The organism is Dactylosporangium sp. McL0621 (assembly GCF_049995355.1).
In the GTDB taxonomy this organism is placed as follows: domain Bacteria; phylum Actinomycetota; class Actinomycetes; order Mycobacteriales; family Micromonosporaceae; genus Dactylosporangium.
The window spans coordinates 9,484,769-9,542,439 of record NZ_CP188259.1 but is presented as its reverse complement, the minus strand read 5'-3'; the positions used below and the strand labels follow the sequence as shown (position 1 = coordinate 9,542,439).

Annotated in this window: 44 protein-coding genes (2 of these 44 running past the window's edge); 21 read left to right on the top strand and 23 right to left on the bottom strand. The window is 74.3% G+C overall.

Translation table 11 applies throughout. The features are described from left to right. Positions 1-500 carry the 3' portion of a PIG-L deacetylase family protein gene (locus tag ACPPVO_RS45250; protein WP_360380728.1) on the top strand. Its footprint begins 346 nt before the window's first position, so only the last 500 of its 846 coding nucleotides appear in the window; the start codon falls outside the window, past its left edge; it ends in the stop codon at positions 498-500. Here the strand turns inward: ACPPVO_RS45250 and ACPPVO_RS45245 are convergent. After that, the gene (locus ACPPVO_RS45245) at positions 469-1,002 is read right to left on the bottom strand and encodes an AAA family ATPase (RefSeq protein WP_426504816.1); all 534 of its coding nucleotides are present in this window, start codon (positions 1,000-1,002) and stop codon (positions 469-471) included. The two genes, ACPPVO_RS45250 and ACPPVO_RS45245, sit on opposite strands and share 32 nt — an antisense overlap. A gap of 141 nt (positions 1,003-1,143) precedes the next feature. Here ACPPVO_RS45245 and ACPPVO_RS45240 point away from each other — a divergent pair, with 141 nt between their 5' ends. The 3 genes from ACPPVO_RS45240 (at position 1,144) to ACPPVO_RS45230 (ending at position 8,127) form a co-directional block, all read left to right on the top strand. After that, positions 1,144-1,803, top strand: coding sequence for a hypothetical protein (locus ACPPVO_RS45240; RefSeq protein WP_426504814.1), 660 nt, complete (start codon positions 1,144-1,146; stop codon positions 1,801-1,803). Next, positions 1,800-6,557: a carbohydrate-binding protein gene (locus ACPPVO_RS45235; RefSeq protein ID WP_426504813.1), complete on the top strand. Its 4,758-nt coding sequence runs from the start codon at positions 1,800-1,802 to the stop codon at positions 6,555-6,557. The genes ACPPVO_RS45240 and ACPPVO_RS45235 overlap by 4 nt, the downstream gene beginning before the upstream one ends. A 223-nt stretch (positions 6,558-6,780) precedes the next feature. After that, positions 6,781-8,127: a DUF4407 domain-containing protein gene (locus tag ACPPVO_RS45230; protein WP_426504811.1), complete on the top strand. Its 1,347-nt coding sequence runs from the start codon at positions 6,781-6,783 to the stop codon at positions 8,125-8,127. A gap of 58 nt (positions 8,128-8,185) precedes the next feature. On the opposite strand, the gene ACPPVO_RS45225 is transcribed toward ACPPVO_RS45230, so the two are convergent. Genes ACPPVO_RS45225 through ACPPVO_RS45205 form a run of 5 tightly spaced genes read right to left on the bottom strand, consistent with a single transcriptional unit; the run spans position 8,186 to position 14,832 of the window. Beyond that, entirely contained in the window at positions 8,186-10,390 is a 2,205-nt protein-coding gene (locus ACPPVO_RS45225) for a hypothetical protein (RefSeq protein WP_426504809.1), read from the bottom strand. Further along, a complete protein-coding gene (locus ACPPVO_RS45220; RefSeq protein ID WP_426504808.1) occupies positions 10,387-12,246 on the bottom strand; it encodes a hypothetical protein in 1,860 nt (619 codons plus the stop codon). Before ACPPVO_RS45220 ends, ACPPVO_RS45225 begins: the two co-directional genes overlap by 4 nt. Further along, on the bottom strand, positions 12,243-12,542 hold the full coding sequence (locus ACPPVO_RS45215) for a hypothetical protein (protein ID WP_426504806.1): 300 nt from the start codon (positions 12,540-12,542) through the stop codon (positions 12,243-12,245). Before ACPPVO_RS45215 ends, ACPPVO_RS45220 begins: the two co-directional genes overlap by 4 nt. Next, entirely contained in the window at positions 12,542-13,921 is a 1,380-nt protein-coding gene (locus ACPPVO_RS45210; protein ID WP_426504805.1) for a hypothetical protein, read from the bottom strand. The genes ACPPVO_RS45215 and ACPPVO_RS45210 overlap by 1 nt, the downstream gene beginning before the upstream one ends. Then, entirely contained in the window at positions 13,918-14,832 is a 915-nt protein-coding gene (locus ACPPVO_RS45205; protein ID WP_426504803.1) for a hypothetical protein, read from the bottom strand. The genes ACPPVO_RS45210 and ACPPVO_RS45205 overlap by 4 nt, the downstream gene beginning before the upstream one ends. 304 nt (positions 14,833-15,136) lie before the next feature. On the opposite strand from ACPPVO_RS45205, the gene ACPPVO_RS45200 reads away from it, so the two are divergent. Continuing rightward, entirely contained in the window at positions 15,137-16,969 is a 1,833-nt protein-coding gene (locus ACPPVO_RS45200) for an Hsp70 family protein (RefSeq protein ID WP_426504801.1), read from the top strand. A gap of 14 nt (positions 16,970-16,983) precedes the next feature. Here ACPPVO_RS45200 and ACPPVO_RS45195 read toward each other — a convergent pair whose 3' ends face one another. After that, complete coding sequence (locus ACPPVO_RS45195; RefSeq protein ID WP_426504799.1) at positions 16,984-17,310, bottom strand: putative quinol monooxygenase; 327 nt, start codon at positions 17,308-17,310, stop codon at positions 16,984-16,986. Between the two features lie 99 nt (positions 17,311-17,409). Between ACPPVO_RS45195 and ACPPVO_RS45190 the strand changes: the two genes are divergently transcribed. Further along, the gene (locus tag ACPPVO_RS45190) at positions 17,410-18,087 is read left to right on the top strand and encodes a Crp/Fnr family transcriptional regulator (protein WP_426504798.1); all 678 of its coding nucleotides are present in this window, start codon (positions 17,410-17,412) and stop codon (positions 18,085-18,087) included. Positions 18,088-18,369: 282 nt separating this feature from the next. Here ACPPVO_RS45190 and ACPPVO_RS45185 read toward each other — a convergent pair whose 3' ends face one another. Further along, positions 18,370-19,074, bottom strand: coding sequence for a Crp/Fnr family transcriptional regulator (locus tag ACPPVO_RS45185; protein WP_426504796.1), 705 nt, complete (start codon positions 19,072-19,074; stop codon positions 18,370-18,372). A gap of 100 nt (positions 19,075-19,174) precedes the next feature. On the opposite strand from ACPPVO_RS45185, the gene ACPPVO_RS45180 reads away from it, so the two are divergent. From ACPPVO_RS45180 to ACPPVO_RS45170, 3 genes are read left to right on the top strand one after another with little or no spacing between them, the layout of a single operon-like run. After that, positions 19,175-19,828 (top strand): TetR/AcrR family transcriptional regulator, encoded by a 654-nt coding sequence (locus ACPPVO_RS45180; RefSeq protein WP_426504794.1) that lies wholly within the window; start codon positions 19,175-19,177, stop codon positions 19,826-19,828. Positions 19,829-19,881: 53 nt separating this feature from the next. Then, complete coding sequence (locus ACPPVO_RS45175) at positions 19,882-21,378, top strand: NCS1 family nucleobase:cation symporter-1 (RefSeq protein WP_360380764.1); 1,497 nt, start codon at positions 19,882-19,884, stop codon at positions 21,376-21,378. 1 nt (position 21,379) lies between these two features. Continuing rightward, positions 21,380-22,162, top strand: a complete 783-nt coding sequence (locus tag ACPPVO_RS45170) for an aspartate/glutamate racemase family protein (protein WP_426504792.1) — start codon at positions 21,380-21,382, stop codon at positions 22,160-22,162. Here the strand turns inward: ACPPVO_RS45170 and ACPPVO_RS45165 are convergent. Continuing rightward, positions 22,111-22,824 (bottom strand): GntR family transcriptional regulator, encoded by a 714-nt coding sequence (locus ACPPVO_RS45165; protein WP_426504791.1) that lies wholly within the window; start codon positions 22,822-22,824, stop codon positions 22,111-22,113. The two genes, ACPPVO_RS45170 and ACPPVO_RS45165, sit on opposite strands and share 52 nt — an antisense overlap. 121 nt (positions 22,825-22,945) lie before the next feature. Here ACPPVO_RS45165 and ACPPVO_RS45160 point away from each other — a divergent pair, with 121 nt between their 5' ends. Continuing rightward, positions 22,946-23,461 carry a TlpA family protein disulfide reductase gene (locus ACPPVO_RS45160; protein ID WP_426504789.1) on the top strand — a complete coding sequence of 172 codons (516 nt, stop codon included), beginning with the start codon at positions 22,946-22,948 and terminating at the stop codon, positions 23,459-23,461. A 69-nt stretch (positions 23,462-23,530) separates the two neighbouring features. Here ACPPVO_RS45160 and ACPPVO_RS45155 read toward each other — a convergent pair whose 3' ends face one another. Then, entirely contained in the window at positions 23,531-25,048 is a 1,518-nt protein-coding gene (locus tag ACPPVO_RS45155; RefSeq protein ID WP_426504788.1) for a family 43 glycosylhydrolase, read from the bottom strand. Positions 25,049-25,176: 128 nt separating this feature from the next. Beyond that, on the bottom strand, positions 25,177-26,616 hold the full coding sequence (locus tag ACPPVO_RS45150) for a cellulase family glycosylhydrolase (RefSeq protein WP_426504786.1): 1,440 nt from the start codon (positions 26,614-26,616) through the stop codon (positions 25,177-25,179). 120 nt (positions 26,617-26,736) lie between these two features. Here ACPPVO_RS45150 and ACPPVO_RS45145 point away from each other — a divergent pair, with 120 nt between their 5' ends. Then, positions 26,737-27,087, top strand: coding sequence for a hypothetical protein (locus ACPPVO_RS45145; RefSeq protein WP_426504784.1), 351 nt, complete (start codon positions 26,737-26,739; stop codon positions 27,085-27,087). Positions 27,088-27,205: 118 nt separating this feature from the next. On the opposite strand, the gene ACPPVO_RS45140 is transcribed toward ACPPVO_RS45145, so the two are convergent. Further along, positions 27,206-29,071 carry a BTAD domain-containing putative transcriptional regulator gene (locus ACPPVO_RS45140; RefSeq protein WP_426504783.1) on the bottom strand — a complete coding sequence of 622 codons (1,866 nt, stop codon included), beginning with the start codon at positions 29,069-29,071 and terminating at the stop codon, positions 27,206-27,208. 199 nt (positions 29,072-29,270) lie between these two features. Here ACPPVO_RS45140 and ACPPVO_RS45135 point away from each other — a divergent pair, with 199 nt between their 5' ends. Together ACPPVO_RS45135 and ACPPVO_RS45130 are read left to right on the top strand one after the other, a co-directional pair. Next, entirely contained in the window at positions 29,271-29,429 is a 159-nt protein-coding gene (locus ACPPVO_RS45135; protein ID WP_426504782.1) for a hypothetical protein, read from the top strand. Positions 29,430-29,432: 3 nt separating this feature from the next. After that, complete coding sequence (locus ACPPVO_RS45130) at positions 29,433-32,234, top strand: BTAD domain-containing putative transcriptional regulator (protein ID WP_426504781.1); 2,802 nt, start codon at positions 29,433-29,435, stop codon at positions 32,232-32,234. 22 nt (positions 32,235-32,256) lie between these two features. Here the strand turns inward: ACPPVO_RS45130 and ACPPVO_RS45125 are convergent, their stop codons facing one another. Continuing rightward, positions 32,257-34,539, bottom strand: coding sequence for a glycoside hydrolase family 3 C-terminal domain-containing protein (locus tag ACPPVO_RS45125; protein ID WP_426504780.1), 2,283 nt, complete (start codon positions 34,537-34,539; stop codon positions 32,257-32,259). A 255-nt stretch (positions 34,540-34,794) separates the two neighbouring features. Between ACPPVO_RS45125 and ACPPVO_RS45120 the strand changes: the two genes are divergently transcribed. Genes ACPPVO_RS45120 through ACPPVO_RS45100 form a run of 5 tightly spaced genes read left to right on the top strand, consistent with a single transcriptional unit; the run spans position 34,795 to position 42,610 of the window. Continuing rightward, positions 34,795-36,471 carry a hypothetical protein gene (locus ACPPVO_RS45120; RefSeq protein ID WP_426504779.1) on the top strand — a complete coding sequence of 559 codons (1,677 nt, stop codon included), beginning with the start codon at positions 34,795-34,797 and terminating at the stop codon, positions 36,469-36,471. 13 nt (positions 36,472-36,484) lie between these two features. Then, positions 36,485-37,471, top strand: a complete 987-nt coding sequence (locus ACPPVO_RS45115; RefSeq protein WP_426504778.1) for an ABC transporter permease — start codon at positions 36,485-36,487, stop codon at positions 37,469-37,471. Then, the gene (locus ACPPVO_RS45110) at positions 37,461-38,423 is read left to right on the top strand and encodes a carbohydrate ABC transporter permease (protein WP_360380802.1); all 963 of its coding nucleotides are present in this window, start codon (positions 37,461-37,463) and stop codon (positions 38,421-38,423) included. The genes ACPPVO_RS45115 and ACPPVO_RS45110 overlap by 11 nt, the downstream gene beginning before the upstream one ends. 3 nt (positions 38,424-38,426) lie before the next feature. Next, on the top strand, positions 38,427-40,298 hold the full coding sequence (locus ACPPVO_RS45105) for a beta-galactosidase (protein WP_426504776.1): 1,872 nt from the start codon (positions 38,427-38,429) through the stop codon (positions 40,296-40,298). Further along, complete coding sequence (locus ACPPVO_RS45100; protein WP_426504774.1) at positions 40,274-42,610, top strand: glycosyl hydrolase family 95 catalytic domain-containing protein; 2,337 nt, start codon at positions 40,274-40,276, stop codon at positions 42,608-42,610. Before ACPPVO_RS45105 ends, ACPPVO_RS45100 begins: the two co-directional genes overlap by 25 nt. 142 nt (positions 42,611-42,752) lie before the next feature. Here the strand turns inward: ACPPVO_RS45100 and ACPPVO_RS45095 are convergent, their stop codons facing one another. Continuing rightward, on the bottom strand, positions 42,753-43,910 hold the full coding sequence (locus ACPPVO_RS45095; RefSeq protein ID WP_426504772.1) for an endo-1,4-beta-xylanase: 1,158 nt from the start codon (positions 43,908-43,910) through the stop codon (positions 42,753-42,755). A gap of 32 nt (positions 43,911-43,942) precedes the next feature. Here ACPPVO_RS45095 and ACPPVO_RS45090 point away from each other — a divergent pair, with 32 nt between their 5' ends. After that, the gene (locus ACPPVO_RS45090) at positions 43,943-45,541 is read left to right on the top strand and encodes a mucoidy inhibitor MuiA family protein (RefSeq protein WP_426504770.1); all 1,599 of its coding nucleotides are present in this window, start codon (positions 43,943-43,945) and stop codon (positions 45,539-45,541) included. 25 nt (positions 45,542-45,566) lie between these two features. Here the strand turns inward: ACPPVO_RS45090 and ACPPVO_RS45085 are convergent, their stop codons facing one another. The 5 genes from ACPPVO_RS45085 to ACPPVO_RS45065 form a co-directional block, all read right to left on the bottom strand. Beyond that, positions 45,567-46,298 (bottom strand): methyltransferase domain-containing protein, encoded by a 732-nt coding sequence (locus ACPPVO_RS45085; RefSeq protein WP_426504769.1) that lies wholly within the window; start codon positions 46,296-46,298, stop codon positions 45,567-45,569. A gap of 64 nt (positions 46,299-46,362) precedes the next feature. Further along, positions 46,363-49,314: a hypothetical protein gene (locus ACPPVO_RS45080; protein ID WP_426504767.1), complete on the bottom strand. Its 2,952-nt coding sequence runs from the start codon at positions 49,312-49,314 to the stop codon at positions 46,363-46,365. Beyond that, complete coding sequence (locus ACPPVO_RS45075) at positions 49,311-51,941, bottom strand: FtsX-like permease family protein (protein ID WP_426504766.1); 2,631 nt, start codon at positions 51,939-51,941, stop codon at positions 49,311-49,313. The genes ACPPVO_RS45080 and ACPPVO_RS45075 overlap by 4 nt, the downstream gene beginning before the upstream one ends. Continuing rightward, positions 51,869-52,312, bottom strand: coding sequence for a hypothetical protein (locus tag ACPPVO_RS45070; RefSeq protein WP_426504764.1), 444 nt, complete (start codon positions 52,310-52,312; stop codon positions 51,869-51,871). The genes ACPPVO_RS45075 and ACPPVO_RS45070 overlap by 73 nt, the downstream gene beginning before the upstream one ends. A gap of 191 nt (positions 52,313-52,503) precedes the next feature. After that, positions 52,504-53,331: an alpha/beta fold hydrolase gene (locus ACPPVO_RS45065; RefSeq protein ID WP_426504762.1), complete on the bottom strand. Its 828-nt coding sequence runs from the start codon at positions 53,329-53,331 to the stop codon at positions 52,504-52,506. A 64-nt stretch (positions 53,332-53,395) separates the two neighbouring features. On the opposite strand from ACPPVO_RS45065, the gene ACPPVO_RS45060 reads away from it, so the two are divergent. After that, complete coding sequence (locus tag ACPPVO_RS45060; RefSeq protein ID WP_426504760.1) at positions 53,396-54,097, top strand: TioE family transcriptional regulator; 702 nt, start codon at positions 53,396-53,398, stop codon at positions 54,095-54,097. A gap of 148 nt (positions 54,098-54,245) precedes the next feature. On the opposite strand, the gene ACPPVO_RS45055 is transcribed toward ACPPVO_RS45060, so the two are convergent. Next, positions 54,246-54,503: an acyl-CoA-binding protein gene (locus ACPPVO_RS45055; RefSeq protein WP_360380829.1), complete on the bottom strand. Its 258-nt coding sequence runs from the start codon at positions 54,501-54,503 to the stop codon at positions 54,246-54,248. A 10-nt stretch (positions 54,504-54,513) separates the two neighbouring features. Continuing rightward, positions 54,514-55,263 (bottom strand): SDR family NAD(P)-dependent oxidoreductase, encoded by a 750-nt coding sequence (locus tag ACPPVO_RS45050; RefSeq protein WP_426504758.1) that lies wholly within the window; start codon positions 55,261-55,263, stop codon positions 54,514-54,516. Positions 55,264-55,339: 76 nt separating this feature from the next. Here ACPPVO_RS45050 and ACPPVO_RS45045 point away from each other — a divergent pair, with 76 nt between their 5' ends. Beyond that, positions 55,340-55,864 carry a GtrA family protein gene (locus ACPPVO_RS45045; RefSeq protein ID WP_426504756.1) on the top strand — a complete coding sequence of 175 codons (525 nt, stop codon included), beginning with the start codon at positions 55,340-55,342 and terminating at the stop codon, positions 55,862-55,864. Here the strand turns inward: ACPPVO_RS45045 and ACPPVO_RS45040 are convergent. Then, positions 55,818-56,267: a YdeI/OmpD-associated family protein gene (locus ACPPVO_RS45040; RefSeq protein ID WP_426504755.1), complete on the bottom strand. Its 450-nt coding sequence runs from the start codon at positions 56,265-56,267 to the stop codon at positions 55,818-55,820. The two genes, ACPPVO_RS45045 and ACPPVO_RS45040, sit on opposite strands and share 47 nt — an antisense overlap. Before the next feature lie 17 nt (positions 56,268-56,284). Then, a protein-coding gene (locus ACPPVO_RS45035; RefSeq protein ID WP_426504753.1) for a thiamine pyrophosphate-binding protein crosses the window boundary here: on the bottom strand, positions 56,285-57,671 show its 3' portion. It continues 212 nt past the right edge of the window; only the last 1,387 of its 1,599 coding nucleotides appear in the window; its start codon lies off the right edge, out of view; its stop codon occupies positions 56,285-56,287.

The following is a 57,671-nucleotide window of genomic DNA, read 5'->3' as shown; positions in this document are numbered from 1 at the left end:
GCCCCGACGTCATCATCTGCGACTACCCGCAGAACCCGGTCATGGCGGCCAACACGCACACCGTGGCCACCACGACGGTCCTGGCCGCGCTCGGGCGCGCCGGGGCCTACCTGCGCAACCTCGACGGCCGGCCCGAGTACCACGTGAAGCAGGTCTTCCTCACGTCGCTGCCGGTGTACCCGATCGACGGGCTGAGCCTGTTCGGGGTGCGCAACGACGTGTTCGTCGACATCACGCCCGTCGTCGGGCGCAAGGTCGCGGCCATGGACTGCTTCGACAGCCAGGGGTACTCGGGCCTGTTCGCCCGCAAGCTCATCGAGTCGGCCAACGGCGAGGCCGGCCGCGCCGCCGGCGTCAACTTCGCCGAGGGCTTCTACCGGCTCTACAACGAGACCCACGGCACGCTGCCGCTGACCGCCGCCGCGCAGGCCGCCGACCCGCTGGTGCGGCACGTGGAGTACAGCCGGATCAGCCTGCGTGAGGCGTACCCCCTGCCGTGACGGCCGGCTCCCGGACCGGCGCGACGTCGTCGACCTGCAGGGTGCGCAGGTCGTCGACGTCCGGCGCGGCGATCGTGCGCAGCCGCCCCGCCTGGCGCGTCACGGCCGCGTCGAACACCTGCCGCGCGTAGCGGGCGTTGCCGAACGCGGCGTCCCTCGGCACCGTCTCGAAGTGTTCGCGCAGCGCCCCCAGGGTCCCGCCCGGGCAGTCGTACCCGCTGGTGCGCGCGAACCCCTCGAAGATCGCGACGAGCTCGTCGGCGCTGTAGTCGGCGAAGTGGATGCGCCGGCTGAAGCGGGAGCCGAGCCCGGCGTTCGTGGCCAGGAACGCCTCCATCTCGCGCTCGTAGCCGGCCGCGATGACCACGACCTCGTCGCGGTGGTCCTCCATGAGCTTGACCAGCGTGTCCACCGCCTCGCGGCCGAAGTCCTGCTGGTTGCCGTTCCCGGTCAGGGTGTACGCCTCGTCGATGAACAGCACGCCGCGATCGGTTCGAAACACGACCGGCGGTATTCCTGATCATCGCTGTTCACGTCGCCGTCGCCTGCTGCTTCCACACGACCGCGAGACTCGGCGCAGCCTGCTGCCAGCCCAATCCCGGAGTCGAACCCGTTGGAGCCACTCGGACGCCGGCGGCGCCTCGTGGCGGCCGTCACTGCGGGCCTCGCCGCGGCCCTGCTCGCCGCCCCCGGCCCGGCCGCCGCGCACCCGTTCGGCGACCCCCAGACGGTCGCCATCGCCGTCGACGCGGCCCGGCCCGAGGTCGTGCACGTGCGCTGGAAGGTCGGCGGCCTCGACGACCTCGTGCTGCTCGGCGTCTCCCTCGGCCTGCTGCCCCGGGACCGGGTCATGCTCGACGGTGCCGTCTTCTACCGCGACAGCGACGCCGCCGCCATCGGCCCGTCCGACCGCTTCGCCGCGTACCTGCTCAAGCAGATCACCGTGGCCGGCGGCGGGAAGGCGTGCGCCGGCGCCGTCGAGCGCCCCGCCGACCTCGCGAAGAGCGGCGTGAGCATCGACTACACCTGCGCCGGGCCGGTCGGCACCGCCACCGTCGCGGTGCGCACGCTCACCGACCTCAACCCGGCCTACCAGACCCTGGCCACCGGCCCGCAGGGGGAGCGCACGGTGTACCGCCAGGGCGCCGACTCCCACGACTGGCCCCTCGGCCCCGGCCCGGCCGCAGCGCAGCACCGGGGCCGCAGCGCCGCGCTGCAGATCGGCCTCGTCGCCGGCGTGCTCCTGGCCGCCGCCGTCATCGCCGTCTTCATCACCCGGAGAATCCGCAAAGGAGCAGGATGAGGCACCACTTGCGGCGGCTGCTCGCCGTCGCGCTGGTCGGCGGGGCGATCGTCGCCGTCGAACCGGCCACGGCCCACGCCGAGCCGAGCCCGTCGGCCGGCACGCCCGTGCTCAACCTGCGCGACGGGCAGACGCTCGAGGGCACCGTGCGGGTCGACGCCGAGCCGGCGGCCGAGAACGACTCGGTCGTCGCGCTGACGGTCGACGGTTCGCCGGTGGCCGCGCAGCCGACGGCGGGCACCGCGCACTTCGCCTTCGACATGGGCGGCAACGGTACCGAGGCGAGGTACCACAACTACATCACGGTGAACGAGCACACGGCGGCGGCCGACCGGGTCTACTTCCCCGACATCCCGGGCGGGCGCAACGGCACCCTCGCCTTCCCCGGCGGGTGGCTGCACCCGGGCGCCAACACCGTCACCGTGCACGCCGGCGCCAACTGGGTCGACACCACCAACACCGCGGCCGCCGGGGTCGAGACCCTGCCCAACGGCGAGGGCCTGCGCTGCCCCAACTACGACGACTTCCCGCTGAGCAGCCTGAGCCTCAGCCTCGTCGGCGTGGTCGCCGACGGCGAGCAGAACTCCTTCAGCTACAGCTTCGGCGACGGTACCTGTGGCAGCAGCCCGCACCTGCTCACCCAGGACCTGACGTTCGTCGTGTCCGGCACCCCCGGCGGCACCGCCGGCCTCGGCGCCGACCTCGACACCCGCGCCCTCGCGAACGGGCCGCACACGGTCGCCGCCACCACGAAGTCCGGCGCCACGGCCCGGGCCGCGGTCGCGGTGAACAACGCCCCGGCGGGCGCGCCGAAGATCACCCCGGCCGACGGGGCGCTCGTGCGCGGCACGCGTCCGGTGATCGCCGCGCTCACCGGCGGTACCGGAAACGTCGAGTCCCTCGCCGTCGACGACCGGGCCGCCGAGAACGCCGAGACCCTGGCCGCCGGCACCGCGACCCTCGGGCTCACCGTCGAGGCCGGCAACTCGGCCGAGGCCAAGTACCACAACTACCTGCTCGTCAACGGCAACCGCGTCGACCTCGGCGGCGACTACGGCGTGGCCGGCCAGGAGACGGTGGCGCTGAAGTTCCCGAACCGCTTCCTGCACAACGGCGACAACGTCGTGCGCGTCAAGACGGGCGACTTCAACGGCACCCTCAACGGCGCGACCTGCGCCAACCACGACGACTTCCGGATCGCCGCCTCCTCGGTGCTGCTCGCGCCGGGCTCCGCGGGCACGGTGACGAACGGCCCGGTGTACCTGTGGACGGGCGAGACCAGGACGGTGACGACCGACGCCTCGCTCGCGCTCGGCGACGGCACCTGCGGCCCGAACAAGGAGGCCGAGTTCCACTTCGACATCGCGGGCGCCCCGACCACGCGCACGATCGACACCCTGGCCGCGGCGGGCGACGCGCACCTGCGGGTCTTCGTCGGCGGCAACGGCGCCGACAACGGCTTCGACAACAAGGTGCTCATCAACGGCATCCCGCTCGACCTCGGCATCTGGGAGAAGGAGGTCGCCGACCTCGCCTTCCCGAACGAGTGGCTGGTGCCCGGGGTCAACGTCGTCGAGTTCGTCGCCGGCAGCGACCACGGCAGCGCGACCGGCGGCTGCGACAACTACGACGACTTCACCCTGCGCGACTTCGCGCTGGCCCCGGCCACCGGCACCGCGACCCAGCTGACGAGGATGACCGCCGGGAACACCGTGACCATCGGCTCGGCGAGCTACCCCGCGGGCCAGCCGGTCACCGTGTACGTCGGCGACGGCACCTGCGGCAGCTCGTTCAACTCCACCCTGGACAAGACGGTCCTCTTCGACATCGCCGGCGCCCCGGCCGCGGGCCGCCGCGCCGACGTCGACACCACGAAGCTCGCCGACGGCCGGCACTCCATCGCGGCCGTCGTCGGCGACAAGACCTCGACCCGCGGCTTCACCGTCGACAACACCGCTCCCCAGGTCGCCCGGAGCGTTCCGGCCGAGGGCCAGCGGCTCACCGCCACCGTCGCGCTGCAGGTCGACGTGGCCGACGCCACCGGCATCGCGGGCCAGCCGGTCATCACCCTCGACGGCAAGGCCGTCGGCCGGGGCGACCAGATCGGCCGCGGCCTGCCCGCCGGCGCGCACACCATCGCGGTCACGGCGGCCGACACGCTCGGCAACGCCGCCACCCGCGAGATCCACTTCACCAGCGCCAACATCCCGGACGTGCCGGCCGAGCTGACCGCGAGCGTCACGGGGACCGACCACCCGAGCGCCAGCCTCTCGGCCAAGGTGCCGGGCGCGGCCGGGGTACCGCTGACCGCCACCTTCACCAAGGCCGACATGGTGCTGCCGACCGGCGGCTACCAGGGCACCGCGGCCGCCGTGCCGACCGCCCTGGACGTCGCCCACGACACCACCGTGGACGTGCGCTCGCTGCGGCCGCTCGACGGGCGCTCGCTCGCCACGCCGTCCGCGCGCGACGTGGTCTTCCAGCGGTACGACCTCGCCCTCGCCGGTGCCGCGAACCCGACGCTGCGCTGGGAGGGCACCATCGACCCCGAGCGGGTCGTGGCCCTGCGCGTATGGAACCCCGCGGCCGCGCAGTGGGTCGTGCTCACCAGCGCGCGCGGCCAGGCCGAGCGCAGCACGGTCCTCGCGGCCCAGCTCGGCGACGGCTACCGCGACGGCGGCACCGTGCACGTCCTCGTCACCGGCGAGGACCCGTTCGCCGACGACCTCTCGCCCCGCGACGCCACCGCGCAGCAGGACAAGGACCACTTCGAGGACCCCGGCACCTACGACTTCGCCCTCGCGCACTTCACCGACACCCAGTACCTCACCGAGGGCGCGGCCGGCGGCACCTACGACGACTGGGACGGCCGGAGCGAGGCGGCCGACGTCGAGACCGCCGAGGAGCAGGCGATCTGGGCCGCGGCCTACCGCGACACGACCCAGTGGATCGCCGACAACCAGGCCGGGCGGAAGGTCGCCTACACCGCGCACACCGGCGACGTCATCGAGAACGACTACTACGACCCGCTGGCGAAGAACGCCGACGGCTCGCTGCAGCGGCCCGGCCTGAACGAGGAGGTCGACAAGGAGCTGGCGCTCGCCTCCGGGTACCAGAAGATCCTCGACGACCACGGCGTGGTCAACCAGGTCATCGCCGGCAACCACGACGACCAGCTCGGCGCCGAGACCGGCCCCGACTCCCGGTTCAGCCGGACGTTCAGCGCCGGGCGCTACTACGACGTGGCCAAGTCCTGGCCGGCCGGGACCGAGTACCACGCCTGGGACGAGCAGAACGGCGCTGCGGGCGGTTCTTCTCCCGGGCATGACAACCAGAACAACTACGTGCTGTTCTCGGCGGGCGGGCTCGACTTCGTCGCCGTCGGCCTCTCCTACGGGGTCACGCCGCAGGAGGCCAAGTGGGCCGACTCGATCTTCAAGCGGTACAAGGACCGCAACGGCATCCTGCTCTCGCACGACTACCTGAAGCCGTCGACGAACCCGGACGGGCGCGGCGCGGACTTCTCGGCGCCGGACGGCTCCCCGCTGTACAAGCAGGTCGTGGAGGCCAACCCGAACGTCTTCCTGGTCCTTGCCGGCCACGAGCACGGCGTCGGCACCAACCTCAAGACCGGCGTCGGCGTGACCGTCGCCCACGACGTCGTCGAGCTGCTCGCGGACTACCAGTTCTACACGGTCCCGGCCGGCGAGCTGTGGCCGTCGCTCGTCGACGCGTCCGGCAACATCGACGTCAACGGCGACGGCACCGCCGACCACAAGGCGACCGACCGGCTGCAGTTCGGCGCGAGCTTCCTGCGCCTGCTGCAGTTCGACGTCAAGCGGGCGGAGATGCACATCGACACGTACTCGCCGTTCCTGCACAACTACGGCGCGACTGAGTACGACATCCGCCAGGACGGCAGCCAGACCAAGCCCCGGTACAACGGCGCGGAGGACAACCTGACCCTGCCGGTCGACCTCACCAGCCGCAAGACGTCCTTCGCCACCGACTCGCTGGCCGCCTACGTGCCCGCGGGCACGATCGGCACCGACGAGGTGACGGCGGGCGGCACGGCCACCGTGAGCTGGACCGGGCTCGCCCCGGCGACGTCGTACGCCTGGCTGGTCTCCGCGAGCAGCGCCGACGGCGGCGTGGCGGCGGCCCAGCCGGCCGTGTTCCGCACCGCGCGCGGCACCGTGTCCCTGGCGGCGACGGCGGCCCCGGTCAGCTGGGGCACGGCCGCGACCGTCACGGTGCGGGCCGACGCCGAGGGCCTCGCCGTCACCGGAACCGTCGAGCTGCGCGAGGGTGACAAGGTCCGGGGCAGCGCCGCCCTGGAGGGCAACCAGGCGGTCTTCAAGCTGCCGGCGGGCCTCGCGCCCGGCACCCACACGCTCCTGGCGACCTACGCGGCCACCGACACTTTCGAGGCCGCGCAGGCGACGGTCGCGGTGACGGTGAACGCCCCGGCGGTGTGGAGCGCGGCGAAGGTGTACCTGGGCAACGAGCGGGTGACCTACGACGGGCGCGTGTACCAGGCGTCCTGGTGGACCCAGAACCAGAAGCCCGGCGACCCGAACGGACCGTGGCAGGAGATCGCCCTGGCCGAGGACGGCACCGCGCTCTGGACCGCGTCGCGGATCTTCAACTCGGGCGATGTGGTGCTGTACAAGGACAAGCGGTACCGCGCCGCCTGGTGGACCCGCAACCAGGCGCCCGGCGACCCCAACGGCCCGTGGAAGCCGATCGGCTGAGCAACAGCCGGAACGACCCATCCCTGCGGCCATTTCCGGCTGCAGGGATGGGCGACCGGGGTGGTGGAACGGACGGCCAGAGCCGACCGTTCGCAGAACGCGCCGAAACACCCCCCGCCCGTACCATCGAGGCATTCCCATCGCCTCGTGAAATCGGTGTCCAGCTGTGGCCGACGATGCCGTTGCGCGCCCCCGTGGCCGATTCCTGCTGCGTGTCGCGAATGTGAATCCGGAGAGTGTCCGGTCGCACTCCGACCGGGTCCTGTACTCCGCGATCGGCGTATTCATCCTGCTGTACTTCGCCTACGCCACGGTGGGCGGCGCGGTATTCATCGACACCAGCGCCAACTACACCCACCCGTGGTGGCGGTGGCTGGTCGGGCCGCTGATCGCGTTCGCGGTCATCGCCTATGACCGCGCGGTCGTGGGCCGGGTCGCCACGAACTTCGAGGACCTGGAGAACGAGGACCCGAAGAAGCTGGTCAAGGGGCGGACCATCGGGCTATACCTGGGCCGGTTCGTGCTCGCGCTGCTCGTCGCGGTCGTCATCACCGAGCCGCTCATGCTGGACCGGTACCGCGGCGAGATCGACAACTACCTCAACGACAAGCACAACGTCGCCGCGGAGCAGTCGCGCTCGGCCGGCGCCATCAAGGGCTACGAGGACGAGAAGGTCCGCATCGACGGTCAGAACACCGCCGACGACGACGCCGTGGCCAAGCTGACGAAGTCCGCGGCGGACAAGCGCGCCGAGGCGGCCGACATCTACAAGCAGGCCCTCGCCGACTCCGAGGGCGACGGCGTCACCCACAAGGGCGGCTGCCCCGCGGGCGGCTACTGCGACTCGCTCGTGAAGCGCTCGAACCAGCTGCGCGACGAGGCCAGCCGCCTCGACGGCGAGGCCGCGACCCTGCGCCAGCAGCAGCAGCCGGCCCGCGACACCCGCGCGGCGCGCAAGCGGGAGCTGGACGGCCTGATCGCCAAGGCCCAGGACGACAACCTGCAGGTGATCAAGGCGAACTCCGGCTTCGGGGCGCGCACCGCCGCCATGTGGCACCTCATCGCCTCGGACTTCCTCGGCGTCGGCGTGTTCTACCTCGGCACGGCGCTGCTGCTCATTGCGCTGGACTGTGCGGCGATCGGGCTGAAGCTGGTCTCGCACGGCAACGCCTACGAGCGCGCCGAGGCCCGCCAGGCCCGCGAGCAGGAGCTGATGTCGCGGGTGCGGCACAAGCGCAAGGTCGAGACGGTGCAGAAGGCGGAGGACGAGTACGGCGCCGTCGCCTCGGAGATCGTCACCGAGAGCATCCGCGGCGCCGCCGACGAGCGAAGACTCCGGCGCGAGGCGGCCCGCGAGGCGCGGGAGCAGCTGCGCACGACGCTGCACGACACCATGCACGTCGGCGCCGACGGCAAGGCGGCCCGCAACGGCCGCGACCGCCGGCGCGCCGAGCCGGCGTCGGCCTCGCCGTGGCCGGCGCCCGAGCACGGCTTCGCCGACCCGGACGGCGACGACGACCCGGACACGACCGGCGACGACGGCCCGACCCGGGGCTGGGCGTACCGCTGACCCGCACGCACGGACCGGCCCCCGCCCTTGCGGACGGGGGCCGGTTCGGTTGTGCGGGTCACTGCTCTTCGCTGATGACCAGCAGCTCGACGTCGTTGCGGCTCTTCTGGTCGACCGCGATCGGCTGCTCGCCGATGACGTACCGCGCCTCGCCGAGCTCCGCCGGGTGCCGCTGGGTCAGCAGGTCCGCCAGCGCCGCCGCGTTCGCCCTGGCGGCCGCCGGGTCGGGCCCGGCCCCGGAGAGCACCACGTACACGACCCGCCGTCCGGGCGCCTTGACCTGGAGCTGGCCCTGGATCTCGGCGACGGTCTCGTCCGGCTTGGCGCGGTCGAAGGTCACCCGGAACGGGGTCGCGGTCGCGGCGGAGGTGAGCCGCGGCTTGGACGGCGTGGTCGACGTGACGGGAGCGGACGTCGCCGACGGCCCGCCCGGTTGACCGCCGTCCTCCTGACCGACCCAGATCGCGAGGCTGACCAGCGTGGCCGCCGCGCCGGCGAGGGCGACGCCCCACACCAGCCGGCCGCGCCGGTCCGGCTCCGCGCCGCCGGCCGGCCAGGACCACCGCCGCGGCCGGTCGTGCCCGGGCTCGCCGGCGGCCGGGGCGCCCGCCGACGCGTACACGGTGGACTTCGGCGCCTCGCCCGCCCGTTGCAACGGCGAGGGCACCGGCTCCCGGTTGTTGGTGGCGCTGGCGACCGCCCGCTGGATCAGTTCCACGAGGCGGGGGTCGCGCAGGCGGCCGCGTGACAGCAGATCGCTGACGGCCCCGAAGAGGACCTGCCGTACCGCCCGCCGCGGGGTCTGGTTCGCGCGCGCGGCGTTGTCGAACTCCAGCAGCCACTGCTCGGTCTGGCGGGTGTCGGCGCGCGCGACGAGGATCGGCCCCAGGCGGAACAGGTCGCCGTCGTCGAGCGCGCTGCCGTCGGCGGATCGCTGGGCGGCGGCGGCGACCAGGCCGGCCGCGGTGGCGGGCCCGAGCCGGGGCATCTGCTCGAGCACGCGCCGGGCGAACCGCGGGCCCCGGGCGCGCAGCAGGTCCCGGGCGCGGATGGTGAAGCCCTGGGCGTTGAGCTCGGCCACCACCAGGGGGCTCGGGTCGGTGTACAGGTCCGGGTGGTCCCACGGCGAGATGTCCAGCAGCCGCAGCCACGCGTCCGGCGCGGTCATGGTGCCGTCGACCCGGTGGCCGCGGATCAGGTCGGCCAGCGGGCCCGGCTCCGGCGTCGCCTCGCGCACGAGCGCGGCGGCGGCCTTGGTGTGCCCGGCCAGGGACCCGTCCAGGAGGTGGTCGAAGAGCGGGTTCAGGATCGCCTCGCGCAGGACCGGCTCCCGCAGGCTGCCGAGCGCGGTCAGGGCGGCCTGCTCGTGCCGGGCCGCCCACTGGGTGACCACGCCGGGGAACCGGGCGAGCTGGGTGCGCCCGTCGCGGTCGCGCAGCAGCGTGGGCACGTTCTCGGGGGTGGGCAGGACCCTCGTGGCGGCGGTGTGCTCGACCAGCGCGGCCAGCGACTCGACCGGCACGGCGAGCAGTTCCTGGTCGACCTCCAGGCGCACCGCCAGGCCCACGAGCAGCTCGAAGGCCGAGCGGTGGGTCGCCGCGGCCAGGCGCCGCTGTACCGCCTCCGCGCCCGGCGCCGCCGACCAGCGCACCCGGTCGATGACCCGTTCCAGCGGCGAGCCGGTCCGGAAGTCGGCCGGCAGGTCGGCGGTGACGAGGTTGGGGCGCGGCTCCTGCAGCGGGCACGTCGACCACGCGTAGGTGCTCGCGACCGCCCGGGGCAGCACGCTGAGCACGGCGAAGATGGTGACGGCGGCCTCGGCGGGGGAGCCGGGCAGGCGTACGAGGGGCTGGCCGAGCAGCAGGCCGGTCAGCGCGCGGCGGACGGCGGCCTCGTCGGCGTGCCCGGCGGCGAGGGGCTCCTTGCCGCCGACCGCGGCGATGCCGTCGGTCCAGGCCTGGCCGGCCTCGAGGTCGAAGGGCAGGAACTGGAAGCGGCAGGTGCCGGCCACCCCGAACGGGCCGCCGCGGCCCTGCTCGGCGAAGCACCAGTACGGCCGCCGCCCGACGTGGACCGCCCGGAGGCTGTACACGGGGTGCTCCATCGTGGAGCGGACCGACGGCTGGGCGACCACGTCGTCGTCGATGAGCTGCGTCGCGGCGGCCCAGAACTCCGGCGCGGCGGAGGAGGCGGTGTCCGAGGTCCGCAGCGGGGCGAAGCCGCGGCCCTCGGCGTCGGCCCACGCGATGAGGGGCGGGTTCATGCCTGTGCCTTTCCGAGGGTGGCCAGCAGCAGCTGGCTCAGCGCCGCCGAGCGGTCCTGCAGCCGGGGGAAGGTGGCGTTGGACTCCAGGGGGCGCAGGCGGGGGTTGCCGGCGTCGTCGAAGGCGCGGGGGACGGTGCCGAGGGGTGAGGCGAGGAAGAACCGCAGGCGCAGCCACGGTTCGCGGAGCAGCTTGTAGAAGGTCCACTCGTGGCCGAGGCCGTAGGTGATGCCGCAGCCGAGGGCCGACATGACGACGTCGCGCAGCTGGGTGTGGCCGATGGCGTCGCGGCGCTGGGCGCGGTCGAGGTGGGCGCCGATGGAGGGGACCAGGATGGTGTACGGGTTGCAGGCCGGGTCGTCGCCGTCGGGGATGTCGATGTGGTCCTCGCGGCCCTCGTGCGCGAGGTTCCAGAAGTTCAGGGGCTCGGAGTAGTAGCGGATCAGCCCCTCGGCGACCTGCCGGCAGCGGGCCTCGCGGACCCGCTCGTCGACGGCCACGCCGGCCTGCAGGTACTGCAGCAGCGACGCCGCCGCGTGGTCGACGTGCACGGCGCCGTCGAGGTGGGCCCGGGTGAGCACGGCCAGGTAGCCGGCGACGCCGCGCAGCACCTCGCCGGGCTGGCCGAGGTGGTCGAGGTCCTTCTTGCGCAGCACGGCGTGCAGCAGGTCGCTCTTGGTGATCGCGACGAGCAGCTGCACGCCGGCGCCGGGGTCGGCCGCGACCTCGCCGTCGAGCAGGGTGAGCCGGCGGCCGATCTCGGTCTGGACGTGGTCGCGGCGGCTGCGGACCACGGCCTGGCCGGCGGCGTGCGTGGTACCGGGCCGGAGGCTGCCGTCGAGGACGTCGGTGTACGCGCTCTCCTCGGCCAGGCTGTCCTCGGCGAAGCGGTCCATCGAGGCCGACACGAGCGGGTCGATGACCCAGATCAGCGCGTCGTAGTCGCGCAGCTTCACCCGCTCGCGCGGGGAGCCGTCGTCGGGGTCGAACATCTCGCCGGGCAGGTCGGCCAGGCCGGTCCAGGTGCGCCGGGCGCGGCACTGGGTGCGCATCACCAGCGGCTGGCGGAAGCCCTTGCCCCACTCGGCGGCCCGGCGCTGCCCGTCGACCACGGTGCGGCGGATGACGTCCTGGATCGCGTCGAGCACCTCGGGCAGCTGCTCCTTGAGGATGCCCTCGGGCCGGCCCCAGCGGTCCATCATGGTCGGCTCGATCGCGTCGCCGACCGCGAGGGTCTGCGCGTACATCGTCGAGCGGCTGCGCATCGGGATCTGCTCCAGCGGGCTGAGCTGGTACTCGCGGATGCGCCCGTCGTCCTGGGCGGGCAGGAAGTTGTGCGGGTTGTCGAGGTTCTGGTGCATCGTGCGCAGCAGCAGGTACGTCTTGCCGCTGGCCGGCGCCCCGATCGCGGCGATCATGTTGTACTCGTCCACGTGGTGCTCCGCCCCGCTCACGCCGGGCCGGTCGAGCACGGGCGCGGAGTCGGGGAAGATGTGCCCGCCGCCGCACAACAGGTAGACGTAGTCGATGTCCAGCTCGTTGAAGCGGGGGTCGGTGGAGCGCGGCATCGGGAAGTCGTGGCCGACGACCGAGAGCCGCCACGGGTACCGCCGCGACTGGGTCGCCATCGGCCCGACCTCGAGCCGGAAGCAGGGCGGGAAGGCGAACCGGCCGTTGTCGCTCATCACCGGGGCCGCGCCGAGGGCGGCGCCGCACGCCGGGCAGGAGCGGCCGAAGCGGCGCAGCAGCTGGTGGTCGCCGCTCCTGCCTTTCTTCTCGCCGCCTTCGGGGGGCGCGGGTCGGCGCGGCCGGGGCGGCCAGATCCGGGCGTACAGGTCCTGCAGGCGCGGCATCATCCGAACACCGCCCAGGCCAGCAGCAGCACCACGAACAGCGCGCCGAGCACCGCCAGCCCGGCCAGCAGCCCGGCCCGCACGCCCCATTCCCGGCCCGCCGCCCCGGCCGCCTCCAGGTAGTCGGTGAGGCGGCCCTCGACCGCCTCGACGGTCGCGGGCGGCGCGGCGGCGCCGGCGTTGAGCCAGTCGCCGAACCGGTGCCCGAGGCCCGTCAGCTCCGACTCCGGGCCGCACGCCCGGCTGACCCGGCGGCGCAGGTGCTCCCGGCCGGGGAAGGGAAGGTTTGCGAGCTCCATCAGCCGCCCATTCCGAATACGATCACGGCCAGCACGAGGACGGCGACGACGACTACGGCGCCGGCCGCCGCGCCGGACATCAAGGCGTTGCGCACCGCCAGCTCCCAGGCCCGCTCCTGGACGGCCTCGTAGCCGTGCCGGACCCGGGCCGGCAGCGGGCCGGGCAGGGCGAGCGCGGTGCGGCGGATGCCGTCCAGCTCGCGGCGCATCGACTCCGAGCGCGCCGCCTCCGGCCGGTCCCCGGGGCCGGGGCCCGGCGCGGGCCGGCGCACCACGCAGGCGCGCTCGGCGTTGATGAGGCTGTCCACCCACAGCAGCGCCGACCAGTCCGGGTGCTCGATCTCGCGGCCGAAGGGCTCCACGGCGGCCTCGATGAGCGGCTCCCAGCGCAGCTCGGCGGTGTTCTGCCAGCGCCGGCGCAGCGCCGCGCGGACCGCGTCACGGTCGTCGGCGGCCCGCCCGCCGAGCCCGGAGAGCAGCGTCTGCTCGACCCACTCGCGGCCGGCGAGGGTGCACAGCACGACCAGGGCGAAGCCGAACCGGTCGTGGGCCCGCAGCACCTGGTCGCTGCGCTTGCCCTGTGCCAGCCGGCCGTAGGCCCAGCGGCGGGTGTAGCGCAGCGACTCCGGCGGCGGGTACAGGCGCGTGGCGGCGTCGATGTCGATGAGCACGAACCCGGCGGCGTTGGCGGTGTGGTACCGGCAGACGTTGTCCGGCTTGATGTCGCAGTGCACCATGCCGCGCCGGTGCAGCGCGTCCAGCCCGGCGCCCATGCCGAGGAAGTCCGGCAGCTGCTCGACGGCCGGCCGGGCCAGGAACGGCGCCCAGCTCAGCTGCTTCATCCAGGGGGAGACGGCGAGCAGGTACAGGTCGGGGCTCGGCACGCCGCCGTCGAACAGCCAGGTCGGGTACACCCCGCGCAACTGGCGCATCAGGTCCTCGGGGGCCAGCTCCAGCTCGGTCTGCACCGTGCCGTCGAGGATCTCCGTGCTGCCGTCGGTGTTGACGATGTGCACGGGCACGACCGCCCACGGCGGCTCGATCGGCGTGCGGTCCTCCTGGCCCGGCAGGTCGGCGTTGGCGCCCTGCACGTCCGAGGCCTGCTGGCGCAGGTAGGAGCGCAGCGCCTCGGTGTCGGTCCGGTTCGCGCAGCGGTAGATCTTGACGTGCCAGCGCTGCCAGTGCGAGGCCTGGCGGCTGTGCGCCTCGGTGTAGCGCACGCCGGTGCTGATCAGGCGCAGGCCGCCGGGGCTGCCGGGGGCGGGCACGTTGAAGTGCACCTCGCGCGGCTCGGCGGTGACCGGCGCGGCCACCACCAGCTCGGCGTGCCAGCCGGAGCCCTTGAGCCTGACCACCAGTTCCGGCTCCTGCGGCGTCATCGAACCTCCGTGGTGATCAGCTTGTAGGTGACCTCGCCGGACCCGGCCCCGCTCCGGGCGGCCGACAGGCCGTAGGTGATCCGGCCGGCGGCGGCGAACGGCAGGGAGTGCCCGGGCGGCAGGGCCCGGCCGTCGACGCGCACCAGGTAGTCGCGGCGCTCGTTGCAGCGGTGCAGGCGGGTGGTGCCCGCGTGGTGGCGGATCAGCAGCAGCCGCCCGCGCGGTACCACGGCCGCGAAGTCGGGGATGCGGACCGTCGTGCCGGTGGCCGGGCCCAGGCCGCGGCCGAAGGGGAGCCACTGGTCGGCGTCGGGCAGCAGGTACCGCCAGCGCCAGTCGCCGAACGCGAGGGTGAGCGCGACGGCCCGGGCGGCGGGCGGCGCCGATCCCGGCTCGCGGCCGCCCGGCATGCTCTTCAACCCCGGCGTGGTGCCCTTGAACCCCGGCGTGGTGCCCTTCAACCCCGGCGTGGTGCCCTTCAACAACGGCATGGTCCCGGCGGCGACCGTGCCCGGCGTCGTTTCCACACCGATCGTGTCCGGGCCGGGTGGGCTGAACATGGTGTCCGGGCCCGGCGCGCCCGGCATCGGGTGCGGGAGTCCGCCCGGCATCGTCTCCGTGTCGGGCGGGCCGGTGCCGGGGTCGGGCGGCGGCGGGTAGAGCACGATCCGGTAGCCGGGCGCGGCGATGCCGTCCTGGCGGTCGAACAGCACCCGGACCCGGGCGCCGGGCAGCCGTTCGCGCACGATCCGCGCGGCGAGCGTCCGGTAGAGGCCCGGCTCGACCGGCGGCGTGGCGGTGACGACCACCGCCCGGATCTGCGGCGGGCCGGCCCCGGAATCGGCCCGGACCGCGGCACAATAGGCGCCGAGCGATCGCTCGAGGGCCAGCAGCACGATCGAATCGAGCACGGCCCCGGAATTGTTCCGGTCGAATTCGGTCCCGCCCACGTTGGCCTCCGGCGACGGTGCGGCAACCGCGACGACGATGGTGCCCGGCGACGCATCGCGCGCACCGGGCTCGAATTCACCGTAGGACAGAGCGCGGGTGGCCCGCATTCGCCGTTCAGGCGAGCCCCGAACCGGATCGGCGGGCGAATCCGGAAAACGGCCGGTGCCATTCCGAATGAAGGATTTCGCTGTATCGATATGCGCCGCTTGACAGCACCCACCACGGTGACTTCGATGAGCGGGCAGGCTCGGCGAGGGGGACGCGGTGGAGCTCGGGGTTGATCTGGGGACGTCGAGCACGGTGGCGTTCCTGCGGCGCGACGACGGCGCGACGGAGCCGGTGCTCTTCGACGGCGCCCCGCTGCTGCCCTCGGCCGTCTTCGCCGACGAGTCCGGTCAGCTGCTCGTCGGCCGCGACGCGGTCCACTCCGCCCGCGCGCGGCCCGAACGGTTCGAGGGCAGCCCGAAGAGCCGCATCGACGAGGGCGCAGTCTTCCTCGGCGCCGAGGTGCCGGTCGAGGCCCTGCTGGGGGCGCTGCTGCACCGGGCCGCGGCCGAGGCCCGCCGGATCGGCGGGGTACCGGTCGCCGGCGTTACCATCTGCCACCCCGCGTCCTGGGGCCCGAACCGCCGGTCGGTGCTGCAGCGCGCCGCGGCCGCGACCGGCCTCGACCGGGTGCGCCTGGTGCCCGAGCCGGTCGCCGCGGCCGCGTTCCACCTGCGCCGGCACGCCACCGGCCCGGCCGACCTGCTCGTCTACGACCTCGGCGCGGGCACGTTCGACGTGGCCGTGGTGCGGCACACGCCGGGCGCCGCCCTGGAGGTACTCAGCAGCGGCGGCCTCGACGACACCGGCGGCCAGGACGTCGACGCGGCGATCGTCGGCCTGCTGCGCGAGCGGTGCGGCCGGCCCGAGCTGTGGGCCCGCCTGGACAATCCGGTCACGGTCGCCGACCGGGCCGCGCGCCGGCAGCTCTGGGACGACGTACGCAGCGCGAAGGAGATGCTCTCCCGGGTCGCGACGACGACGCTGTTCCTGCCGCTGCTGGAGACCGACCAGATCGTGACCCGGGCCGAGGTCGAGCGGCTGGCCGCGCCGCTGATCCAGCGCACCCTCGACGCCGTGGCCGTGACCCTCGCGAACAGCCCGGTCCCGCTGCGTCCCCTGGGCGGCGTCGTCCTGGTCGGCGGCGCGAGCCGGATGCCGCTGGTGGCGACGATGCTGCACCGGGCGCTGAACATCCCGCCGACGACCATCGACCAGCCGGAGCTCGTGGTGGCGGCGGGGAGCATCGACCCTCTGCTGATCGGCGGCCCGGCACTGGCGGTGCCCCAGCCCTTCGCCCAGCCCTTCGCCCAGCCCCTCGCCCAGCCGCAGCCGCAGGTGTTCGCCCAGCCGCAGCCCGTGTCACCGCAGCCCGTGCCGCCGCAGCAGCCGCCCGTACCCCCGCAGCCTTTCGCTCACCCGCAGGCCACCCCCGCCTGGCAACCGGCCGCACCGCCCCACCAGGCCTGGCAACCGCCCGCGCCGGCCGGACCACCCGCCGTGATCACCATCGTCGAGCTCATCAGCGTCAGCACGCCCGCCTACACCGGCGTCACCCTGCGCGGCCAGCTCCACGCCGGCTTCGGCGTGATGGAGCACATCTTCCCGGCCACCGCCGACGGCGGCCTGCTGCTGTTCTCCGACGCCAACGCCCTGGCCCGGCACGCCGTCGCCCACGCCGCCGAGGACTCCCTGCTGGCCACCCCGGCCTGGCGCGTGCGCAACGACGGCGCCGACGAGCTGCGCTTCGACCTCGACCTGCTGCCCGAGCACCTCGCCGCCCCGCCGGAGACGTGGCTGCCCGGCTTCGTGTGCCGGTGCCGCGACCTCGCCGCCCAGCTGGCGATCTTCCTCGACCTGCCGGACGCCGACGACCTCGTGGGCGAGCACTCCGTCATCGACCGGGCCGACGACATCCTGCGCCGGGTGCGCAACGACCCCTCGGCCCGCGCGGTACGCCGCAAGCTGGCCCGCCTCGACCACGCCCAGCTGCTCGAGGACTGGGCCGAGCTCATCGACCGCATCGACCGGTCCATCGTGCAGCCGGGCTGATCCCGGCGGCGGCCTCAGCGCTCGACGGCCAGCTCGCCCAGCTCCGACCACCCGTCCTGCTCGACCGTGGTGCTCACGATGCGGGGGGTCTCCAGGAGGTACTGCGGGAGCGTCCGCTGGGCCTCCTTGAAGTGCGCCGAGCTCACGTGGGCGCCCCCGGCGTCGCCGTCGCGGAACGCCTCGACCAGCACGTACTCGTTCGGATCGTCCAGGCTGCGGGACCAGTCGAACCACAGGCAGCCCGGCTCGGCCCGGGTCGCGGCCGTGAACGCCCCGGCGATGTCGGGCCAGCGCTCGGCGTGCTCGGGCCGGATACGGAACTTGGCGGTGATGAAGATCATCAGTACTCCCTTCCTGACCTGGATTCTGCCGCGTCATGGGGGCTGAGGGGTGGGGAAGCATGCCAGAATGGGCGCATTGCCGGTGTGGGAGGACGATCGATGGACGAGGCGCTCGCCCGCAGCGGGATCATGCAGGGCATCGACGCGGACGCGGCGGAAGAGCTCGCGCGCGGCCTCGACTACGTCGACGTACGCCGCGGCGACGTGCTGTTCAACGAGGGTGAGCCGGGCGACAGCCTGTACATCGTGCTGTCCGGCAAGATCAAGCTCGGCCGCCGCGCCCACGACGGCCGGCAGAACCTGCTCGCCATCATGGGCCCCGGCGACATGGTCGGCGAGCTGGCACTGTTCGACCCGGGCCCGCGCACGGCGACCGCGACGGCCGTGGTCGACTCGCGGGCCGCGCGGCTGACGAAGGCCTCGCTGCGCTCCTGGCTGGTGCGCCGCCCGGAGATCGCCGAGCAGCTGCTGCGGGTGCTCGCCCGCCGGCTGCGGCGCACCAACGACGCGCTGGCCGACCTCATCTTCACCGACGTACCCGGCCGGGTCGCCAAGAAGCTGCTCCAGCTCGCGGGCCCGTTCGGCATCCGCGACGGCGGGGTACTGCGGGTGACGCACGACCTCACCCAGGAGGAGCTCGCCCAGCTCGTCGGCGCCTCCCGCGAGACGGTGAACAAGGCGCTGGCCGACTTCAGCTCCCGGGGCTGGATCCGCCTCGAAGGCAAGAGCGTGGTGATCGCCGACCCGGAGCGCCTGGCCCGCCGCGCCCGGGTCTGAGGCGCACGGCCGGGCATCGGCCGTCCCGCTGCGATTCCGGCGTTGCGAGGTGTAGGTCGACCTCGCTGGCGTCGGGGTTTTCCGGCGCCGCGCTGCCACCTTCGCAACGAGCCCGGAATGCATGGCGTGGCCGCGTGAACCCGGCGATCGTGCCGCTCGAGCCGGAGGGCCGCACGCTGCCGGCCTGACATATCCGGCATCAGGGCGCGCTGGCGTAGATCTTGAGGGGGCGTGGGTGGAGCGAAGCTCCCCCACCGTGAGCGTAGCGAGCTGGAAATACAGCTAACGCCGGCGCTTGTGGCGGGCTCTTAGGGCCAGGGGAGCGTCGTCCAGGATGACGATGCACTTGTTCTCCAGGCGCACCCAGCCGCGCGAGGCGTACTGCGCCAGCACCTTGTTCACCGACTCCCGCGACGCCCCCACGAACTGGGCCAGCTCCGTCTGGGTGAGATCGTGCACGACCCGCGTCGCGCCGTCCTCGGCCACGCCGAACTGGTGTGCGAGCTGGATCAGCTGACCGGCGACCCGGCCCGGCACGTCGCTGAAGAGGCGGTCGTGCACGGTGGCCCGGTTGCCGCGGATGCGCCGGGCGACCGCGCGCAGGAGCTGCTCGGCGACCTCGGGGTGCTGGGCCATCCAGCGGTACAGCGCCGTCTTCGACAACCGCGCCAGCCGGGCGTCGGCCACCGCCGTCGCCGTCGCGGTGCGCGGGCCGCCGTCGAGCAGCTCGACCTCGCCGAACGGCTCGCCCGGGCCGATCAGAGCGAGGAGCCCCTCGCGGCCGTCGGAGGAGCGGCGGGACAGCTTCACCTTGCCCGACAGCAGCACATACAGGCTGTCACCGGCCTCGCCCTCGCGGAACAGCACGGTGCGCCGGCCCGCCGTGACGGTCTCGAACTCGGCGGCCAGCTCGTCGGCGGCCATCGGGTCCAGGGACTCGAACAGGGCAGTGACCAGCGGACGGGGCTCGTGCAAGGTCAGGCTCATAATGTCCTCCCCGGGTGGCGGTACCGAGTACCGTTCAGACGGTACGGCATTCCACCATGGCGGGGCAACAGCTGCTCAGGAGGTACGCGAGGATGGCACGGTGACCGGAACCCCCGTGAAGCAGCGGCTCGTGGACGCGGCGCTCGACCTGTACGACGAGCGCGGCTACGAACAGACCACCGCCGACGACATCGCCGACCGGGCCGGCGTCGGGCGCACCACGCTGTTCCGGCACTACCGGTCCAAGGAGGACGTGATCTTCCCGGACCACGACCGGCTCATCGCCGCGGTCCGGGAGCGGCTGGCCACGTCCAGCGCCGACACGGCGATCCTGGCGGTGACCGAGGCGGTGCGGCTGGTGCTGCTCAGCTACGTCGAGGAGAGCGACCGGGCCCGGCGCCGCTACGCGATCACCAGCCGCGTGGCCGCCCTGCGCGACCGGGAGATCGCGAGCGTGGCGCGGTACCAGCGGCTGTTCCGCGAGTTCATCGCCGGCTGGATGGGCCCGGCGCCGGCCGACGCGCTGCGCGCCGAGCTCATGGCCGCGGCCGTCGTCTCCGCCCACAACCACGTGCTGCGGCGCTGGCTGCGCCGGGAGGCGGCCGACCCGGCGGCCGAGCTCGACGCCGCCATGGCGCGCGTGGTCCAGCTCTTCGCGGGCGAGACCGGGGGCGGGTCGATGGTGCTCGTCCTGCGCGACACCAGGGACCCCGAGCAGGTCGCGACGGCCGTCCGCCAAGCCCTGAAACGATAAGAATATATATCTGCGAACACGCCGCGGAAACAGGCCGTTCCTAGCGTGGGTCCATGGCCGACACGCTGGAAACCCCTCAGCATCAGGATCTCGTCGAGGCCGCCGGCATGCCCGTCGGCAGCGGGGAGGTCAGGCCCGGGTACGACCCGCGGCTCACCAACGAGGACCTCGCACCCCTGCGCAAGCAGACGTGGGGCGCCTACAACATCTTCGCGTTCTGGATGTCCGATGTGCACAGCGTCGGCGGCTACGTCACCGCCGGCTCCCTCTTCGCCCTGGGCCTGTCCAGCTGGCAGGTGCTGGTGGCGCTCGTCGCCGGCATCGGCATCGTGTACTTCTTCTGCAACCTCGTCGCGAAGCCGAGCCAGGCCACCGGCGTGCCGTATCCGGTGATCAACCGCGTGGCGTTCGGCGTGCTGGGGGCCAACGTGCCCGCCATCATCCGCGGCTCGATCGCCGTGGCGTGGTACGGCATCCAGACCTATCTCGCCTCCGCCGCGCTCGACGTGGTCGTGCTCAAGCTGTGGCCCGGCCTGGCCTCGTACGCCGACGTCGGCAAGTGGGGCTTCCTGGGCCTGCCGCTGCTGGGCTGGTGCTCCTACGCGCTGCTGTGGGTGCTGCAGGCCGCGGTCTTCTGGACCGGCATGGAGACGATCCGCCGGTTCATCGACTTCTGCGGACCGGCCGTGTACGTCGTGATGGCCGTGCTCGCCGGCTACCTCATCTACCAGGCCGGCTGGGGCGCCATCGACCTGAGCCTGGGCGAGGTGAAGTACCACGGCCTGGACGCCGTGCCCGTGATGCTCGGCGCGATCGCGCTCGTGGTGTCGTACTTCTCCGGCCCGATGCTGAACTTCGGCGACTTCTCGCGCTACGGCCGGTCGTTCGGGTCGGTCCGCACCGGCAACCTCCTCGGCCTGCCGGTGAACTTCCTCGCCTTCTCCATTCTCGTCGTGGTGACCTCGTCGCTGACGATCCCCATCTTCGGCGAGCTCATCACCGACCCGGTGCAGACCGTGGCGCGGATCGACTCGACGTTCGCGATCGTCCTCGGCGCCCTCACGTTCACGATCGCCACCATCGGCATCAACATCGTGGCGAACTTCATCTCGCCCGCGTTCGACTTCTCCAACGTCAGCCCGCAGCGCATCAGCTGGCGCGCCGGCGGCATGATCGCCGCGGTCGGCTCGGTGCTCATCACGCCGTGGAACCTGTACAACAACCCGGACGTCATCCACTACACGCTGGAGATCCTCGGCGCGGCGATCGGGCCGCTGTTCGGGGTCCTCATCGCCGACTACTACCTGGTGCGCAAGCAGAAGGTCGACGTCGACGCGATGTTCACCATGCGCGAGGACGGCAAGTACTGGTACCGCAAGGGCTACAACCCGCCGGCCCTCATCGCCACCGCGGTCGGTGCCGTGGTCGCGGTCGTGCCGGTGCTGTGGAGCGACGGCCCGGGGATGTCCACGACGGCGCAGTACAGCTGGTTCATCGGTATGGCGCTGGGCCTGCTCGGCTACCTGGGACTGTCCAAAAGGGCCGCCTGACATGCGCATCCGCGTCGTCAACCCGAACACCACCGCGGCGATGACCGCGCTGATCGGGGCGAGCGCCCGGGCCGTGGCCGGCCCGGGCGTGCTCGTCGAGGCGGTCACCTCCCCGATGGGGCCGGTCTCCATCGAGAGCCACTACGACGAGGCGCTCAGCGTGCCGGGCCTGCTCGCCGCGATCGCCGACGGGGAGGCGTCCGATGTGGACGGGTACGTCGTCGCCTGCTTCGGCGACCCGGGCCTGGACGCCGCCCGCGAGCTGGCCCGCGGCCCCGTCGTCGGCATCGCCGAGGCCGCCATGCACGCCGCGGCCCTGCTCGGCCGCGGCTTCAGCATCGTCACCACGCTGGATCGCACGCGGGGCCGGGCGTGGGAGCTCGCGCACCGGTACACCGCACCCGGCGTCTGCCGCGGCGTGCACGCGTGCGACATCCCGGTGCTCGAGCTCGAGGCCGACCCGCACCTGACCGACCGGGTCGCGGCCCTGGCCGGCCGGGCGCTGGAGGAGGACGGAGCCGACGTCATCGTGCTCGGCTGCGCCGGCCTGGCCGGCCTGTGCGAGGAGGTGTCGGCCCGCCTGGGGGTGCCGGTGGTCGACGGCGTGTCGGCGGCCACGGTGCTCGTCCAGTCGCTGGTCACCCTCGGCCTGCGCACGTCGGTGCGCGCCGAGTACGCCCCGCCGCGGCCCAAGCCGTACACCGGGGCGCTCGCCGGCTTCGGGATGACCATTCAGAGCGGGTCGGCGAACAGGCCGGTGTCGCGGGGCAGCAGCGCGATGTAGGACTGCAGCCGCCCGTGGTGCACCGCGCAGGTGGCGATGAGCGCGTCGGCGTCGCGGGCGGTGAACGCTCCGAGCATCGCGGCGTGGTCGCGGTGCAGCAGCTCGCGGTCGGCCGGGCCGAGATGCGTCATGGGCTGCAGCGGCTCGGTCATGTTCCAGGCGGTGCCGAGCATGTGCAGCAGCCGGCCCATCCGGCACGGGCGGATGAGGGCCAGGTGGAAACGGCGGCTCTCGCGGTGGTACGCCCGCCCGTCCCCGGCCCGCACCGCCGCCTCGAGCGCGGCGTGCGCCGCGGCCGCCCGCTCGTCGTCGTCGGCGCGCGCCTGCCCGACCGCCACGCGCAGCGCGGCCGTCTCGAGGGCCTCGCGCACGAGGTAGATCTCGCCGAACTCCTCCGCGGTAAGTTTCGCGACGCGGTAGCCCAGATGCGGCCGGTGGTCGACCAGCCCCTCGCCGATGAGCGTCATGAGCGCCTCGCGCACCGGGATCCGGGACACCCCGAACGCGGCCGCCACCGCGTCGACCGGGATCGCCGAGCCCGGCGGCACCTCGCCGTCGAGGATGCAGGCGCGCAGGTCGTCGAGGATCGCGCCCTGGGAGCGGTCGGTGCGCCGCCCGGCGAGGAGCGCGACCAGCACCGACCGGCGGCGGGGTCCGGGCATGGCTCACCTCCCGCGGCGAGCGTAGACGCGCCCCGTTATCGGCATATTTCCGAGCCGTTCACGGTCGCGGCTGGGAACGCTCCCATTGACGCCTGCGCATTCATCGACCAGGCTGCCGGCCATGACCACCGCGCTCCTCGTCGCCGTCGTGCTCCTCGCCGCGCTCACCGTGCTCAACCTCGTCCTCGTGCTCGGCGTGGTGCGCCGGCTGCGCACCTTCGAGCACCGCGCCGGCGGTCCGGGCGAGGGACCGCCGGCCCTGACCGCGCCGGTCGGCGAGCGCGTCGGCGACTTCACCGCGTCCACAGTGGACGACCGCGGGCTGTCCCGCGCCGCACTGGCGGGGACCACGCTCTTCGGGTTCTTCTCACCGAACTGTCCGGCCTGCCACGAGCGGCTGGGCGACTTCCGGATCGCGGCGGCGCGCCACTCCGGCGACGCGTACGCGGTCGTGGTCCGCGACGGCGGCGCGCTGGAGCCGGTGCTGGCCGGCCTCGCGGACACGCCGGTGGTCCTCGAGGAGCCGGACGGCCCGGTCGCGCGCGCCTTCGGCGTGAGCGGGTTCCCCGCGTTCGTACTCGTGCGCGAGGGCGGGGTCATCGAGTCGACGGGCCTGCAGGTCCCCGTCCCGGCGTGAGACGCGGACCGGCCCGGCTCTCCAGGGAAGGTTGGAGGGCCGGGCCGGTCTTTCTTCGGGGGTACGGAGTTACGACGGCTCCCCGGACGGCACGGCCAGCGGCGTGCTGAGCGCGGCCGGGACGCCGAAGTTGGGCGTGCCGTCGGCGTTCCAGGTGATCTTCTGGGCCCGCGTGCTGCGATTCATGTCGCAACCGCCGGCCGAGCTGGTCACGGCGTGGTACACGATCCAGTCCTCGGTGCCGTCGGGCGACTTGAAGAACCCGTTGTGCCCGGGCCCGTAGACGCCGTTGGCGTTGGAGCGCTGGAACACCGGCGTCGAGGTCTTCACCCACGACGAGGAGCTGAGCGGGTCACCGCCGTTCCAGGTGAGCAGGCCCAGCTTGTAGTCGGGGGTGGAGCAGTGGCTGGCGGAGAAGGCGATGAACGTCTTGCCGCCGTGCTGGATGACCTCCGGCGCCTCGTTCACCGCGCCGCCGACCGTCTCCCAGCTGTACGTCGGCGTGGCCAGCAGCCGCCGGGTGCCGCTGGCGGTCCAGGGGTTCGACAGCGGGCGGATGAACATGGGCTGCGAGCCGGTGTAGTACGTGCCCAGCAGGTACAGCTGCCCGTTGAGCTGGAGGATCGTCGGGTCCAGCTCCCAGGTGTTGTCCTGGGTCGGGTCGAGCATGTCGGCCTTGAACGTGTACGGGCCCATCGGGTCCAGCCCGGCGCTCTCCAGCACGTGGATGCGCTGCGTGCCCAGGTTGTACGGCTCGACGCCGGCCACGTAGTACAGGTACCACCGCTGCCCGTTCGGGCCGTTGAGCAGATGGAACTCGGGGGCCCACATGGTGCCGGCGCCGTTGGAGCGCGTCAGGTTGAAGATGACGGTCTCCGGCGCGGAGGCCAGGCCACCCAGCGTCGCCGACTTGCGCATGGTGATGGTGCGGTTCCAGGTCGTCGCCGCGAGGTAGTAGTAGCCGTTGTAGTACTGCAGCCACGGGTCCGGGCCCTGCGGGTCGAGCGGGTTCATGAAGGTGTTGCCGCCGCCGGTGCCCGGGTTGTACCCGGCCAGCCGCCACACCCGCGTCGTGGCGGTCGTGCACGGCAGCTGCACCAGCTTCGCGTTCGCCGCGGTGCTGTCCCCGGACGGGGCGACGCACTTGCCGGACTGGACGCCGACGAGGTTGAACGTGTTGGTGGTGCCCGGGACGGTGACCGCCTGGAGCCGGAAGCGCTGGTTGTTCTGGCCGTTGCAGGGGTACTGGATCACGGCCGCGTTGTCGGCCGTGGACTGCCCGGTGATGTCGACGCACGAGCCGGACGTCAGGGTTCCGACGGTGTACGTGTTCGCGACGCCGGACACGGGGGTGAACATGTAGTTCTGGCGCGTCGAGCCGTTGCAGGCGGCGTCCTGCAGCTGCAGGGCGGCGGTCGTCGCGCCGCCGGGCACCTCGGCGCAGTTGCCGCCGGCCTGCAGGGCGATGGTGCTGGAGAACGTCACCGGGGCGGCGGACGCCGGTGAGCTTTCGAGGGCCACGAGCGGCAGCAGTACAGCCGCAAGGAGCGCGGCGGCGGCCCGTGGCGGACGGGCAAATCTGGTCATCTCTCACGTCCTCGGATGGGAACCGAAAACCCTTTCGGAGATGGTCGCTTGCCCGACTCGCGCAGGTCAATGTTGTGACAAATTGTTAAGAGGGCCGAAAACTTTTCGGCCCTCTTGATGGGCCTGCGTCAGCTGGCGGTGCAGGTGAGCGCCGGCACCGAGTTGGTGCCGTTGTACGAGCCGAGGAAGCCGAACGAGGTGTTCTGGCCGGCCCCGACGGTGCCGTTGTAGCCCACGTTCGTCGCGGTCACGTTCGCGCCGCTACTGGTGATGCTGGCGCTCCAGAAGGACGTGACGGCCTGGCCGCCGGCGTAGGTCCACTTCACGGTCCAGCCCGAGATGGCCTCGCCGCCGGCGGTGACCGTCACCTGGCCCTGGAAGCCGCCCGGCCACTGCCCGACGATGCTGTACACCGCGGTGCACGCCTTGGTCCCGCCCGGCGACGGGCTGGTGGAGACGCTGCGCGACGGGCTGGGCGAGGTGGAGCTGCGCGACGGCGACGGGCTGACCGACGTGCGCGACGGCGACGGGCTGACCGACGTGCGCGACGGCGACGGGCTGACCGACGTGCGCGACGGCGACGGGCTCGTCACCCCGCTGTAGATGCTCGCTTCCTTGGCGGTGGCCTTGATGCCGTGCGCGCCGTTGAAGATGCGCTGGCCCCACGTGGTGAGCTGGTTCGGGTTGAAGTTCGTCGCCATGTCGAGGATCGGGTCGGTGTTGCCGCTCCACGACCAGCCGATGTACCCCAGCCCGCGGGCGTCGGCCTGGGCCAGCAGCGTCTCGTGGTCGACCTCGCCGGACTGGAACTGCCAGCCGAACTCACCGATCACCAGCGGCCAGTTGTTGTTCTGGAACCGGTCGAGGTAGTCGATGATGGTCTGCGCGTTGGCGTACACGGCGTACATGTGGATCGAGAGCACGGTGTTCTTCTGCGTGTCCGCGTCGAGCACCGTCTGCGCGTTGTCGCGCATCACGTTCTGCCAGTCCTGGCCCCAGTTCGGCGCGTCGACCATCAGCAGGTGCTGGAAGCCGTTGCTGCGCATCTTCTGGATCGCGGCGACGGTGGCGGCCGTCCACTGCTGCGGGTTGTTGTTGCCGATCGGCTCGTTGCCGATGTTGATGGAGATGTAGCTCTCCTGGCCGACGAGCACGCTCTTCTGGCTGATCCAGTAGTTCACGGCCTCGTCGAGCGTGGCGGCGGCGCCGTCCTCGCCGTAGCCGGTGGTGTCGTGCACCTCCAGCACGCAGATGAGCTTGTTCGCCTTGCACAGCGAGATGACGTTCGCGACGTCGTTGGACGGCCCCCAGCGCTTGCCGGAGCCGAGCACCACCCGCACCGTGTTGGCCCCGAGCGCCTTGACGTCCGCGAACGCCTGCGTGTTGCCCGTGTACCACACGTGCGGATGGTTGACCCCGCGCATGATGAACTGCTGGCCGTTGGCCTCCACGATGTTGCGCCCGCTGACGTGGAGACCGACGGCGGCGGACGCCTCCTGGGCGTACACCACGAACGACGCGGCCACCACGGCCAGCGCGGCGCCGAAGATCGTGAGTCTTCTCTTCATGACGTACTTCAGTACGCCCCGCGTTTTCGAAACTCAATCGAAGCGCTTCGAACTGTCGGCGGACCAGCACCCGGCGGCCCGGCGGCGGTGAAAGATACAGGCGCTGGGTATGTGCACGTCATGGCCTCATACACGGTGAACCCGGCGGCGGTCGAGCGGGCCCGGGCGCTGATCGACGCGCGGCAGTACGTGCTGGACAGCGACTGGGGCGCGGTCGCGCCGCACGCCGACGCGGCCAACAAATACCTCGAGCGGCACTCCTGGGCCGAGTACGGCGCGTGGCACCTCGGCCTCACCGAGGGCCCCGGCGACGAGACCAAGGCACGGTATGCGTTCGTCTACGGCGACTTCCGCCGCGTGCACCGCACCGGCCTCATCGCCTGCGTCTACCGGGCCGCCGAATGGCGCCACAAGGACGTCGAGCTCGCGGCCCACGACCTGCTGCAGCGCCTCGACAAGCTCGCCCTGTAAGAGGCTGCAGCGCCGTTACAGCGGAACTCCAGCGGCCCGCGTGAACGTGTTCGCGTTCTCGGAAACGGACCGCCGGAAGGGGTTCCACCATGGGTACGACGTCCCGCCACCACCATCGTCACCGGCTGGAGCCCAGGTCCCGCTCGATCACCAGCCGCACCAGCCCGGGCATCCGGTACCCGAGCCCGTGGTGCTCGAGCAGGCGGGCATCGGCCAGCCGGTCGGCGACGCGCTCGGCGTCGCCGACCGGCTGCCGCAGCAGCCCCGCGATCCGGTCCCGGGTCAGCTCGGCGAGCTGCCCGGCGCCGGCCCCGGCCAGCTGGGCCGAGACCGCCAGCTGGGCCAGCGTCGCCCGGTCGTCCGGGTCGAGGCGCACCAGGCTGCCCTCGATGCGCTCGCGCACGTCGAGGTCGCCGGCGGCCAACTGCTCCAGGCGGTCGTCCGGGTCCGCCAGGCGCGCCGCGAACGCGGCCAGGTCCAGGCCCGGCCGGGCCACCAGGCGCGCCGCCGCGGCCCGCACCGCGAGGGGCAGCCCCTCGCAGGCCGCAGCGATGTCGTCCGCGGCGCCGGCCTCGGCCGCGACCCGCGCCGCGCCGACGGCGAGGGCCAGCAGCTCCACCGCCTGCGCCGGGGGCAGCGGCGCGAGCGACAGCCGCAGGTCGGCATCGAGGTCGGCGAGGGTCCGCCGGCAGGTCACGACGACGGCGCACCCCGGGTGTGCGGCGAGGAAGGGACGGACATGGGCGGCCAGCCACACATCGTCGAGCAGCAGCAGGATCCGGCGCTCGGTGAGGGTCGAGCGCAGCAGCGCGGCCCGCTCGTCCGTCGACGGCGGCAGGGCGGTGCCGGGGCCGCCGAGCGAGCGCAGCAGCATCGCGAGCGCGCCGTCGACCGAGGTCGGCCGCGGCCGGGTCGCGTGGAAGGGCACGAACAGCTGGCCGTCGGGGAAGCGGTCGCGGACCCGGTGGGCGGCGGCCAGCGCCAGCGCGGTCTTGCCGACCCCGGCCGGCCCGTCGACCGTCACCAGCGTCGGCCGGTAGCCCTCGGCCGCCGCGGCCAGGGCGTCGCCCAGCGCCCGCTCGGCGGCGTCGCGGCCGACGAGCCGAGCCGGCGGGGGCGGCAGCTGGTACGGCAGGCCGGGCGCCGGCTCCGCCCGCGGGGCCGGGTCGGGGCCACGGGTCCGCGCGGCCCCGACGTCGACCGGCGGGCCATCGGCGGCTGGGGCGCCGTCGCCGTCGAGGATCGCCTTGTGGGCCCGGCGCAGCCCGATGCCGGGCTCCACCCCGAGCTCCTCGCGCAGCACCGCGTAGCCCTGCTGGTACACGCGCAGCGCGTCGGCCTGCCGGCCCAGCCGGTACAGCACCAGCATGAGCAGCGCCCGCATGTCCTCGCGCAGCGGGTACTCGGCGACGAACGCGGTCAGCTCCGGCACCATCCAGGCCGGGTCGCCGAGGTGGCTCGCCGACTCGAAGCGCCGCTCGGTCGCCAGCAGCCGCAGCTCCTCCAGCCGGGCCGCGGCCGCGCGGAACAGCGGCGAGTCCAGCCCGGCCAGGGCCGGGCCGCGCCAGTGCGCCAGGGCGTCGCCCAGCAGCCGCGTCGCGCGCTCGTGGTCGCCGCCGGTCGCGGCCCGCTCCGCCTCCGCGGCCAGCCGCTCGAACCGGTGCAGGTCCAGCGCGCCGCGCTCGACCCGCATCAGGTACCCGGGCGGCCGGGTGACGATGCACGCGGCGGCCGGGCGCCCGATCGAGCGGCGCAGCGTCGACACGTAGGTCTGCACCAGGTCGGGAGCGGTGTTCGGCGGCTCGTCGCCCCAGATCGCGTCGACCAGCCGGGCCGTCGACACCACCGCGTTGGCCTGCAGCAACGTCGCGCCGAGGAGGGCCTGCTGCTTCGCCGAGTTGACCGCGACGCGCCGCTCGCCGGCCCGGACCTCGACCGGGCCGAGTATGCCGAAGGTGAGCAGCGGTGTACTCTTCTCGTTCACGCCGAACCCCCTGTTGAGGCCGCTCTCTGCGCAGGTCGCACGCGGAGCGTCGCGGAACCGGGTTGTAAATCCGTTAAAGCGCTGTTGCCACCCCGGCCGCCGTCGATATCCACTTGTGCCGAACTCTCCCGCCGGGTCGTATGATCCGAGACGGCCGACCCTTGCCGGCCGTGACCTATTGGGGGGCTACATGCGAAGGTTGCTGCTCGCATTAGTGGCGGCCGGGGCCGTCGTGCTCGGCGCGGCCACGACGGCGCACGCGATCGTGGTGCCGCCGAAGTGCTACACCAACGCCGGCGAGATCAGCTGTCTGACGCCGCCGACCCCGCCGACCCCGACCCCGACCCGGACGCCCTGACCGGTGCGCATCGGCCTGCTCGGGCCACTGGAGGTCATCGACGACGACGGCGCGCCGGTCGAGCTGCCCGGCGGTAAGCCGCGCACCCTGCTGGCGGTGCTCGCCTGCCACGCGGGGCGGCCGGTCTCGGCCGAGGTCCTCGTCGAGTCCCTCTGGGGGTCCGCCCCGCCCGCCCGGGCGGACGCCAACCTCCGGGTGTACGTCCACCACCTGCGCAAGGCCCTGGGCGGCGACCGCATCGGCCGCCGCCCGGAGGGCTACGTGCTGTGGCTGGAGCCGGGCGGGATCGACGCCGTCCGGTTCCGGTCGCTGCTCGCCACGGCCCGCGCCGCCGCCGAGCCCGACCGTGCCCTGGCGGCGCTCGAGGCCGCCCTGGCGCTGTGGCGCGGCCCGGCCCTGACCGGCCTTGAGTCCGTCCCGGCCCTGGCCGCCGACGCGACCGGCCTGGAGGAGCTGCGGCTGCAGGCCCTCGAGCAGCGCTTCGAGATCGAGCTGGGCCGCGGCCACGGCGCGGGCATCATCGCCGAGCTGCGGGCACTGACCGGGCAGTACCCGCTGCGCGAGACGTTCCGCGGCCAGCTCATGCGGGCCCTGCTCGGCGTGGGCCGCGGCGCCGAGGCCGCCGCCGTGTTCGAGTCCGCGCGCCAGGTGCTCGCCGACGAACTGGGCCTCGACCCCGGCCCGCAGCTGCGCGACCTGCACCTCGCGGTGCTGCGCAACGACCCGCCGCCGGCCGCGCCGGCCACGGCCGCCCCGCGGATCGTCGCGCTCGTGCCCCGGCAGCTGCCGGCCCGCGTCGCCGGCTTCACCGGCCGCGGCGAGTGGCTGGCCCGCCTCGACGAGCTGCTGCCGACCGGCGACCCGGACCGCGACGTGCCCGTCGCCACCATCAGCGGCCCGGGCGGCATCGGCAAGACCACGCTGGCCGTGCACTGGGCCCACTCGGTCGCCGAGCGGTTCCCCGACGGCCAGCTGTACGTCAACCTGCACGGCTTCGACCCGGTCCGCGCCCCGCTGGCGCCCGCCGCGGCGCTGAGCCTGCTGCTGACCGCGCTCGGCGTGCGGCCCCGCGACATCCCGTCCGACGCGGCCGAGCGGGAGAGCCTCTACCGCAGCGTCGTGGCGGCCCTGCGGGTGCTCGTGGTGCTGGACAACGCCTGCGACGCGGCCCAGGTGCGCCCCCTGCTGCCCGGCGGCGCGGGCTGCTTCGCCGTCGTCACCAGCCGCGACCCCCTCGCCGGCCTGGCCGCCGCGGGCGCCCGGCCGCTGATGCTCGGCCTGTTCGACACGATCGAGGCGGCCGACCTGCTGGAGCGCCGCCTCGGGCACTGGCGGGTGGCCGCCGACCCCGCCGCCGTCGCCGACGTCATCGCCCGCTGCGGCGGGCTGCCGCTCGCGCTGAGCGTCGTGGCCGCCCGCGCCGCGGTGACCTCGACGCCGTCCCTGGCCGCGGTGGCCGGCGAGCTCGGCCGGGCCCGCCGCACCCTCGACGGCTTCGCCGGCGTCGACGCCGCCACCGACCCGAGGACCGTGTTCTCCTGGTCGTACCGCGTGCTGGACGACTTCACCGCGCGCCTGTTCCGCCTGCTGTCGGTCCACCCCGGCCCGGAGGTCACGGTCAACGCGGCGGCGAGCCTGGCCGGCGTCGCGCCCGACGACGCCGGCGCCGCGCTGCGCCGGCTGTGCGCCGCGAGCCTGCTCACCGAGGCCGGCCCGGGCCGCTACGGCGCGCACGACCTGATCCGCGCCTACGCCGTCGAGCTGGCCGAGGCGACCGACGACGCCGCCGAGCGCGACGCGGCGCTGGGCCGGCTGTTCGACCACCTCGTGCACACCGCGTACCCGGCCACCCTGCTGCTGGACGCGAACCAGACCCCGACCCCGATCGACCCGCCCGCCGGCGCGGTCACCCCGGACCCGGTCGAGGACCGCGCACAGGCCCTGGCCTGGTTCGACGCCGAGCGTGCGGTGCTGCTGGCGGCCGTCGAGCGGGCCGGGGCCGGCCACCCGTCGCACGCCTGGCAGCTCGCGTGCAGCTGCGTGGTGTACCTCGAACGCACCGGTCGCTGGCAGGAGAAGCTGGCCGTGCTCGCGACCGCCCTCGACGCCGTGCGGCGCACCGGCGACCGCGCGGTCGAGGCCCGCATCCTGCGCAGCCAGGGCCGCACGCTGGGCCGCCTGCACCGCCACGACGAGGCGACGGCCCACCTGCGCGAGGCCGTGCTGCTCTACCGCGACCTCGGCGACGCCAACGGCCTGGCCCACGCCACCGGCACGCTGGGCGAGCTGCTGGAGGGCGCGGGCCGCTACGAGGAGGCCATGACCCACACGTCCCGGGCCTGCGAGCTGTACCGCAGCGCCGGCAACGTCGTCGGCGAGGCGCGCTCGCTCGGCGGGGTCGCGTCGCTGCAGACGATGATGGGCCGCTACGCGGAGGCGATCGTCACCTGCCGGCGCGCCCTGGAGCTGTTCACCGCGGCCGGGGAGCCGGGCGAGCTGGCCGGCGTCTACGACACCCTGGGCGTGGCCCACCACCATCTCGGCGCGCCGGCCCGGGCGATCGAGTGCTTCGGCCGCGCCCTGGACCGCCTGGCCGACACGGGGGAGCGCTTCTACCTGGCCCTGGTCCTGACCCACCGCGCCGACACGCACCGCGCGGCGGGCGAGCGGGAGCGGGCGCGGCAGGACTACCGCGAGGCGCTGACCATCTTCACCGGACTGGGCGCGCGGGAGGCCGCGACCGTGCGCAACCAGCTGGCGACCCTGTCGGCCGAAGCCGCCGCCGGCCGGCCTCGTCTCGACTGACGAGGCCTGTGACGCTCGAGCGTCACGCCCCGCCGGCCGTGAAGCCGAACGTGCCGGTCGGGCCGTTGAGGCGGCCCTCGTGCCAGTACGACAACACCCACTCGGGAATCGGCAGGCGCATCTCGCTCGTCTCGCCCGGCTCCAGCGTGATGCGTTCGAAGGCCACCAGGCGCCGCACGGGCGCCTCGACGGGCCAGTCGCGCGGGGTGGCGTACACCTGCACGACCTCGTCGCCGGGGACGAGGCCGGTGTTGGTCACGCTCAGCGCGGCGACCCACCCGTCGTCCTCGTGGGTCACCGTCAGCGGGCCGTAGCCGAACGTGGTGTACGACAGGCCGTGGCCGAACGGGAACAGGGCAGTGCCGCGGTGGTACTGGTACGTCCACCCCGCCCCGATGACGTCGTAGTCCAGCGGCGCGGGCAGCTTGGTGTCCGCGCCGTACCAGGTCTGCGGCAGCCGCCCGCCCGGGTTGCTCGCGCCGAGCAGGGTGTCGGCGACCGCGTTGCCCTGCTCCTGCCCGGCGTGCGCGGTCCACAGGATCGCCGGCACGTTGGCCGCGGCCCAGTCGATCGCGTACGGGTAGCTCGACACCAGCACGAGCACGGTGTCCGGGTTGGCCGCGACCACCGCGCGCAGCAGCTCCTCCTGCTGGGCGGGCAGGGCCAGGCCGTCGCGGTCCACGGTCTCGCGGCCGTTGATGTGCGGGTCGTTGCCGAGCACCACGACGACCCGCTCGGCGGCCCGGGCCGCGGCGACCGCCTCGGCCACCCCGTCCGCGACCCGCTCGAGGCGCAGCTCGAGGTCCGGCGTGTCCGAGTCCGCGACGAGGCGCTCGGAGACGTAAAGGCCCGAGCCGTTGTTGCGCAGGGCCGGGTGCAGCTCCCACAGCTCCCGCACCACCCAGCCGTCCGGCGTCTCCGCGGTCGCCGACAGCACCCCGTCGTCGTCGGCGGTGAGGTAGCCGTGGTCCAGCGAGCGCAGGGTGTGCACCGGGTCCGGGCACTGCACGCTCGTGCCCCAGTCCTGGTGGGCGAAGACGGCCCCGGGGCCCTCCGCGAGGCTCAGCGCGCCGTCCGGTCCGGCGTGCACCTGCCGGCCGTCCGGCGCGACGAGGCGGACGAGGTCCACCCCCTCGGCGGCGATGACCCGGTCCGGGCCGAGCCGGTCGCGCAGGGCGGCCTCGATCGTCACCGCATAGGGCAGGGTTCCGCTGTACCAGTCCCGCAGCACGCGCCCGCCGAGCGGCCCGACCACGGCGACGCTGCGGTCGGTGAACGGCAGCGCGCCGCCGTCGTTGCGCAGCAGCACGATCGACTCGCGCGCGGCCCGGGCGGCGAGCCGGTTGTGCGCGTCGCAGGCGACCACGTCGCGGCGGGTGCCCGCGTACGGGTCGTGCGCCGGGTCGAACTCGCCGGTGCTCGCGCGCAGGGCCAGCAGCCGGCCCACGGCCGCGTCGATGTCGGCCTCGGTGATCAGGCCCCGGGCCAGGGCCTCGGTGAAGCGCTCGATCGTCGGTGCCGGGTCGGTGCCGTTGTCGGTGTAGCTGTCCACGCCCGCGTGCAGTGCGGCCGCGTGCGACTCCGCGTGCGTGGCGAAGTACCGCTCGCGCTCCACGAGGTTCGACGGGGCCTGCGCGTCGGAGCAGACGACGACGTCGGGCTTGACCGCGCGCAGCGCCCGGCCCAGCAGCGGGTGCACGTGGTTGGGCACGCCGTTGACCAGGTTGTAGGCGGGCATCACGCCGGCCACCACCCCGGCGCGCAGGGGCTCGAGGAAGACCGGCAGCTCGTACTCGTACAGCACCCGCTCCGGCACGATCACGTCCACGATGTCGCGCTCGGTCTCGACGTTGTAGGCGAGGAAGTGCTTGAGCACGGGCGCCGTGCGCCACACCGCGGGGTGGCGGCCGCGCAGGCCCGTGCAGTACGCGATCGCCAGCTCGGCCGTCGCGAGCGGGTCCTCGCTGTAGCCCTCCTCGTTGCGGCCCCAGCGCGGGTCCCGCAGCGGGTTGACCACCGGCGACCACACGTTGAGCGAGGCCGGCGGGGCGCCCTCGGGCGGGTCGTGGCGGTACGCGCGCACCTCGGTCGAGGCCGCCTCTCCGATCGCCGTCAGCAGCGCCCGGTCCCAGGTCGCGCCCAGCCCGACGGCCTGCGGGAAGACGGTCGCCCGGCCCAGCCCGGCGGCGCCGTGCAGAGCCTCGCAGCCGGTGTGCCATGCCTCCAGCCCGAGCCGGGGCACGGCCGGTTGCGACTGATGCAGCAGGGCGATCTTCTCGGCCAGCGTGAGGTCGGCGAGCACCACGTTCTCCCCCTCGGTTCGAAGCGCTTCGATGATGAGTGGCGGCCCGATTTGTGTCAACTCCGGCCGCGATCCGAGCGCAACTTTCATGCGGTCGGCCCGGGATTGTGCAGCGTAGCGACGATCGTCCTCGATGTCCTTGTCGTGCATCCATCGATGTCCTAGGGTCTGTGATTCGAAGCGCTTCGACACCCCTTTCGACCGCGGCGCCGACCGTCCGTGTGCAACGTTCCCATCCCTGAAGGGTGGTCCACCCCCATGGCAAGCCTGAGCCGGCGCGGCCTGCTGGCCTCCGTCGCCGTCATCGCCGCCGCTCCGTTACTGGACGCCTGCGGCAGCCCCAAGGAGAAGAAGGAGGGCACGTCCAGCCAGGACGAGCTCGGCAAGGCGCTGCCCTCCTACGTGCCCGGCAACTCGGTCAAGCCCGACATCCCCATCGTCAACGGGGCCAACGGCGCCACGACCGACCCGGCCTTCCTGAGCTACCCGGCCAGCCCGCCCAAGTCGGTCACCGGCACGGTGGGCTCGGGCGGCTCGTACACGACGATGACCCCGCTGTGGGGCTCCATCCCGCCCTCGAGCGGCAACGCCTACTACGACACCGTGAACAAGGCGATCGGCGCCACGCTGAAGCTGCAGCCCGCCGACGGCAACACCTACGGCGACCTGCTCCCGCCGCTGTTCGCCTCGGACAAGCTGCCGGACTGGATCAACATCCCGACCTGGAACACCACGAACCTCAGCTTCGGCGACGCGGTCGCGGCCAAGTTCGCCGACCTGACGCCCTACCTGGCCGGGGACAAGATCAAGCAGTACCCGAACCTCGCGGCCCTCTCGCCCAACGCGTGGATCTCCGGCGTGTGGAACGGCAAGCTCTACGGCCTGCCCATCTACTCGTCGAACGCCGTCGTCGCCGGCGCCTACTACTACCGCAAGGACCTCTTCGACAAGGCCGGCGCCTCCGCGGACGTCAAGAGCGTCGCCGACCTGGAGAACCTCGGCAAGCAGCTCACCAACGCCCAGGCCGGCGTGTGGGCGTTCGACGACCTCTTCGGCAACGACGCGGCCTACATCGGCCAGCTCTACGGCTTCCAGGGCGCCACCTACCCCTGGAGCGCGGACGCGTCCGGGAAGCTGGTGCACCGCTACGAGACCGAGGGCATCGTCGAGGCGCTGAACTGGTTCGCCAAGATGGTCAAGGCCGGCTACGTGCACCCCGACGCGGTCGCCAACAACAGCCAGAACGGCAAGCAGCGCTTCTGGAGCGGCAAGGTCGCGATCTGCGCGGACGGCACCGGCGCCTGGAACGGCGACGACAACAAGTCCGGCTCCGCGGCCGACCCCAGCTACAACCGGCAGGCGTTCAAGCTGTTCAGCGCCAAGGGCGGCGATCCCACGGTCGAGCTGGGCAACGGCGCGTCGATGTTCAGCTACCTCAACAAGAAGCTCAGCGACGCCCAGATCAAAGAGCTGCTGAACGTCGCCAACTACCTGGCCGCCCCCTACGGCTCGGCCGAGTGGATCACGGTGAACTTCGGCGCGCCCGGCACCGACTTCAACCTGACCCAGGGCAACCCGCTGCTGACCGAGCAGGGCAGCAAGGAGGTCGCGACCACCTTCCAGTTCCTGTCGTGCCCGGCCACGGCCATCACCGTGCAGGCCGGCGCCGCGCAGGTCGTCAAGGACTACGCGGCCTGGCAGGCCGACCTGGTCAAGCACGTGTACAAGCCGCTGTTCTACGGCATGAACGTCAGCGAGCCCAAGCAGTACAACACCCTCAGCAAGCCGATGACGGACACGATCACCGACGTCAAGCTCGGCCGCAAGCCGATCTCGGCGTGGACCGACGCGGTCGCGAACTGGCGCAAGACCGGCGGCGACGAGCTGCGCACGTTCTACGACGGCATCCGGCAGAAGTACGGCACCGGCAAGTGAGCACGGACCCACGGTGACCGCGACGACTCCCGCGAAGACGGCGCCGCCGGCCGAGCACGCCGGCGGCGCCGCCGCGCCCCGCCCCGGACGCTGGCGGATCCGCCTGCGCCGCGACCGTTCGCTGCTGCTCATGACGGTCCCGGCGATCGTGCTGCTCGCCGTCTTCGCCTACGCACCGATGTTCGGCCTGATCACGGCGTTCCAGGACTACGACATCTACAGCGGGTTCTGGTACAGCGAGTTCGTCGGCACGGCCAACTTCGAGCGGCTCCTCAACGACTCGATCTTCTGGTCCGCGCTCGAGAACACCCTGGTCATCAGCGCCGTGCAGCTGGCGCTGTACTTCCCGATCCCCATCGCGCTGGCCCTGCTGTTCAACGAGGTCGCCAACGCCCGGGTCCGCTCGTTCGTGCAGTCGGTCGTCTACCTGCCGCACTTCTTCTCCTGGGTGCTCGTCGTCACCGTGTTCCAGGAGATGCTCGGCGGCGCCGGCGCGCTCAACACCCTCCTGCGCCGGCACGGCTGGGCCACGATCGACGTCATGACCAACGCGGACGCCTTCAAGTACCTGGTCACCGCCCAGGCGGTGTGGAAGGAGGCCGGCTGGGGGATCATCGTGTTCCTCGCCGCGCTGGCCGCCATCGACCAGAGCCTGTACGAGGCGGCGGCCGCCGACGGGGCCGGCCGGTGGCGGCGGATGTGGCACATCACGCTGCCGGGCATGCGCGGCGTCATCGTGCTCATGCTGGTGCTGCGGCTGGGCAACGCGCTCACCGTCGGCTTCGAGCAGATGCTGATCCAGCGCCAGGCCGTGGGCCGGGACGCCTCCGAGGTGCTCGACACCTTCGCGTACTACTACGGCGTCGTGAACAACAACTTTAGTTACGGCGCGGCCGCCGGCCTGTTCAAGGGCATCCTGTCCCTGATCCTGGTGCTGGCCGCGAACAAGCTTGCGCACGCCTTCGGCGAGGACGGGTTGTACCGCAGAGATGACCGCTGACACCGCGCCCGTCACGGCGCCGCAGATCGAGCCCGTCCGCCCCCGCCGCAAGCACGCCGGCCCGGCCTGGGAGGAGCGCACCGGCCCCGTCGGCCAGGGCGTCAAGGGCCTCACCCTGTTCGTCGTGGTCATCGTCGTCCTGCTGCCGCTGTGGACGATCGTGCTGACCAGCTTCTCCACGCAGGCCGCGATCAACGAGGCCGGCGGCCTGGTGACCGTGCCCGGGCAGCTGACCCTGGAGGCGTACCACCAGATCTTCACCAACCAGCTCGTCACCCACTCGCTGCTGGTGAGCCTCGGGATCACCGTCATCGGCACGGTCGTCTCGATGGTGGTGACGGTCCTGTGCGCCTACGGGCTGTCCCGGCACGGCTCGTTCGGCCACCGGTTCATCCTGCTGTTCCTGGTCGTCACCATGTTCTTCAGCGGCGGGCTCATCCCGTCGTTCCTCGTGGTCACGGCGCTGGGCGGCTACGGGCAGTACTGGACGATGATCCTGCCGGCGGCCGTGTCGGTCTTCAACATCCTCGTGATGCGCGGCTTCTTCAGCAGTACCGCACCGGAGCTGCTCGACGCCGCCCGCATGGACGGCGCGGGGGAGTGGCGCATCCTGTGGTCGGTGGTCCTGCCGACCTCGCGCGCGGTCATCGCCGTCATCACCCTCTTCTACGCCGTCGGCTACTGGAACTCGTTCTTCAACGCCCTGCTCTACCTGCCCGACAACGGCAAGTGGCCGCTGCAGATGATCATGTATATGTACACGCTGCAGGGCTCGAACATGCCCGGCTCGGGCACCACCGGCACCGGGCAGTACGCCGGGCACCAGCAGATCGCCACCCTCTCGCTGCAGATGGCGGTGGTCACGCTGACCCTCATCCCGATCCTGCTCGTCTACCCGTTCGTCCAGCGGCACTTCACCAAGGGCATGCTGGTCGGCGCGATCAAGGGCTGAGACGTGCCGGGTCTGGGGGACGCCACCCGCGGGCGGCTGCTGTTCGGCGGCGACTACAGCCCCGAGCAGTGGCCGCCGGACGTGTGGGAGGAGGACGTGCGGCTCATGCGGGAGGCCGGGGTGAACCTGGCGACCGTCGGGGTGTTCGCGTGGGCCGCGCTGGAGCCCGAGCCGGGCCGGTTCGACTTCGGCTGGCTCGACACCGTGCTCGGGCTGCTGCACGACGGCGGGATCGGGGTGGCGCTGGCCACCCCGACCGCGTCGCCGCCGCCGTGGCTGGGCCACCGCCACCCGGAAACCCTGCCGCAGGGGCCGGACGGGGTGCGCCGCCACTACGGCTCGCGCAACCACTACTGCGCGAGCGCGCCGCCGTACCGCCGCGCCGCGCTCGCCGTCACCGAGGCGCTCGCGGCCCGCTACGCGCACCATCCGGCCCTGCGGCTGTGGCACATCGGCAACGAGTACGGCACCACCTGCCACTGCGGGCACTGCGCGGAGCGGTTCCGCGGCTGGCTGCGCGCCCGCTACGGGACCCTCGACGCGCTCAACGCGGCCTGGGGCACCGCCGTGTGGTCGCAGCGGTACTCCACCTGGGACGAGGTGACGGCGCCGCTGACGGTGCAGTACATCGGCAACCCCACCCAGGATCTGGACTACCAGCGGTTCGGCTCGGATCTGCTGCTGGAGTGCTACACGGCCGAGCGCGACGCGGTCCGGGCCCACAACCCCGCGGTGCCGGTGACGACGAACTTCATGGACCTCTACCGGCCCGTCGACGGCTGGCGCTGGGCGGAGGAGGAGGACTTCGTCTCCCTCGACACGTACCCGGACCCGGGCGACCCCGGCGCGGCTCTGCGCGGCGCGATGTCCAAGGACGTCATGCGCTCCCTCGGCGGCGGCCCCTGGCTGCTCATGGAGCAGTCGCCGGGCGCGGCCAGCTGGCGGCCGGTGTCGACGCCGAAGCGGCCCGGGCTCAACCGGCTGTGGTCGCTGCAGGCGCTGGCCCGCGGCGCCGACGGAGTGCTGCACTTCCAGTGGCGCGCCTCCCGCCAGGGGCCGGAGCGGGCCCACGGCGCGCTGCTGCCGCACGCCGGGCCGGACTCGCGGGTCTTCCGCGAGGCCTGCGCGCTCGGCCGCACCCTGGCCGAACTGTCCGAAGTGGACGGCCTGCTCGGCGCTCCCGTGGCGGCCGACGTGGCCGTCCTGCTCGACTGGGAGTCCTGGCGCGCGGCCGAACTGCCGCACCAGCCGCACGCCGGGTTCGGCTACGTCGACCGCCTCACCGAGTACTACGAGCCGCTCTGGCGCGCCAACATCACGTGCGACTTCGCCCGCCCCGCGGCCGACCTGTCCCGCTACAAGCTCGTGCTGGCCCCGAACCTGTACCAGGTGACGCCGGCGGTGGCCGCGGGTCTGCGGTCCTATGTGGCCGGGGGCGGGACGCTCGTGCTCGGCCCGTTCAGCGGCGTCGCCGACCAGGACGAGCGGGTCCACATCGGAGGGTGGCCGGGCCTGCTCATGGACGTCGTCGGCGTGCGGGTCGAGGAGCACTGGCCGCAGGCCTCGCCCGGCACGATCTGGCAGGAGTGGGCCGAGCCCCGCGGCGCCGCCGTCGTCGAGTCGGCGCAGGGCGGCCCGCTCGACGGGCGGCCGATGGTGTTCCGGCACGAGTACGGGGCGGGCATCGCGTGGTACGTCGGCACCGTCCCGGCGCCGGACGCCCTCGCGGGGCTGCTCGCCCGCGCCTGCGCCGAGGCGGGGGTGCGCCCGGTGCTGCCGGACCTGCCGCCGGGCGTCGAGGCCGTCCGCCGGGGCGGCGTCGTCTTCCTGCTCGACCACGACTCCGGCGCGTGCGAGATCCGGCCGGCCGCATGACCGCGCGGCACCGCATCGAGGTCGACGCCCCCGCGGCCGAGTTCGAGGATGGCTTCCCGATCGGCAACGGCAGCCTGGGCGCGATGCTGCACGGCCGGCCGGGGGTCGAGCTGGCCGACCTCAACGCCGACACGCTGTGGTCCGGCGGCCCGCGGCCCGCCGGCCCGGAGCCGGCCCCGGCGGCGGTCCTGCCCGAGCTGCGCCGCGCCATCGCCGCGGGCGACCATCTCCGCGCCGAGGACCTGGCCCGCGAGCTGCAGGGCGCCGGCTACTCCGAGTCGTACCAGCCGCTGGGTGGCCTCGAGTGGCGCTACGGCGACCATCGCGCGGTCGGCGGGTACCGCCGCCGGCTGGACCTCGCCGCGGGGGAGGCGGTGACCGAGTACGTGAGCGCCTCCGGCCCGGTCCGGCTCACCGCCTTCGCCTCCGCCCCCGACGGCGTGCTCGTGCTGAGCGCGACCGGCCCCGGCGCCGGCCCGCGCGCGATCGCGCCGCGCCTGCACAGCCTGCACCCCGGCGTCGCCGCGGCCCGCGTCGCCGACCCCGCCTGCCTGGTGTGGACCGGCCGCGCCCCCGCCCACGTGGTGCCCAACTACGTCCCCGGCCGGCGGGACCCGGTCGTCTACGCCACCGACGGCCCCGACGCCGCCGGCACGGTCGCGGCCGGCATGGGCTTCGCCGTGGCCGCCGCGGTCCGCCGCCACGGCGACGGCGCCCGCCTGCTCGTGGCCGCGGTGACCGGCTTCAACGGCCCGGACCGCCGCCCGGGCGCCGACCCGGACGCCCTGGCCGCCGCGGCCGTGGCCCGCCTGGCCCGGGCTTTGGCCCGCCAGCCCGACGAGCTGCGCGCCCGCCACACCGAGGACCACACCCGCCTGTTCACCCGGGCCGACCTGGACCTGTCGGACTCGCCGGGCGCGGCCCGCGCGGAGCTGCTGTTCCACCTCGGCCGGTACCTGCTCATCGCGAGCTCCCGCCCCGGCACCCAGCCCGCGAACCTCCAGGGCATCTGGAACGCCGACGTGCGCCCCGGCTGGAGCAGCAACTGGACCACGAACATCAACGCCGAGATGAACTACTGGGCGGCCGAGACCACCGGCCTGCCCGAGCTGCACGAGCCGCTGCTGGCCCTGACCCGCGACCTGGCCGTGGCCGGCGAGCGCACCGCCTCCCGCCACTACGCGGCCCGAGGGGCGGCCGCGCACCACAACACCGACCTGTGGCGCTTCACCGCCCCGGTGCCGGGCGACCCGCAGTGGGCGAACTGGCCCTCGGCCCTGGCCTGGCTGTCCGCCCACGCCTGGGACCACCTCGCCTTCGGCGCCGGCCGCGACTTCGGCCGCGCGGTGGCCCTCCCGATCCTGCGCGCCGCGGCCCGCTTCACGCTCGACATGCTTGTCGACGACGGCCGGGGCGCACTGGTCATCAGCCCGTCGACGTCTCCGGAGCACCATTTTCTCGTCGGTACCGCCGGCCATGCCGCCACCTCGTGGGGCGCGACCCTGGACCAGGAGCTCGCCCGGGAGGTGCTGACCCGGTTCACCGCGCTCTCGGCCCGCTGGCCCGCCCCGGCCGACGCCGCCCTCGCCGGCGAGGCGGCCACGGCCCTGCGCAACCTGCGCGCGGTCGGCACCGGCGCCGACGGGGCGCTGCTGGAGTGGTACGACGACCGCCCGCCGCGCGAGCCCGGCCACCGCCACCTGTCCCACCTGTACGGCCTCTACCCCGGCACCCGCATCACGGAGACGGGCACACCGTCCGACTTCGCCGCGGCGCGCAGGGCCCTGCAAACCCGCCTGGCGTACGGCTCGGGCCACACCGGCTGGAGCCGCGCGTGGATCCTGTGCCTGGCCGCACGCCTCCGCGACGCGCCCCTGGCCGCCACGACGATCGCGGCGCTGCTGGACGACCTGTGCTCGGCGTCGCTGCTGACCCTCCATCCCGACCAGGGCCGCCCGAGCGGTCAGATCTTCCAGATCGACGGCAACCTGGGGGTGGTCGCGGGCCTGACCGAGCTGCTGGTCCAGAGCCACGACGGCGCCGTGTCCCTCCTGCCCGCCCTGCCGCCGTCCTGGCCGGCCGGGTCGGTGCGGGGGATTCGCTGCCGCGGCGGCTACACGGCGTCGGTGACCTGGGCGGGCGGCCGGCTGGCCGAGGCGGTGGTGATCGCGGGCGCGACCGGGCCGCTGACGGTGGAGGTCGCCTCTCTGTCGGCGGCCCCGCCGGGCGCGACCGAGGTGGCGGGCGCCCCACCGGGCCGTGCGCGCTGGCGCTGGCCGGCGCAGGCCGGCACGGGGTACCACCTGCGGTGAGGCGTCGATCGGCGGCTCGCACGCCCGTCGAGGACCGTCGTCGTAGGTCGGTGCGAGCGCTGACCCGCCACCGGGGCTGTACGTGCAGATCCGCCATCGAGGGAGCCGCCCGGGAACTGGGTCACCGTCCGGCCGGTGCCCCTCATGCGATAGAGAACTGCACGGTCCGGCCGTCCACGGTCAGGTCGTAGTCGCCGTGGAAGGCGGTTACCGTCAGCTCGCCGCTGGCGTTTGTCGTCATCCGCGTCGGGGGTAGCCACCACTCGCCGCGGACCAGGGAATGCAGGGCTTCGTACGCGGGTTTTGGTGAGCCGTCCGCCCGCAGCAGGCCGCTCGGGGCGTTCAGCCAGCCGCCGTCCGGCAGGCCCCAGTACGTCACCGCCTGCACCGACGGGTGTCCGAACAGGGTGCGGTAGTGGCGCTCGAGCTCGTCGGCCTGGCGGGACTCGCCCTCCGGTGTCGACGGCCACGCCGGGACCTTGTAGTCGTTCAGGTCCTCGATGTGCGCCGGCATCAGGGCGCCGGACACCAGGGTCGTCTCGGTGAAGTGCAGCGGCAGGCCGTACCGTGCGAAACGCTCGATGGTCGCCAGCGTCCGCTCCTCGCCCCAGTAGCCCTGGTGCATGTGGCTCTGCAGGCCCAGGGCGTCGATCCGCACGCCCGCCTCCAGCAGGCCCTCGATCAGGCACTCGTACGCGGCCGACAGGTCGAAGTCGTTCAGCAGCAGCGTCGCCGTCGGGTCGGCCGCCCGCGCGGCCTCGAAGACGTGGCGTACCAGCGGGATGCGGCCCAGGGCGCGGCAGGCCCGGGTCAGGCCGTTCGGGTACCTGTCGAAAATCGGCATGATGACGACCTCGTTGATGACGTCCCAGGCGCCGATCAGCCCCGCGAACTCCCGCACCTCGCGGTCGATCCGGGCCAGCTGCGCCGGCACCACCTCGGCGGTCGTCAGCTCGTCGAGCCAGGGGGCGGTCTCGGTGTGCCACGCCAGCGGGTGGCCCTTCACCTGCACGCCCCGGTCGGCGAACCACTGCGCGGCGGCGCGCAACCGGGCCGTCTCCGGCAAGCCGCGCACGGGCTCGAACTGGCCCCAGTAGAACGGCAGCGTCGCGGTGTTGAACAGGCCGAGCCACTGCGCCGCGAACGTGCGGTCGGCGTCGAAGCCGGTGCAGCCGAAGCGGAAGGCGTGGTCGCGCTGGGCGACCACGACGTCACGGTGCGGCAGCGGGGCGCCGTCGGGGCCGGTGACCGTCAGCGTGGTCGTGCCGCGGCGGTGGTCGAGGCTCGCATGGGAAACCACGATGGTGGAGTTTATGCGTTACCGTGCGCTGCGTGCAGAACTCGATCGACGCCGCCATCGTCGCGGTGACCGTGTACCCCACGCAGGCCCGGGTCACGCGCCGCGGCCGGACCGCGCTCGAGGCCGGCGACCAGGTCGTCGAGGTCGGCCCGCTGCCGCTGGGACTCGACGGCGACTCGATCCGGGTCAGCGGCCGCGGGCCCGCGACCGTGCTCGGCGTCGACCTCGTCCTGCGCCGGCGCAACAAGCCGTCCGACACGACGGTCACGGCGGTGACCGAGGAGCGGCGCCGCCTGGCCGCGGAGGCCGACGAGATCGAGGACGCGGAGACGGTACTGCGGCAGCGTCAGGCCTTCCTGATCGCCCTCGGCGAGCGGGCCACCGGCGCGTATGCCCGGGCCCTGGCCGGCGGTGACACGGCGGCCGAGTTGGTGACCGCGTTCTCGGCGACCATGGGCGACGAGCTGACGTCGGTGCTGGCCGGCCTGCGCGAGCTGCAGCGCCGGCGCGCCGGGGTGACCGACCGGATCGCGGCGCTCGACCGGCAGCTGCGCGACCTGTCCGGGAAGCGGGAGCCCGACGCGCGGTACGCCGTGGTCGCCCTCGCCGTGTCCCAGCCCGGCGAGGTCGAGCTCGACGTGTCCTACCAGGTGTTCGAGGCGGGCTGGCGCTCGACGTACGACGTGCGGCTCACCGGCGAGACCCTCCAGCTCAGCTGGTTCGGGCTGGTCGAGCAGCGCACCGGCGAGGACTGGCCGGAGTGCGAGCTGGCCCTGTCGACCGCCCGGAGCACCGGAACGGCCGAAATTCCCGAGCTGCTGCCGTGGTACCTCGACCCGCTCCTGCCCCCGCCGCCCCCGGTCTACGCGTCCCGGGCGTTCGGCGGGGCGCCCGGTGGCCCGCCGCCGGCCCCGATGGCGGCCGCCGCGCCCGTCACCGGCCCGCCGATGATGGAGGCGTCCCTCGACCTGTCCGCGCCGATGGAGCTGGGCCAGGCGCGGGTCGAGGAGGGCGCGACCGCGGCCACCTACCGCCCCGCGCGCGCCGTCGCCGTGCCCGCCGACGGCACGACCGCCCGCGCCACGATCTCCGTGCTCGATCTGGCCGCGCGGCTCGACTACGTCACGGCGCCGGCGCGCTCCACCGACGTACACCTGCGGGCCGTTGTGACAAACACGTCCGGCCACACGTTCCCGCCCGGCCCCGCGGCGGTCTTCCACGAGGCCGACTTCGTCAGCCGCACCGCCCTGGCCACGTGGGCGCCCGGCGAGGAGCTCGAGCTGGCGCTGGGCCTCGACGACCGGGTGCGGGTCGAGCGCGAGCTGACCCGCCGCACCGCGACGAAGGCGACGCTGGGCTCGAGCCGCCGGCGCGAGGTCGAGTACCGCACGACGATCGCGAACTTCACCGGCCGTGAGATCCGCCTGACCGTCCTCGACCAGTTGCCGGTGAGCCGTCACGAGGGCATTACCGTGCGCGAGACCGCGGTGGAGCCGGCCCCGGCCGAGCGCACCGACCTCGGCGTGCTCACCTGGCGCGTCGTGCTCCCCGAGGGTCAGCAGTACGCGCTGCGCCTGGGCTACCGCGTGGAGACCTCGAAGGGCCTCGAACTGTCGGGCTGGCGCGAGTGAGTGGTGATGCGCACCAGGTCCGGCTTCACGCAAACGACGATGGGCCAACCGCACTTACCGGGCCGTCGCCCGTCGTGGCGCGGAAGGCGAGGAATCTCGGCAGGTGCTCCCACGCGCCCTGCCCCAGGGGTTCCACGGCCCGCTCCAGGGTGAAGCCCGCCTCCGCCAGCGCGTTCAGCCACGTCGACACCGTCCGGTGGTGCCAGCCGATGTTGTGTACCGCCTCCACCCGCCCCGGCATCCGCGTCGGCGTCGACCAGTGGCGCTCGTCCGCGTACGCGCCCACGACGCGGCGGCCCTCCGCCCAGGCGGCGCCCGCGTGGTCGAAGGCCGGGTGAGGGATGACCGCGGCCAGCGCCCCGCCCGGGCGTAGGACGCGGTGCGCCTCGCGCAGGGCGGTGGGCAGCGGGTCGGTGTGGTGCAGGACGAGTACGGCGCACACCGCGTCCACCGACGCCGTCGTCAGGCCCGACAGGTCCTCGGCGGCGGCGTGCAGGTACCGGATCCCGGGTGGGGTGCTGTGCTCCGCGGCCAGCTCCAGCAGGCGGGCCGTCGGGTCCACGCCGATGACCGTCGCGCCCGCGCGGGCCAGGCGGCGGCTCACGTGGCCCTCGCCGCAGCCCAGGTCCAGGACCGTCCGGCCCGCGACCGGGCCGAGCAGGTCCAGGGCCACCGTGGCCGCGAGGTCGTTGAACGGGCGCGCGGGGTCGTCGAGCATCGAGGCGTACCAGTCGGCGGCTTCGTTCCAGTCCGGCATGGGCCGTGCTCAGTGCGGCGCGGTCGAGGAGAAGTACGTCACGCCGCCCACCGTACAAGAACTGTCACGTGCGGCGCGCGGCCACCGATGACAGCAGCGCCATGCTCAGCAGCCAGGTCAGCGGCAGGGCCAGGGTCACCGGCCAGTGCGGCAGGGGCAGCTCCGGCAGCTGCGTCGCCGCGCCGAACACCGGCAGCGACCAGCCCGTCAGCCGCCACACGGCCAGCGACGCGGCCAGGCCGAGCACGCCCGCGGCCAGGACCAGCGCCGGGTACGTCCACAGCGACGCCCGCCGGAGCACGGCGCGCGAAAGGCCCTGCGTGCGCAGGACGTCGTGGTCGGCGGCCCGGGCCGTGCGGTCCACGGCGGCGATCATCGTGATGCCGCCCGCGGCCAGCAGCACCGCGAGCGCGCCGGTGAGCAGGTGGAACCACAGGGCCAGGGCCGGGCCCTCGCCGTCGAGGCGGGCGCGGACCGAGGCCACGTCGCGCTCGCCGGTGACGATGAGGCCCTGCGCGGCCAGGCGGGCCCTCGCCTCGGGCGGGGCCGAGGCCGACAGCCACACCTCCGGTGCGCGGGCCGCGCCGCCGTCGGAGGAGACGCGGTCGGCGTAATCGAGGTCGACCAGGGCGCCGAAGGAGCCGACGCGGGGGAGGGCCTCGGCGCGGCCCGCGGCACGCACGTCCGTCGGGCGGCCGTCGACGCCGGCGACGCTGGGCGGCAGCGGTACCGTCGCCACCGCCGGCAGCGGATAGGGCGCGTCGGCCGGCTGGAACCACGCCCCGTCGGTCAGCACCCCGCTGACCGTGAAGCGCAGGCCGTCGCCGGCGGCGCTGAGCGTGCCGCCGGTGCCGCGCCAGTGCGAGGCGTCGGCGAGGTCCGCGGTGGCCGCCGACAGCCCGTGCAGGGTCAGGGTCGCGTCGATCGCGGCCCCGCCGATGCGGTCGGAGCTCAGGCGCAGCGCCGCCAGGCGGCAGCCGTCGGTGCACACCGCGTCGGTGCGGCCGAGGGTGTACTCCCCGGCGCTCACGGTCCCGAGGTCGAGCACGGCGGAGCCGCGGCCGGTCACCGACTCCAGCACCGCCTTGACCCGCACGGGCTCGTTGCCCCGGCTGGTCACGCCGACGTCGAAGCGCACGGCCTTGCCGTCCAGTACGACCGGGTCGCGGGCCGGCGGGTGCAGCAGGGCGGGCAGGCGGGCCGGGTCGAGGCCGCCGTACTGCGGCAGCCACGGCACCACCCCCGGCAGCCGCGCGGTGTCCACGGCCAGCTTCGCGGGCTCGCCCGGCGCGCCCGGGGGCAGCTGCACGACGGCCATCGCCCAGCGCCCGCCCGGGTCGGCCTGGCGCACCGCGTGCAGCAACTGCTGGCGGGTGACCGGGCCGACCTCGAGCACCCGGGTGGCGCCGGTACCGATGCGGGCGGCCAGGTCGCGGTCCTGCGCGGCGACGTCGGTGGCGCTGACGGCGTACCCGAGCACCGCCACCGCGGTGATGAGCAGCAGCAGCATCCGCTGGGCCGCGGGGCGCCGGCCGGCCTGCAGTGCGGCGAGCGCGAGCCCGAGCCGGCCGCGGCGCAGCGCCGAGCGGCCCAGCCCCCGGGCGGCCGGGGCGAGCAGCCGCGCGCAGGCGACCGCGAGCGCGGCCATGCACAGCGCGGGCGCGAGCAGCCCGACGCCGTCGAGCCGCCCGCTCGTGGTGAACAGCTGGGCGAGCGCGGCCCCGGCGAGTACGGCGACGACGACCGCCGAGCGCCAGCCGAGGGAGGTGCGTATCCGCACCCGGCGCAGCAGCTCGGCGACCGGGCCGGCGAGGTGGCGGCGCTGGGCGGCGACCGCGACGGCGACGGCGCCGAGGGCGGTCAGCGCGGCGAGGCCGGCGCTGTGCGGGTCGGTCAGGTCGAGCGAGAACCCGACGCCGGGCAGACGCCAGCCGACGAGCGCGGCCACGGCGAGGCGGCCGGCGACGAGCCCGGCGACGGCGCCGGCGAGGATCGCGGCGACGCTCTCGCCGATGGCCAGCAGCAGCCGTTGCCACCACCGCGTGCCGCGCAGCGCGACGACGGCCAGCTCCGGGCGGCGGCCCTCGGAGCCGTAGTCGACCGCGAGGTACAGCGCCAGATAGGCGAGCAGGAGCAGCGGGACGGCCCCGGCCGGCACGCTGCGGCGGGCCAGGTCGCGGCTCTGCTCGACGCGGTCGATCAGGCCCGGCATGGCGGTGCCGACGCGGTAGTCGCCGCCGACCGACCTGGCCCGCTGCTGCAGCTGCGCGAGGCGGTCCCGCAGCGGCCCGGTCGCGTCGAACACCGCCGGGTCCGCGGTCGCGTCGAGGGAGACCTCGGCGAGGTTCGGCTGGAGCCGCTCCACGGTCGCCGCGTTGGCGAACACCGGCTCGGGGGCCTCGGGGGTGAAGTACCCGTGGCTGCCCCAGTACTGCTCCGCCGGTGCGGCCGGCCGGTAGACGCCGGCGACGACGGCCTCGCTCGCGGGGCCGTCCGGCACGAAGACCGCGATGCCGGTGAGCGAGTTCGACACGATCCGGGCGTAGCTGAGGGTGACCCGCGCGCCCGCCTCGAGCTCGAGCCGCCGCGCGGTCCCCTCGCCGAGCAGGATCTCGCCCGCGCCCACGAGGCAGCGCCCGGACACCATCTCCAGGTGCGCGCACACGTCCTGGCGGAAGACCAGGTGCGAGCTGCGGTCGCCGCTCGTCTCCAGGCCGAGGACGGGGAACTGCACGGCGTAGACGTGCGCGAACCCGGGCTGGTCCAGCAGTGCCCCGGCGACGCTGTCGAAGTCGATGCTGTTCGCGGTGCCGCGCACGTCCGCCTCGGAGGTGACGGTGATCGCGCGCTCGTCGGGGCCGGCCGCGGCGACCTCGCCCCGGGCCACGGCCACGTCGACGGCGGCGAGGTAGGCCGGCACGGCCACGGTCGCGCCGACCGCGAGGACGCCGAGCAGCACCAGGGTGACGGCCTGGCCGCGCCGGGTCCGCAGCATGGCCAGAATCAGGGAGATCATTTGTCGGTACCCCTTGCCGAGGCCAGCGCGGAGACCACCGCGAGCACGAACAGGGCGGCGAGCGCGGCGAGGCCGAGGGCGCCCGGGCGCAGGGCCGGCGGCGGCGCGGTCAGCCGCCAGTCGTCGACGAACGCGGCCACCGGGGCGTCGATCGCCCAGCCCGCGAACGCGCCCGCGAGCAGCCCGCCGAGCGTGCCGAGCACGAGCAGCCCGGCCTGGCCGCCGGCCCCGGCGACGGTGACGGCCCGGTGCGGCACGCCCTGCACGCGCATGGCCCGGACCTCGCCCGCGCGGACCCGCCGCTCGACCGACACCGCGGCCGCGGCGGCGACCGCGGCCAGCAGGAGCCCGGCGACCGCGGACAGCAGCCGGAACCGGCCCGCGTACGCGGTGCCCTGCTCGGCCAGGCGCTCGCGGTGCTGGGCCGCGGTCTCGGAGCCGACGACCTCGACCCCGGCCGCGGCGAGGCCGTCGGCGATGGCGGCGGCCCGGCCCGGCGCGACGCCCGCGGCCAGCCACACCTGCAGCGTGCCGGTGGTCGCCGGGGCGGGCAGCGCGCGGTGCACCGCGTCGAGGTCGAGCACCAGCCCGACGGCGCCGAGGACGGGGATCACCGGCACCCGCGCGACGATCCGCAGCGGCTGCGCGGCCGAGCCGAACGGCGACGCCGAGGGCTCGGCCGAGGCCCAGTCCCGCGGCGGGTCCCCGGCGAGCACGGCCGGGATCGGCAGCGAGCCGTCGACGACGTACGCGTGCGGGTCCGGCCGCGACCGGGTGGTGCCGTCCTCGGCCGGCGGCGGCACGCGCAGGGTCAGGGCGCCCTCGAACGGGGCGACCACGAGGCCGGGCCCGGTGAGCGCGGCCCGCCACCGGCGCGGGTCGCCGAGGGCACCGGCGTCGAGCACGGGCGTGCCGGGGTCGTCCTGGCGCAGCGACCGTACCGTCAGCGCCGAGGCGGCCGCGGGGGGCGCCGGCTTGCCGTCCTCGTCGGTGGGTCCGGCCAGGGCCAGCCCGACGATCCGGCAGCCGGGCGCGCCCGCGCAGCCCCGCAGCGGGGCGCTCGCCTCGTGCTCGCCGGGCGCGAGCGGCCCGAGGGTCACCGCGACGACCCCGCCGGTGCCGGCGTTGGTGAGCTGCACGACGAGGCGCAGCGGGCCCGGGGAGTCGTTGCGCGCGGCCACGGTCAGGCCGGACCCCTCGACCGGGGGCAGCTCGCCGGTCCGGCCCGGGGCGAGGGCCGCGGCGGTCCCGGGCGCGAGGGCGCCGGCGCCGCCGGTGACGGCGGCGAGGCGGGACGCGTCGAGGGCGAGCACGGGCGGGGAGGCGGTGTCGTCCAGCGCCACCGCCATGGCGTCCTTGCCTCCGGGATCCGCCTGTCGTACCGCGTTGAGCAGCGTCGTCTGGTTGGCCGCCCGCACCGTGAGGACGCGCTCGGCCCCCAGCTCCACCGCGGTGCGGTCGGCGCGCGCGTCGCGCCCGGCGAGCAGGTCCCCGCCGGCCAGCCCGAGCAGCGCGACCGCGACGGCGACGAGCGCGAAGATGCGGTCGATGCCGGGCCGGCGGTGGTACTGCAGCGCCGCGAGCGCCCACGGCACCCGCCCGGCCCGCAGCGCCGCGCGCCCGGCCCGCCCGGCGAGTGCCGTGACCAGCCGCGCCAGGAGCGCCGCGGCGGCCAGGGCCAGCAGCGCCGGCGCGACAACGGCGAGGCCCGACGGTACCGCCGCCGGCTCTTGGGTCCGCACCTGGAACAGCGCCGCGGCCGCGCCGGCCACCAGGAGGAGGTCGAACAGGGCCGCCCCGCGCCGCCCGGCCGCCGGGGCCCGGCGCAGCAGCTCGGCCACCGGCGTGCGCAGCAGCGGCAGGTCGGCCAGCACGAGCAGGGCGAGCCCGGCGGCGAGCGCGACGGCGGCGGCGATCCCGGCCGGGGGGAACGCGCGCACCGGGGCCGCGGCCCCCGCGGCGAGCCGGGCCGCGGCCCAGCCCAGCGCGAGCCCGAAGGGCAGCGCGACGAGCATCGGCAGCAGGTGCTGCCACACCGTGAGCCGGGCGGTGCGCGTGCGGGTGGCGCCGCGCAGCTTCAGCAGGGCGTAGTCGGGGCGGCGGTCCTGCGCGGTGTACCGCCCGACGATCCCCAGCGCCAGGGCGCACAGCACGAGCGCCTGGACCCAGCCGGCGAGGACCCCGCGCCGGGTCGCCGCCCGGTCGCCGGAGATCTTGGCCAGCAGCGTGCCGGGCGGCCCGGTGTAGTCGAACCCGGCCGTCTTCAGCGCGTACGCGGTCGCCTCGAAGCCGTCCTCGAGCAGCGCCCGCGGGGCCTGCGCGGTGTAGACGGCGGTGGGTGCGGCGAGCATCCCGGTGAACGCGCCGAGCGGCAGGAACACCGGGTCGACGGTCTCCTCGCCGGCGGCGATGCGCCCGGGCGCGAACGCGGGGTCGGCCCACCAGTCGCCGCCGACGTCGCCGCGCTCGTACAGCCCGGTGACGGTGACCCGCAGCGGGGGCGCCGCGCCGGTCTGCTGGGTGCGCAGCTCGAGCGAGCCGCCGACCTTCGTGTTCAGCACCTTGGCGGCGGCGCGGCTGACGACGGCCTGCCCGACCGCGGCCGGGCAGGCGCCGTCGACGCGCATGTGCTCGCAGGCGTGTTGTCGCGGTACGCCAGCGGCACCATCTTCCCGATCCCGTCGGCGCGCGCGACGAGCGTCTGGGTGAGCCCGAGCGCGACGGGCCCGCCGGGCGGGGGCAGCACCGCCTCGGCCGCGCGCCGGAAGCCCGCGAGCGCGGCCGCCGGATCGGAGCCGGTCGCCACGGGCCGCCGCACCGACAGCAGCCGGTCGGCCGCGCTGGTCCCGGCGAGGTCGGCCGCGGTGGTCCGCTCCGCGGCGGCGGCGTCGAACAGCGGCCCGGCCGCGGCGACCGCGACGAACAGCGCGGCGAGCGCGAACACCGCGAGGCTCTGCGCACCCCGCCGGCGCAGGGCCCCGAAGACCAGTCGCAGCATCGCGCGAGACTATCGGGTTTATCGAGAGAGCGCTCTCCCTCGATGGCTGTCGGGGCGCACGACTCTGTCCACACGGGCGATCCGTCGGCCCGTCCCCGGCCGCGTGGCGGCCGCTGGTGCCGCGGTGGCGGGTCACCTTATTGCGTCCGCCGTGGCCCGGGCGAACCACCGAGGGCGGCAGCGGTGAGGTCTCAGAGCAGGGCCGCCTCCAGGAACGGGCGCAGGATCGGCAGTACCCGCTCCGCCTGCATGGCGGCCATGTGGTCCAGGCCCTCCAGGACGTGTACCTCCCAGCCCAGGGTCTCCAGCTCGGCGCGGTGCGCGCGGACCGGCTCGGCCAGGTCGATCGTGACGTCGCCCCAGCGTTCGTCGTAGGTGATGGTGTCCGCGCCGCCCACGAGGCACAGGCGCGGGCAGGTCACGGTGGTCAGGGTGGCGCGTTCGTCGAAGTCGCGCAAGGACAGGTACAGCGTCACGAACTGGCGCGTCTGCGGCTCCGACAGGGTGAACTCGGCGTCGGCCCACGCGTTGCCCGTGGGCTCCCGGGGTGCGGGCGGGTGCCGGGCCAGCTCGTGGGTGGCGGTGGTGACGCGCAGCATGCCCGCGTACGGGGCGCCCAGCGGGGGCCAGCCGCCCATCGCCAGGGCCGTCAGCCGGTCGGTCCGCGCCGCCAGCTGCAGCCCGCTCACCGCCGTCCAGCTGTACCCGTAGAAGGCGAACCGCTCCGCCCCCGCCGCGTCGGCCACGGCGAGGATGTCGGCGGTGATGGCGTCGGCGGTCAGCGTGTCCGGCTTCGGCTCGGCCAGGACGCGGCCCTCGTAGTCGAACGCGACGACCCGGAAGGCGTCGGCGAGCCCGTCGATCAGGTTGCGCCCGAGCGCCGGGCCGTTGCCCCACTGCCGCAGCTCGTCGGCGCGGGGGCCCTCGACGGGCGTCGGGTCGACCGGCAGCAGCAGCGTGGGGCCGGTGCCGCGGACTTCGGCGTCGACGGTCGTGCCGTCGTGGAGTCGCACTAGCATGACCTCTACCGTATCGCTGAACCTGCTTGTGAAGGTTCGGCCCGTCGCTGCTGGAGACGAGGGCGTGAAGTCTCAAAGGCCGGTGGACCTGGCGCGGGAGCACGGCATCTCGGCGCAGTCGGTGCGCAACTACGAGCGGGACGGGGTGCTGCCGCCGGCCGCGCGGACGGCGAGCGGCTACCGGCGGTACACCCAGGTCCACGCGGCCGCGCTGCGCGCCTTTCTGGCCCTGGTGCCGGCGCACGGGCACGCGGTGGCCGGGGACGTGATGCGGGCCGTGGCCGGGGGCGACGTGGACGGGGCGCTGCGCCTCCTGGACGCGAGCCACGCGCAGCTGCTGCGGGACCGGGAGACCCTCGACGGCGTGGCGGCCGCGGCCCGGGTGCTGGCCGCGCCGCTGCCGCCGCCGGTGGCCCGGGCGGTGCCGATCGGGGCGCTCGCGCACCGGCTCGGGGTGAAGCCGGCGACGCTGCGCAAGTGGGAGCGGGCCGGGATCCTGGCGCCGGAGCGGGACCGGGCCTCGCGCCAGCGGGTGTACGGGCCGGCCGACGTGCGCGACGCGGAGCTGGCGCACCTGCTGCGGCGGGGCGGGTACCTGCTGGCGCACATCGCGGCCGTGGTCCGTCAGGTGCGGGCGGCGGGCGGGCCGGAGGCGCTCGCGGGGACGCTCGGCACGTGGCGGGAGCGGCTCACGGCGCGGGGCCGGGCGATGCTGACGGCGGCGGGCCTGCTGGACGAGTACCTGCGGACCGTCGACGGGCAATAAAGTCGACGGGCAATAAAGTCGACGGGCAATAAAGGAGTCCGGCATCCACGGGGGAAGATGCCGGACTCATCGATCATGTTAGCTGCGCCGCGGGGTTCGCGCCAGCGGTACGGCGACAGTCACACGTTTGTCACAGTGGTTCGGCCGTTCAGCGGCCCTGGAGCTGCCGGACGAGCTCGACGTACTGCTGCTGGGCCTCCTCGGGGGCCGTCCCGGCGACGGACTTCCACGCGTCGAACTTGGCCCGGCCGGTGAGGTCGAACATCCCGGGCCGGCTCCCGCTCGCGTCGCCCTGGGTGCCCTGCTTGTACAGCGCGTACAGCTTCAGCAACACATCGTTGCCGGGCCGCGCCCCGAGCTTCTTCACGTCGACCTGGGCCCGCTCGAAATCCTCGCTCACCGCCATGGCTGAGACCCTATCCCCGCGCCGCGAGCCACGCACCGAACTCGCTCGCGACGATGCGCTGGTCGTGCACGCCGGTCGCGGCCTCCGACGCGAGCCACACGATCGGCGCGCCCATGATCTCCGGCTCGAGCAGCCGCATCCCGGCCGGGCGCGGGCCGGGCGGCACCATGCCGGTCGCCGTCGGGCCGCCGGGCAGCAGCACGTTCACCGTCACCGGGGTGTCGCGCAGGTCGGCCGCCATCACCCGGGACAGGGCCTCGCTGCCGGCGCGGGAGGGCCCGTACGGGGCGAAGCCCGCGCGGGTCATCGTCGACTCGCTCACCGAGACGTTCACGACCCGCCCGCCGCCGGCCGCCAGCAGGCGCGGCACGACGGCCCGGGCGACCAGGAAGTAGCCGGTCAGGTTGGTGTCGACGACGGCGCGGAAGCCGTCGGGCGGCACCATCCAGAAGGGCTGCGGCTCGGTCAGGAACGCCGGGTTGACGGTGCGCATGCCGAGGCCCGCGTTGTTGACGAGCAGGTCGATGCCGCCGAGGCGGGTCCAGGCCGCGTCCACCGCCGCGGTCACCGAGGCCTCGTCGCGCACGTCGAGGGCGAGGCCGAACGCCGCACCCGGCAGGGTCTCGGCGACGGCGGCCGCGTGCTCGCCGGAGCGGCCGGTGAGCGCGACCGTGGCGCCGTTCGCCGCGAGCGCCGCGGCCATCGCGCGGCCCAGGCCGCTCGTCCCGCCGGTCACCAGGATTCTCGTCGCGATAGTCACGTAGCCGACGGTAGCGGTCGCGATTTTTCGCGGGGTCTCCACCGGGGCTTCACGCGGGTAGGGAAGGATACGGGGCATGACCGCAGCGGAGCGCGCCGGCGACATGCTGACCGGGTGGGTCGACCGCCTGCCGCCCCGGCTGCGCCGCCTGCTGCCGCGCGAGCTGGCCGGCTTCGCCATGCTCGGCGCGTTCACCTTCTCGGTCGACCTCGGCCTGCTCATGCTGCTGCGCCGCACCACCCACCTGCCGATCCCGGTCGCGGTGTCGATCGCCTACCTGGCCGCGTTCGGGCTGAACTTCGTGCTCAACCGCACGGTGAACTTCCGGTCCCACGCGCCGGTCGGCCGCCAGGTGGTCCGCTTCGCGGTCGTGGCCGTCGGTGACTACTGCATCACCGTCGGCGTCTCCTCCGGGCTGTACGAGCTGGGCCTGGACGTGCGCGTCGCCCGCGTGCTCGCCGCCGGGATCGTCGCCGTGTTCACCTACACGCTCTCGCGCTGGTGGGTGTTCCGGGACCGGCCGCCGGTCGCCGTGCCCGGGACGGCGCTGGCGGCTATGGCTTCGGGCGCTCCTTCCGGCCCGCCTCCAGCAGCGCGATGACCTCGGCGATGCGCCGCGCCCGCTCGTCGGGGCGGCGCTTCGTGGCCTCGATCCAGCGCACGTACGCCTTGCGGTAGAACTGCGCCAGCGCGTCGAAGAACGCCCCGGCCGCCGGGGTCGCGGCCAGCGCGGCGGCGAAGTCCTCGGCCAGGTCCGCCCGCTGCGGACCCTCGGGCTCCAGGTCGGCGTCGACCGCGGCCCCGGCCGGGACGCAGGCGGCCGGGCCGAACGTCAGCGCGAACCCGTCGCCGGTCCGCTCGATGCTGCCCCGGACGCGGTGCCCGCCGATGGTGCCGCCGACGAGGTGCCGGGCCTTGGCGCCCCACAGCGCATCGGGGTCGAACGGCACCGGCACGACGACGCGGCCGCCGGACCCGGCGACGGGCGTGGTGGTGAAGCGCATGCAAGTACCGTAACGGCTCAGTGCCCCCGGAAGGCCTCCTCCAGCCACCAGGAGCCGCGCGCGGCGGTGACCTTGGCGTCGATCAGGATCGGCCGGTCGCGGGGGCCGGCGAGCCAGGCGCGCACCGCGCTCAGGTCCGCCGGCGAGCGGACCACGACCCCGGCGCAGCCGTAGCCGCGCGCGATCGCGGCCAGGTCGGTGTCCGGGAAGGTCACGGTGCCGAGCGGGTGCCCGTGCGGGCCGAAGTGGTGCACCTCGGCGCCGTACGCGGCGTCGTCGTACACCACGATCACCATCGGCAGTCCCAGCCGCACGACGGTCTCCAGCTCCGAGATGCCCATCAGGAAGCCGCCGTCGCCCAGCACCGCCACCGGCAGCCGGTCCGGGCGGGCCACGGCGGCGCCGATCGCGGTGGCCAGGCCCAGGCCGATCGACTGGAACGCCTGCGTGAAGCAGAACCCGGGGGCGTCGGGCACGGACAGGTACATCGACGGGTAGCCCATGAAGTTGCCGGAGTCCACGCCGACCGTGCGCTCGGCCGGGAGCAGGTCGTCCAGCGCGATCGACAGCGTCCGCGGGTCGATCCGGCCGTCGCCCGAGGCGTCCTCGAACGGCACGTCCCGCCAGCGCACGCTCGGCAGCGGCGCCGTCCGGTAGCCGGCCGCGGCGGGGACCAGCGCGAGCGCCGCCGTGGCCGTGGCCGCCGCGTCGCCGAGCACGCCGAGGCCGGTGTGCAGCGCGTCCGGGTCGACGTCGACCTGGGCCACCGCCGCGCCCGGGCCGATCAGCCTTCCGTGCCGGGTGGTCCACATGTTCAGCGAGCAGCCCCACGCCACGACGGCGTCGGCCCCGGCGATCCGCTCGGCCGCGGCCGGGGAGGCGAACCCGCCGGCCACGTCGAGGTACCACGGATCGCCGTTGAACAGCCCCCGGGCCACCGCCGACGTGGCGAGCAGCGCCCCGCACCGCTCCGCCAGCGCCGCGATCGCCGCCGCGGCCCCGGGCGAGCGGGCGCCGCGCCCGGCGATGAACACGGGCCGGCGCGCGTCGGCGATCAGCTCCGCCAGGGCCCGCACCGACGCGGGATCCGGCAGGTGTACCGGCGGCAGGGGCTCTGTGTGCGGTACGACATCCGGGGCATCCGCGGCCTGCACGTCCAGCGGCAGGCTCACGAGCACGGTGCGCCGCTCCGTGCGGGCCCGCCGGGCGGCCCGCAGCACGTCGTCCACGGCCGAGGCCGGGGTCGCCGCGCGCTCGAAGGCGGCGCCGATGCCGGCCGCCAGCGCCGCCTGGTCGAGCCGGAAGTTCGAGCGGGCCCCGGCCGCGCCGGTGTCGGCCGCGAGCACCACCATCGGCGTGCGGCTCTTGGCCGCCTCGGCGATGCCGGTGAGCGCGTTCGTCACG

What these genes read in the sequence shown, in the direction of transcription:
- ACPPVO_RS45110 (WP_360380802.1), top strand. Translation starts at nt 37,461, where the DNA reads ATGACCGCTGACACCGCGCCCGTCACGGCGCCGCAGATCGAGCCCGTC.
- ACPPVO_RS45070 (WP_426504764.1), bottom strand. Translation starts at nt 52,312, where the DNA reads ATGCTGCGACTGGTCTTCGGGGCCCTGCGCCGGCGGGGTGCGCAGAGC.
- ACPPVO_RS45170 (WP_426504792.1), top strand. Translation starts at nt 21,380, where the DNA reads ATGCGCATCCGCGTCGTCAACCCGAACACCACCGCGGCGATGACCGCG.
- ACPPVO_RS45120 (WP_426504779.1), top strand. Translation starts at nt 34,795, where the DNA reads ATGGCAAGCCTGAGCCGGCGCGGCCTGCTGGCCTCCGTCGCCGTCATC.
- ACPPVO_RS45220 (WP_426504808.1), bottom strand. Translation starts at nt 12,246, where the DNA reads ATGATGCCGCGCCTGCAGGACCTGTACGCCCGGATCTGGCCGCCCCGG.
- ACPPVO_RS45040 (WP_426504755.1), bottom strand. Translation starts at nt 56,267, where the DNA reads ATGCGCTTCACCACCACGCCCGTCGCCGGGTCCGGCGGCCGCGTCGTC.
- ACPPVO_RS45085 (WP_426504769.1), bottom strand. Translation starts at nt 46,298, where the DNA reads ATGCCGGACTGGAACGAAGCCGCCGACTGGTACGCCTCGATGCTCGAC.
- ACPPVO_RS45235 (WP_426504813.1), top strand. Translation starts at nt 1,800, where the DNA reads ATGAGGCACCACTTGCGGCGGCTGCTCGCCGTCGCGCTGGTCGGCGGG.
- ACPPVO_RS45185 (WP_426504796.1), bottom strand. Translation starts at nt 19,074, where the DNA reads ATGAGCCTGACCTTGCACGAGCCCCGTCCGCTGGTCACTGCCCTGTTC.
- ACPPVO_RS45045 (WP_426504756.1), top strand. Translation starts at nt 55,340, where the DNA reads ATGACCGCAGCGGAGCGCGCCGGCGACATGCTGACCGGGTGGGTCGAC.
- ACPPVO_RS45075 (WP_426504766.1), bottom strand. Translation starts at nt 51,941, where the DNA reads ATGCGCGTCGACGGCGCCTGCCCGGCCGCGGTCGGGCAGGCCGTCGTC.
- ACPPVO_RS45215 (WP_426504806.1), bottom strand. Translation starts at nt 12,542, where the DNA reads ATGGAGCTCGCAAACCTTCCCTTCCCCGGCCGGGAGCACCTGCGCCGC.
- ACPPVO_RS45190 (WP_426504798.1), top strand. Translation starts at nt 17,410, where the DNA reads ATGGACGAGGCGCTCGCCCGCAGCGGGATCATGCAGGGCATCGACGCG.
- ACPPVO_RS45210 (WP_426504805.1), bottom strand. Translation starts at nt 13,921, where the DNA reads ATGACGCCGCAGGAGCCGGAACTGGTGGTCAGGCTCAAGGGCTCCGGC.
- ACPPVO_RS45195 (WP_426504799.1), bottom strand. Translation starts at nt 17,310, where the DNA reads ATGATCTTCATCACCGCCAAGTTCCGTATCCGGCCCGAGCACGCCGAG.
- ACPPVO_RS45080 (WP_426504767.1), bottom strand. Translation starts at nt 49,314, where the DNA reads ATGATCTCCCTGATTCTGGCCATGCTGCGGACCCGGCGCGGCCAGGCC.
- ACPPVO_RS45055 (WP_360380829.1), bottom strand. Translation starts at nt 54,503, where the DNA reads ATGGCGGTGAGCGAGGATTTCGAGCGGGCCCAGGTCGACGTGAAGAAG.
- ACPPVO_RS45165 (WP_426504791.1), bottom strand. Translation starts at nt 22,824, where the DNA reads ATGCCCGGACCCCGCCGCCGGTCGGTGCTGGTCGCGCTCCTCGCCGGG.
- ACPPVO_RS45225 (WP_426504809.1), bottom strand. Translation starts at nt 10,390, where the DNA reads ATGAACCCGCCCCTCATCGCGTGGGCCGACGCCGAGGGCCGCGGCTTC.
- ACPPVO_RS45150 (WP_426504786.1), bottom strand. Translation starts at nt 26,616, where the DNA reads ATGAAGAGAAGACTCACGATCTTCGGCGCCGCGCTGGCCGTGGTGGCC.
- ACPPVO_RS45065 (WP_426504762.1), bottom strand. Translation starts at nt 53,331, where the DNA reads ATGCTAGTGCGACTCCACGACGGCACGACCGTCGACGCCGAAGTCCGC.
- ACPPVO_RS45175 (WP_360380764.1), top strand. Translation starts at nt 19,882, where the DNA reads ATGGCCGACACGCTGGAAACCCCTCAGCATCAGGATCTCGTCGAGGCC.
- ACPPVO_RS45155 (WP_426504788.1), bottom strand. Translation starts at nt 25,048, where the DNA reads ATGACCAGATTTGCCCGTCCGCCACGGGCCGCCGCCGCGCTCCTTGCG.
- ACPPVO_RS45145 (WP_426504784.1), top strand. Translation starts at nt 26,737, where the DNA reads ATGGCCTCATACACGGTGAACCCGGCGGCGGTCGAGCGGGCCCGGGCG.
- ACPPVO_RS45160 (WP_426504789.1), top strand. Translation starts at nt 22,946, where the DNA reads ATGACCACCGCGCTCCTCGTCGCCGTCGTGCTCCTCGCCGCGCTCACC.